Origin of the sequence: Pantoea sp. Cr_R13 (assembly GCF_029222565.1) — a bacterium.
Taxonomy (GTDB): Bacteria; Pseudomonadota; Gammaproteobacteria; order Enterobacterales; family Enterobacteriaceae; genus Pantoea; species Pantoea eucalypti.
On record NZ_JARHXL010000009.1, the window covers coordinates 458483 to 504884 of the forward strand.

The following is a 46402-nucleotide window of genomic DNA, read 5'->3' on the forward strand; positions in this document are numbered from 1 at the left end:
AAATAAACGCGATGATGTTTGACGGCGTCAATCGCCTGCCATTGCGGTGAACTGTTGATTTCATTGACGACTGAGGGATAACGATCCTGCACAAAAATCACCTGCGGATTCCAGGCGATCACCTGCTCCATAGACACGGTTTTAAAACCTTTTACGGTCGCCGCAGCGACGTTGACCGCACCAGCATGCAGCATCATCAGCCCGGTATACTTGCCGGAGCCATAGGTGGTGAAATCCGGATTAGCCATATAAGCGCGAATACGTTTATCCGCCGGAATATCCCGGAGGCGAGCGCTGACGATTTTGCGGCCCTGATCGGTAGCCTCAATCAGTGCTTTCGCTTCTTCAGGTTTATTGATGATCTCGCCGATAAGCGTAATACCTTCCCGCAGCCCTTTGTCATAGGCTATTTCCTCATCGCTGAGGGTCGGATTCATTTTGGCCTTTTCACCCGGCTGGTCATGACGCAGCGAGATAGCAACCACCGGAATGCCCAGTGCAGTAATGCTGTCGATCATCTCATGCGGCGCATAGTTGGTGACAAAAACCACCTGCGGATGCAGCGCCACCAGTTTTTCGGGATCGACATGCGTCAGATCGCCCAGCGTGGTTTTCTGGTTTAGCTCGGGTGCCAGACGGGCATAGCTATCGCCAAGCTGCTGCTTCCAGTTCGCCATTACACCAACGATTTTATCCGTGGCGTTCATCTGCACCAGCAGATTCAGCGTCTGATGCTGAAGCACCACGACGCGATCAACATGGTCTGGAATCGTGACCTGACGGCCAATCTGATCGGTTATCTGGCGAGACGCATGGGAAGAGAGTGGAAGGAGTATAAGTAAACTCAGTGTGCATGCCTGCCAGAAGCGCTTCATTAACTATCCTCGAAAATCGTTATGCAGATAATTATATAGCGATACGTAGCAGACGTCACCGTCTGGGTTACACCTCATCTGTTGAAGGGATAATCAAAAGGGCGTACGTCCAAATTTTATTGTGCTTCTCACCTCAGCACTGATTATGTGCAACGCCCGTTACTGGCTCACCATCCCGGTGCCTTATAGATTTTGTCTCGTCTATTTTTCTGATATTTCAGTATTTAATTTCTGGCACGCCATTTGCCTAACTCTTAGCAGTAAGCAGCGTCAGACACAATTGATTGAAATAGCTGGCTAGGGTTCCGGTTCACGCAGGTGAATGGCTGGTCCGAGAGCTGGCGACCTCTGCGAGGTTACACGGCGGGACAAAAGCCCGGGAGACAGCGGCACCATCTGGTGTCTTGCGCTGCTCCCGTTTTTTTGTGCCAACCAGAGGTCAACCATGAAGAAATCACCACTCCTGACGCTTGTTATGTCTCTGGCGCTGCTGGTCAGCGCGCCGTCTTCCGCCGCAGTCAAAAAAGAGTTCAACATCTGCTGGACCATTTACGCAGGCTGGATGCCGTGGGGCACCATCAGCAATGAGAAGATCATTGATAAATGGGCCAGCAAATATGGCATTAAAATTCATATCACCCAGCTCAACGATTATATCGAGTCAATTAACCAGTACACCGCAGGACAGTTTGACGGTTGCACCATGACGAACATGGATGCGCTGACCATTCCTGCGGCAGGTGGCGTTGACTCAACGGCGCTGATCACCGGCAGCTATTCCGATGGCAACGACGGTGTGGTGCTGAAAGGGGAAAATAAGAAACTCAGCGATCTGAAAGGAATGTCAGTCTATCTTCCTGCGCTGTCTGTTTCTCATTACCTGCTGGTTCGCGGGCTGGAAAAAGCCGGACTGCAGGAGAAAGATGTCAAAGTTGTGAACACCTCCGATGCGGATATCGTTTCAGCTTTCGGCACCAGCAACGTCAAAGCCGCCGTGGCCTGGAACCCGCAGCTCTCGGTGATTAAGAAAACGCCGCAAACCACTGAAGTGTTCAGCTCCTCGGCCGTGCCGGGCGAATTGATTGACATGATGGTGGTCAATACCGACACCCTGAAAGACAACCCCGCGCTAGGCAAGGCGCTGACCGGTGCCTGGTTTGAGATGATGGCGAAAATGCAGTCTGGAGATACGCAGGCGCTGAGTGCAATGGCCGCCGATTCCGGTACTGACCTCGCCGGATACAAGGCGCAGCTGAAAACCACCCATCTGTTCTGGACGCCTGCCGAAACCGAGACATTTGTCTCTTCTCCCGATCTGGCGAAAACCATGCAGCGCGTCGCCGCATTCTCCTTTGATAAGGGATTACTGGGCGAGGGCGCACAAAGTGCCGACTTCATCGGCATGAGCTTCCCTGGCAACATCACCGTCGGTGATACAGCAAACATCAAACTGCGCTTCGACGACAGCTATCTGAAGATGGCCGCCGCGGGCAAGCTGTAATCATCGATATCAGGAGTTTTTGCCATGCGCCACATCAACCGCTATCCCCGGCAGGGAATGCGCCTGACGCTGATGCTGTTACCTTTTGTATTGCTGATCGCCGTCTGGTTTATCAGTTCGGCGGTGCGTCTGGAAGCGAACCCTCAGGACAAACTGCTGCCCGGCCTGTCGCAGATGATTGCGGCCATAGACCGGATGGCGTTTACCCCGGACAAGCGCAGCGGGGAGTATCTGCTGTGGGTGGATACATGGATTAGTTTAAGTCGTTTACTGACAGGCCTGGCGATCTCGTCGCTCATTGGTCTCTGCATCGGGATTGCGGCGGGCGTTTTCCCGATGACTCGTGCGGCGCTGTCACCGTTTATGACCGTGGTGTCGATGATCCCGCCGCTGGCGCTGCTGCCGATGTTATTTATCGTCTTCGGGCTGGATGAGCTGTCAAAAGTGATGCTGATCGTTATCGGCATTACACCCATGCTGGCGCGCGATCTGGAACACCGGGCCAGGGAAATCCCCGCGGAGCTGTTTATTAAAGCACAAACCCTGGGGGCGAACAGCTGGACGGTGGTGCTGCGGGTCGTGCTGCCGCAACTCTTATCACGGCTGATCACCTCACTGCGTCTGCTGCTGGGATCCGCGTGGCTCTTTTTGATCTCCGCTGAGGCCATTTCCGCGACCGCCGGGCTGGGATACCGCATTTTCCTGGTCCGCCGCTATATGGCGATGGATGTCATTATACCTTATGTCATCTGGATCACGCTGCTGGCGTGGTTGATGGATCTCGCACTGCGTCAGTTGCACAAAGCCTGTTTCCCCTGGGCGGAAGGAGGCCGGGAATGAGTTTTATCGATATCAAAAATATCTGGCAGGAGTATGGCGATCACGTGGTGCTGGAACGCATCAATCTGCAGGTGAAAGAGGGTGAGTTCTGCTCGCTGGTGGGCGCGTCCGGCTGCGGGAAATCGACATTTTTACGCCTGCTGCTTGGTCAGGAAAAACCAACGCGAGGATCGATCACGCTGGATGGCGAGCAGCTCTCCGCGGAGCCCGATCGCAGTCGTGGCGTGGTGTTTCAACGCTATTCAGTTTTCCCCCATCTCAACGTGCTGGATAACGTCGCCATTGGCCTCGAACTTCCGGCTTCACCTTTTACCGGGCGGCTTTTTGGCGCACGGAAACGTCAGGCCCGTGAACAGGCAAAACAGATGCTGGAGAAAGTCGGTCTGGGCCATTCACTGGATAAATATCCGGCGCAGCTTTCCGGCGGGATGCAGCAGCGACTGGCGATTGCTCAGGCATTTGTGATGCAGCCCCGCGTGCTGCTGCTGGATGAGCCGTTTGGTGCACTGGATCCCGGCATTCGCAAAGATATGCATGCACTGCTGCTGCAGCTATGGAGCGAAACCCGGATGACGGTGTTTATGGTCACGCACGATCTGGCCGAAGGCTTCAATCTGGGTACCCGGCTGCTGGTGTTCGACAAAGTGCGCATCGACCCGCAGGCCCCCAATGCATGGGGCGCGCGTATCACTTATGACATCCCGCTCAATGAAACGCGCCTCTCTCAACTGGCCACCGGCAGCAAAAACAACATTTATCCCCTTAAGGAGATCGCTCAATGACAGAACTTTTTCATTCAGCCCCGAGCCTGCGCGAAGAGCTGCTGCCAGGCGGAGCGCATACCTCGCTGATTCTGCGTAAAGGGCAGATTTTGCGCCTGACCGACATCGAGGGCGGCGCGAACGTCAGCATGATGATGCTCAATCCGCACGAGAAAAGTGAACGGCTGAATCTGCCTGATACCCTGAAAGGTCAGCACACCGCGCACCTGACCACCGGTCACTGTTTCTATTCAGACATGGGACGTGTGATGACTGCAATCGTCGCGGATAGCTGTGGCTGGCACGACCCGTTTGGCGGCGTACTCAACGCGGCGGAAACACAGGATAAGTATGGAGCAGGCCGCTACCAGGAATTGCGCAACGGCTTCTATCGCAACGGTACAGATAATCTGCTGGTGGAAATGGGCAAATGGGATCTGGGCCTGGAGGACCTGCTGATGGTCGTCAACTTTTTCAGCAAGATCACAGTGGATGAAGAGGGCCGCTTTCGGTTCAGCGCGCGCAACAGCCGGGCAGGCGACTTCGTCGAACTCTATGCGCCGATGGACGTGCTGATGGTGCTGACTGCGCTGCCGCATCCGCAGGATCCCGCCACGGACTATCTTCCGCGCCCGGTCCAGCTGAGCTGGTATCAGGCTGACGATATACAGACTGTCAGCGAAGCAATGGTCACTCGCGGTGAAAACCAGCGCGCATTTCAAAATACCCAATTTTTTGCCCTGTAAGGAGGCTGCGATGACACTTATCCACTCTGATCGTCGTCCTGAAGATGCTGTCTATCGCCACGAGATCCCGGCAGGCGAGCCGTGGTTGTTTGAAGTGAAAAAAGGGCAAACGCTGCGCCTGCTCGATCTCGAAGGCAATCAGGCGATTGATACTCTTTTCTATAACACTGATAACCCGCGGGAACGCTACGATCCTCAGCGCACTCTGCGTCGTCTGGGAAAAGTCTATCTGACTACCGGCAGCGTACTCTATTCAAATCTGGGTAATCCGATGCTGACGATCGTTGCTGATACCTGTGGTCGCCACGATACCCTCGGCGGTGCCTGCTCGCAGGAGAGCAACACTGTGCGCTATGCCCAGGATAAGCGCTATATGCACAGCTGTCGGGATAATTTCCTTTGCGCCTGCCTGCACGATGGTCGTCTGCATAAGCGCGATATCGGCGCCAACATCAACTTTTTTATGAACGTTCCGGTGACACCCGAAGGCGGCCTGACGTTTGAGGATGGGTTATCTGCGCCCGGCAAATACGTTGAACTGGTGGCGGCGTGTAACGTGATGGTGCTGATCTCTAACTGTCCGCAGCTGAACAACCCCTGCAACGGCTGGAACCCGACACCCGCAGAAGTGCTGGTCTGGAACTAAGCCAGCCTGCTGAGCATGTTGCCGGCCGCACGTTTTGAGCCGGTCAGCCCCGGGGACGGCCCCAGGGAATATCGAATGTTGCGGGACGACCCGCATCCCTGAGAGTTCGCTTATGTTTGATACCTTACTGATTGCCAATCGCGGTGCTATCGCCTGTCGTATTCTGCGCACGCTGCGTGCCATGCAGGTGAAAGGCGTTGCTGTTTACTCCGAAGCTGACCTGAGCAGTTTACATATCCGCGAAGCCGATGTGGCGCTGAGCCTGGGCGAAGGGCCTGCCGCACAAACTTATCTGATGACGGATAAAATTATCGCCGCCGCGCAGCAGAGCGGGGCCAAAGCGATTCATCCTGGCTACGGTTTCCTGTCAGAAAACGCCGCCTTTGCCGAAGCGTGTGAAGCTGCGGGACTGATTTTTGTCGGTCCTACGCCTCAGCAGCTGCGGACGTTTGGCCTGAAGCACACCGCCCGCGCACTGGCGAGAGCAGAAGGCGTGCCGTTGCTGGAAGGCAGTGAATTACTGGCGGATCTCAGCGAAGCGCATCATGCCGCAGAGAGTGTTGGCTATCCGGTGATGCTCAAAAGCACGGCGGGCGGCGGCGGCATTGGTATGCGCGTCTGTCGTGATGCGCAGGCGCTGTCAGATGCGTTTGAAACCGTACAGCGGCTGGGCCAGAACAACTTCAGCGATGCCGGGGTTTTTCTCGAAAAATATATCGAACGTGCCCGGCATCTTGAAGTGCAGATATTTGGTGACGGCAAGGGCGAGGTTATCGCGCTGGGCGTCCGCGACTGCTCGATTCAGCGACGTAATCAGAAAGTGATTGAAGAGACGCCAGCCCCGAATCTGCCCGCAGGCATGGCTGAGGCCTTGTGTTCGGCGGCCATCGCCCTGGGAAAAGCGGTGAACTACCGCAGCGCCGGCACAGTGGAGTTTGTCTATGACAGCGCGGCGCAGCAGTTCTATTTCCTCGAAATGAACACGCGCCTGCAGGTTGAACATGGCGTGACAGAGCAGGTCTGGGGCGTTGATCTGGTGAAGTGGATGATTGAACTGGCCGCGGGCGATCTCCCCTCACTGACTGCTTTAGCCGCCACGCTGAATCCACAGGGCCATGCCGTTCAGGCACGAATCTATGCGGAAGACCCGGGCCGCCAGTTCCAGCCATCGCCTGGCCTGTTAACCGAGGTCGCCTTTCCGGCGGCAGACGGTAAAACCCTTCGCATTGACCGCTGGGTGGAGGCAGGGTGCGAAGTCCCGCCATTCTTTGACCCGATGCTGGCAAAAGCCATCGCCTGGCGACCGACACGCGATGAAGCCATCGCGACCCTGGCACAGGCACTCGCGGAAACCCGTCTCTATGGTGTTGAAACCAACCGCCTCTATCTGCTACAGATTTTAGCTTTTGCCCCCTTCACAGCGGGGGAACCCTGGACCCGCAGCCTGGAGCAACTCAGCTATCAGGCGGCAACGGTTGAAGTGCTGAGTGCCGGAACCCAGACGAGTGTTCAGGATTATCCCGGACGTCTGGGATACTGGGCGGTCGGTGTGCCGCCGTCGGGACCGATGGACGATCGCGCCCTGCGTCTCGGCAACCGACTACTGGGCAATGCAGAGGGGGACGCCGCGCTGGAGATCACTCTCAACGGACCCACACTGAAATTTAATACAGAGATTCAGGCGGTGATCTGTGGCGCAACGCTGAGTGTTACGCTGGATGGTGTTGAACAGGCGATGGACTCTGTATTTACCATCCCGGCTGGCTCAACCCTGAAGCTGGGCGCGATGAAAGCCGCGGGCGTCAGAAGCTATCTCTGCCTGCGTGGTGGCATTCAGGTGCCTGACTATCTGGGCAGCAAAAGCACCTTTACTCTGGGCCAGTTTGGCGGACACGCGGGACGTGCGCTGCGTAGCGGCGACGTGCTGCATCTTGCTCCGCAAGCCGCAATCCCAGACGGTGCAGAACTGCCCGCTGCACTGCGCACAGATCTCGCCAAAGTACGCACTCTGCGTGTCATTTATGGCCCACACGGTGCACCAGAGTTCTTTGCGCCGGATTATATCGCGACCTTCTTTGCCACAGAATGGGAAGTGCACTTTAACTCAAGCCGCACCGGCGTGCGTCTGATTGGGCCAAAGCCGATCTGGACCCGCGACAGCGGCGGCGAGGCAGGGCTGCATCCCTCGAATATTCATGATAACCCTTACGCCATCGGCGCAGTCGATTTTACCGGCGATATGCCGGTAATCCTGGGGCCGGATGGCCCGAGTCTCGGCGGGTTTGTCTGTCCGGTGACGGTCATCGAAGCGGATCTGTGGCAACTGGGACAGCTTAAAGCCGGTGACAAAGTGCAGTTTGTAGTGGTGGATATCCCGACAGCACGTCGACTGGCCCAGAGCCGTCGCAGCGAGCTCGCAACGCTTAAGCCACAGGAGACAGCGTGGCAGCCTGCGCCGCTGACGTCGCCCATCGTAATGACCTGCGGCGAAGCGGATAAACGTCTGGTGGCGCGTCTCTCTGGCGATACGCATCTGCTGCTGGAGGCAGGCGAGCCGGAGCTGGATCTGGTGCTGCGTTTTCGCATTCATGCATTAATGCAGGCGCTGGAAGCGCAGGGCCGTAAAGGCATAATTGATATCACGCCGGGAATTCGCTCGCTACAAATCCACTTCCAGCCGGAAACGCTCACGCTTGACGTACTGCTGACGTGGGTGCGGGGTGAGTGGGAGACGGTCTGCATGAGTGATGATCTGCAGGTGCCCACACGCGTGGTGCATCTGCCGCTCTCCTGGGACGATCCGGCCTGTCAGAAAGCCATCGAAAAATATATGACTACCGTGCGCCCGGACGCGCCATGGTGCCCGAGTAACCTTGAGTTTATCCGCCGGATAAACGACCTGCCTGATGAGCAGGCTGTCTGGAACACGGTGTTTGACGCCAGCTATCTGGTGATGGGACTGGGTGATGTCTATCTGGGTGCGCCAGTCGCCACGCCGCTGGATCCTCGCCATCGTCTGGTGACGACGAAATATAATCCGGCCCGCACCTGGACGGCGGAAAACTCGGTTGGCATCGGCGGCGCGTACCTGTGTGTGTATGGCATGGAGGGGCCGGGCGGTTATCAGTTTGTGGGGCGCACACTGCAGATGTGGAATCGCTATCATGAAGTCGCCGATTTCGGTGGCAAACCCTGGCTATTGCGCTTCTTTGATCAGATCCGTTTTTATCCGGTCTCTGCGGAGGAACTGTTGCAGATTCGCCGCGATTTTCCACTTGATCGCTATCCGCTGCGTATTGAGCACAGCACGCTGCGGCTGGCGGAGTATCAGGACTTCCTCATACGTGAAGCGGAGAGTATCGGCGAGTTTCGCGATCATCAGCAAAACGCATTCAATGCTGAACGGGATCGCTGGATAGCCAGCGGCCAGGCGCATTTCGACAGTCAGGAAACGGTGGCGGATGAAGGCGGCGATGCACCGCTACAGCCGGGTGAGCAGGGGGTTGAAAGCCCGGTATCCGGCAATTTATGGCAGGTACAGGCGACGGCGGGCAGCAGGATTCGGGAAGGGGATATCCTGGTCGTGCTGGAGTCGATGAAGATGGAGATCCCGCTTCTGGCCCCGTGCGACGGTATTGTTCAGCAGGTCAGCGTACAGCCAGGCAGCGCAGTCCGTGCAGGGCAGCGCGTGGCAGTCATCACTGAGGACAATGCGTAACGATGCTTATAGCGTAGTGACATAAAGGCGTGACAATCCTATCCTGCGCCCGACGGCGGTTACCCCTGGCGGGCGCAGGCATTTACGTTCACCGGCTATCAGCGACCTGCAGCCTGTTCGCTTAACCAGCCGATCAGTGCTTCACTGCCAGGCTGGCTCATCGTGCGTTGTGGCCAGGCGAGGAAATAGGGTTTGCTCAGTGGCAGGTAAAGATCATCCACTACCACCAAATCGCCATGCGCCAGTTCGGGCGCGATAAGGCGTCGTTGTCCCAGCAGCAATCCCATACCCGCAACAGCCGCATCAATCGCCAGTGAAGTCAGATTAAAACTAAAGGCGGGCTGCGGCAGCGGCTCGTCCATGCCTTTGGCCTGAAACCAACCCGGCCAGTCCGGCAGAAAACGGCCTTCATTTCCCCAGTCGAGGTGGATCAGCGGTGCCTGACTCAGAACCGTTTCCGGCAAAAAGCGTTGCAGCAGCGCCGGACTTGCCACCGGCAGCACCTCATCATGAAACAGCTTCAGCTTATCCAGCTGCGGGTAACGATCCTCACCGAAACAGATCACGAAATCAGCGGGCATGGCGGTGAAATCGACCTGAGAATGCGTGCCGTGTAACGAGAGATCAATATTCGGGCAATGATCGCGCCAGCTCGCCAGTTGAGGCAAAAGCCATTTGGATGCCAGCGCCGGTAATGCGTAAACCGTGAGTTTTGGTGCACTGGCTGCATGGCGGATATTTTGCTGGCCAAGATGCAGGATATCAAAGGCCTCGGTGACATAGCGCAGATACTCTTTTCCGGTTTCTGTCAGCATGACACCGCTCTGCGTGCGTAAAAACAGGGCGCTGCCGAGTTGTTCCTCCAGCTGGCGAATCTGCTGACTGACCGCCGCCGGCGTTAAGGCCAGTTGGGCGGCGGCTTTTGCCAGGCTTCCCAGCTCGGCAGCCACCTTGAATGACTGTATGACGCTGATTTTTGGCAACCTTGGCATTTGGGCAGGCATTAACGCTTCCTTATCAGGGCAGTAAATTTTTATCGTTACGCAGTGTGGCAGGCGACAGGTAGAGTAACATTACACCTGCCCATCGTGAGAAATGTTGCTATGTCTGGTTCCCTTGTTCGTCTCGATCTTCATCCGCTGGCCGACCACGGCTGGCGTCAACGCTGTCGTGAGCAATTAAACCAGTCTGGCGCGCTGGTACTGCGTCAGTTTTTAAAACCACAGGCTTTAGAGGCGATCATCGAAGAGGGCAATGCGCAACGTCATCTGGCCTATCATACCCGCAGCAAACACAATGTGTATCTGATGAAGCCTGATGAGGCTTTCTCAGCCGATCACCCGCGTAATCGGGATGTGCTCAGCACCAAAGGCTGTATTACTGATGATCTGATCGCTGCCGATTCGCCGCTGCGTCAGCTTTATAATGATGACCTGTTCCAGCGTTTTCTGTGCGATGTGCTGGGTGAGGGCGCGCTCTATCCCTACGCGGACCCGCTTTCCTCGATCAACCTGCACTATGCGCCTCACGGACAGGAGCTGGGCTGGCACTTCGACAACTCCTCCTTTGCTATCACCTTGCTGGTCCAAAAACCGCTGGCGGGCGGCATATTTCAATACGTGAAAGATTTGCGGGATGCCGATGCCGGTGAGATGAACTTTGCAGGAGTTGAAGCCGTTCTGGATGAACGCCAGCCGGTTGACGAGCTGGAGATTGATGCCGGGGATTTGGTGCTGTTTCGTGGCCGTAATTCACTGCACCGGGTGACCCCAACTGAAGGCGAGGTCACCCGGATGCTGGCGGTACTGGCCTACAATACCCAGCCCGACATTGCTTTATCCGAAACTGCGCGTATGACTTTCTACGGCAAATTATAACATCAGGGCGTGTCTGCAAGGGCACGCCAGCCACGCTGGAAAATCTGCTGCGTACGAAACGCCACTAACGCACGCCAGTCCGCATCGGCGGGCCAGAATCCCTCTACCAGTTGTTGCTTCACTGCCTGACCTGCCGCACTGGCGGGTTCGCCATTGAGATGCAACCAGTGATCTTCACGCACCCGCTGATGCATATCCTGGCCCTCGTAAGTTCCACACTCCACGACCAGCGGCAATATTTGCGTCTCCGCCAGCGACGTCAGCAGATATTGCGACAGATATCCGGTCGCCGTTGCGGTCACGCCCGTTACGCTGTCACGTTCGGGGCCGGTAAATAACAACGTCAGCCACTCCCCGTAAATGACTTTGCCCCAGTCGTGAGCAGCATAACGGTGCTCTGCAATTGAGAGCAGCATCGGATGGCCCCATGCGCCAGCGCCGGTATGAAGATCGAAGCTGACAATGGTTTTTGCAACCGAGAGATGCTGTTCGATGAGCGCCTTCATCGTAAGATGAGACCAGCTGGGCTGATGCCCGCCGAAGAAAAAGCCATCTGCAAACGTATATTGTCCCGCTTCCACCACGCGTTTAACTGACTGCCAGCCCACGTTGTCCAGCGCCTCAGCCAGTTGCCGGTCTGCGCTAACACGCTCGCCATGATAAATACCGTGCCACTGCGCATATTCCGGGTTAGCAGGAACCGGTTGACTGAAGTTGATAAAGTTACGGTTGAGGTCGATGTTGTCTTCGTTCACGCGCCGTAAATGCGCCGCACCCCAAGGATTGAGCAGATGAACAAGCAGCAATGCGTTGTCAGCAGGTAAGGCATTTTTATCCAGCGAATCGAGCCACGCTATCTGACAATCCGAACCATAATAGCCTTCAACGCCATGTGTGCCAGAGACGACCAGCATCAGACGCGATGCGCTGGCGGGTCCCAGTCGTGCCACATCCGTAAATAGCGCTTCGCCCTGCGGACCCGGGAGAGGATGCCGATATGAGGTTATCGCAGCACCTTTGCGCTCCACTGCGGCCAGAAAGCGTTCACGTTGAACGCGGTAGTCGGGCAGTGCCATAGTCTCCACCTTCCAGAATTTGTGACACAACAGTAATCAGGGATAAACTTTGAATTTAAAGTACTTTTTAGTGAGCTGGTCATAAGTTCCGTTTTTATGAAGCTCAGCCAGTGCCGTGTTGATCATCTTCAGGTTCGCTTCATCGCCTTTGCGTAACGCAATACCTACGCCATCACCAAAAATGACTTTATCCACCAGTGTTCCTTTAATGGCGTACGTCTTGCCTTCCGGTGAGGCAAGGAATCCCTGTTCAGCGGAGACCGCATTCGCCAGGCTGCCATCAAGACGTCCGGCGACCAAATCGGGATAGACTTCCATCTGATTAGGATACGAGACGATTTTGACGCCTTGTGGCTCCCATTTGGTTTTGGCGTACGTTTCCTGGATGGTGCCCTGAGCCACACCGATGGTCTTACCGCGCAGAGAAGCAACGTCGGTCGTCAGCTTGCTGTCAGCCGGCGCCAGCAGGGCACTTGGCGTGTTATACAACATGTCGCTAAACGCCACCTGCTGGCGGCGCTTATCGGTCATCGACATAGCCGACAGGATGGCATCAAATTTCTTCGCCTGGAGTGCAGGGATGCTGCTATCAAAACCCATTTGCACCCATTGGCACTTCACCTTTGCCTGAGCACAGATGGCATTACCAATATCGATGTCAAAACCCTGTAATGACCCGTCAGCCGCTTTAGATTCAAACGGCGGGAATGTAGGGTCCACACCAAAGCGCAGCGTTTGCTGTGCCCATGCACCCTGGGTGAACGCGGTAAGCGAAAACAGTAATGCGAGGGATAAGCTCTTTTTCATGTTTTATTTCCCGAAGACTGGTGAATTTAAGCACGACACCTTAATCAAATAACATGCAGGTTCATTTCCCGCCAGAGATAAGCAGCATTCATCCAGAGTAAAATCTTATAATATTAAGTGAGTTAGCGAATCTTTGTGCGGCGTTAAGTTTTTCTTAATGCTGATGGTAATTTCAGATATAAATCGGGATGAGGGTCTGGGCCTGCTCAGGTCAGGCAACAGCAAAGATTAAAGCTTTGATTCAGAATTCTGGTTTTAGAAGAGGTTTGTTTTGATCAGGCAGTAGCGGATTTACTAAAGCAGATAGATTACGCCGAAGGTAGGATTTAAAATGATGAATCGTGTTTAGAGGGCATTCAGAGCTCATGTCCGGGGGTTATCAGCAGGTAGCCCAGATGGCCAGGTCAGCTTTCTTATCACAACCATTGATGCGCACAATCTATCTTATGTTAAATTATAGATGCCAGCGTGACTCTTGTTACCCTTCTATAACTGATCAGCTCAATGACGTTCAAAACTGTCTAAGTCCGGTTTCTTCTGCGTCAGAACCTTACTTAACACCCGAGGCCAGACAAGACAACTTGTGGTCAATTATGTAATGATTCAGGAAATTTACAGCTCTGGTTCTGTACCTATGCTCTCAGTGCCTTTTCCTGTCATTACCCTGCTTGCTTTATTTTTGCTGATGGCAACAGTATTTTCTGGCAAACCATGCAACAACGGCGCACTGCGTTTCCTTTCGGCCTGCATCATCCTGGTTTCACTGAGTGCAATTCGCTGGGAATACGATTCACACTCTCTGAGGGATTTGCAGTCTGTTATGGCCATGCTATTACCTGCGATTGCATGGCACAGTTTTGTCCCACTTAACGACAACAAACGCAAACATGACTTATTCGTCATGATTGTGCCAGTCCTCGTATCGCTGGCGATCAGATTGATTTGGGTTCCTGCGACTGACTTCATACTCAGCCTGCTTTTTTTCAGCTACGGCGTTGGACTGCTCAAAAAAGCTTTTGTGAATGATGAAAAACTAAAATTCAATCGCCTGAAAGAGATCCCTCAGCAAGCTAGCCTGACGTTCTTCGCAGGAAGCTTTCTCTGCCTGTCGGCACTGACAGATCTTCTCATCGCAATTGATTTTGATATCAGTGGCGGAAAGCATGCCACTTTAATAATTCTCATCATTCAAATTTTGCTCTTACCTATTGTTGGTGTGATTATTTACAACTTCATAAATTCGCATCAACAATTTGAGCCAGATATCAGGCAAGAAAAAGATACCACCGATGAAAAAGCGCCAGCAGCTGATATGACTGAGTTATATATTGTGCTGGAAAAAAAGATCCATGAATCTGAGCTCTATCTTGATCCCAATCTGACCCTGGCTCTTCTGGCAAGAAAAACCGGCGTACCCGCCCGCAATTTTTCTGCAGCGGTTAACTCTGTCAAACAATGCAACGTTTCTCAGTGGATCAATGGGTTCAGGGTTGAACGGGCAAAAGAACTCCTGCTTAGCACATCTTTACCCGTTACCCATATCATGCTGGAATCGGGATTTATGACTAAATCGAATTTTAATCGTGAGTTTCAGCGGCTTTCAGGACTTTCCCCGCGTTTATTTCGCCAGCAGGCGCTTGATAATTCAGTACAGAATTCAGAAAAACTGTGATTTCAGTCGTTATTGTCTGATGCAGCGCGGTTCTGTCCGCGTCCTTATCGTCATGGCAAACAATGCCGTCGCCCGGAGATTCATCATCAATAAGTTTCTCTGCCCCGGGTTTACATATCTGCATAAAACTGAAGTGTGTTGCGCCTTTAATGAGGATGTATTTCCGCAATGATTCACGCATTTGATTAGCAAGATATTCAGATTCCTGAGGCGCTGGAAGTTCGCCCACCATACCGTTGCCTGCCGCCAGAATAAGCACGGGTATGTTAATTTTGCTAAGGCTTACGGGCGTAAAACCAGGTGCTAAACCAGCATCAAGTGACACGACGGCTTTAATTCTTTTATCTTGCCAGTCAGATAAAAAAACGTTGCGGGCTGAAGTGTCATCTATTCCAAGCCTGGTTGTCAGTTTACAGTCTCCGCGAAGTACGTGTCGCTGACAGTCCTGGAGGAGGCGTAAAGGATCAAAACGTGCACCAGCCAGCGACATGACTGTCCATCCGCCAAGTGAATGACCTGCTGCAGCTATGCGCGCCGGGTCTACTATGCCAGTTAATTCTGAAGATTGACTGACGAAATCAATTACCCGGGAAATTTCACCAGGGCGCCGCCATAGTTTTCTGGCATCTTCAGGATTGTGGTTAAAAGTCGTCGTGCCGGGATGATCAGGTGCAGCCACAATATATCCCTGCGCGGCCATTGCTGAAGCAAGCCAGGAGAGATTCCTCCAGCTGCCATTAAACCCATGTGAAATGAGTAAAAGTGGATGTTTTCCAGATGCGGGTACAGCATCTCGAATAATGTCCGTGCCGACAAAGGCGGCGTTCCCTCCAACCGTTTCACTGACTCCTTTTTGCACCGCTGCCGGGTACCAAACGGCTACGTTCAGGGTCGCTCCCTGATCCCCTTTTAATGTCACCTGGCGGAAGCCTGGCGTTGCATGAGCCTGCAAAGAGATGATTAAAACCGATAATGCGATAAACACTGCTCTGAACAACATGATGAATGCCCTGCTGTGATGATTGAGCCCTATTAATAACGGGCAGCAAGGCACCGATGCGTCCTTTTACACGATCCAGGTCTTTAAAAGTGCAAAAATGGCGGTTAATTATGCAGCCATCCAAACCTGATAGCGGCGACAATACGCCATGGCGGGTCAGAATCTTCCAACAGTAGTAATTATGAAGTTACAGAAATCATTGACCCTCTCCTGAAAAAAGCCCCTACACAATATGCCGGGGCTTTTTAACTGCTATTACTCTTTCGCTATCGGCGTCTCACTCACATCAATCTTAGTCTCACCCTGAATAGTTTTAATGCGTTTCTCAACGTCATTCACCTGCTGGCTGTTATGCAGCAAGGTATAGGTCAGATCAAACGCCGTGCTGGCACCGGGCTGCAATTGCTTAACGCGTTTCTGTTCGCGCTCAATCGTGACCGGATAAGCATAACTGGTACCCGGCTCAATACCGGTCACGTAGCCCTGTTTTAAGGTGTCGGTATTTTTCCACAGCGTAAGCATTGGAAGCTGGCGGGTATCAAACTGAATGGATGCGCCGCTGTTTCCGGCTTTATTTATCACCGCTGCCACGGTCTGATGATTACTGTCAGAGAGTGGTTTGATGTTAAACACCATCTCATCGAAGTCTTTGGTCGGCCCTTTGTAAGTCTGCCAGTCTTTTAATCCCGCTTTTGCGTAGTCATTAAACGGGCTGATGCCGGACATCGGTGCCAGGAAACGTGCACCCTCTTCAAGAATAGGCTTACCGAAGTTGCTGTGATAGATGATCTGATAATCGTGCGGATAGTCAGCGTGATTAGTTAACACATCATGCAGGCTGAAGCTGTTGCTGCCCGGCACATAACGCAGTTCGGTCATCGTCTGCAAATCGGTTTTCTTGAAGGTGCTCTCTTTAATCAGGCCACGAATACGGATTTCATGGGGTGCCGCATCTGCCACTTCAACTTCCAGTTGGGAAACCGGCGTGTTACCCGCTTTGCCGTGCAGGGTGTAGATGCGGCCCTGGTCAGTCACCGGATGACCGGTCCATTCGTAACCGCAGCGCACCATCATCTCATTGAAACCGTCCAGCCAGCCCAGACCGTTGCGGCTTTCCAGATTGATGTAAGCAGGATTAACCACCTCTTTGACCGGTGAATCCCAGCCCATACGCGTACCAAAGCCTTCGACGCGCAGCAGGTTCATGCCACGGGTGGGACTAAGCGTGATAGTCAGGCCATCCTGACTGCGAATCGTCAGTGTTTTACTGCCTTCCTGTTTGCCGCCGTGCAGAACTTTTTGCTCAATGCTGAACGGCTTGCCCTGAAACTTCAGCTTACTACTGGTAATCTGCCAGTTTCCCTGATCTGTGCCCTGTTCAGCACTCGTCAGCACCCATGTTTTCGCGGCTGCAGAACCAGAAACCAGAACCGCCACTACCGTTAACGCCAGTTTAATCTTCATTATCTGCCTCATTTGCTGAATCGTTTTTTCATTCCTTAAGCGGAATTTACTGGTTGAGGCTAACCAGAAACGTGACGACGCTCACCTGCCGGTAAATCGGCAGCGTCCAGAGGAATAAATGCGGGTTAAATCACATAAATAAGCAGGCAAGAAGGAATAATCGCGACCAATTTAATGTTAAATCGGGACTTAGCTGTATTCGATTCAGCTTTTTGAGCATTTCCCTGACCATTTCAGCCAGACCACTCAAATCGAATAAATCGTAAAAATATTTCAAAACCCCGCAACTTTTTCCATTTTTGAACGAACCTTTTATCAGAGACGTCAGGCAACCCCGTCTGTTCGTCAATGGAGAGAGAAATGCCAATGAAAAACACCCTGAAAACCCTGGCCGTCGCTACACTGCTGGCACTGAGTGTTCCGGCAACATCTGCCTTTGCGGCGTTACAGGTCGGTGAAAAAGCGCCAGACTTCAAACTTGACGCCGCACTGGCGGGTAAATCGACTACCTTCTCTTTGCAGCAGGCCCTGAAGAAAGGCCCGGTTGTACTCTACTTCTTCCCGGCGGCGTTCAGCGCTGGCTGCACGCTTGAAGCGCATGATTTTGCCGAAGCGTCCGATGAATTTAAAAAACAGGGTGCGACCGTGATTGGTGTCACCGCCGGCAATACCGATCAGATTGCTAAATTCTCTCAGCTGGAATGCCGTGATAAGTTCACCGTGGCAGCTGATCCTGGCGCTAAAGTGGCGGCTGAATACAAGAGCACCATGGAGATGAAAGGTCAGAAGCTTTCCGACCGCACCTCTTATGTGATCGCGCCGGATGGCAAGATTCTGCTGAGCTTCACCGACAAAAATCCTGATACGCATATTCAGAAAGCGATGGATGCTGTTAAAAAATATCGTCAGGCCAATCCGGCATAACTTCATCTTCTGAGCAGGTATATCATGCTGACTGCGATTGCAGCTGCCTTCCTGGGTGGCATTATTCTGAACCTCATGCCCTGCGTGTTTCCGGTAATCTCGCTGAAAGCACTGAGCCTGATCCGCCATCACGAATCGCCCTCTCACGCCCGCGCAGAGGGCCTGGCATTTCTGCTGGGCGTGGTCCTGACGATGGTCGCCCTGGCAGCACTATTACTGCTGGCCAGAGCGGGTGGTGCGTCCGTTGGGTGGGGATTTCAGCTGCAATCGCCGCTGGTCATCGCCGCGTTAATTCTGGTGATGCTCGGTTCAGCACTGAACCTGCTCGGTCTGTTTGAGGTCGGTTTGTCGGTTCAGCGCGTTGGCGAAGTGGGCGGCAATCGTTCAGGGTTAGTGGGTTCAGCCCTGACCGGTGCACTGGCCATCATCGTCGCGACGCCCTGCAGTGCGCCATTCATGGCCAGCGCGGTGGGTTATGCCCTCACCCAGCCTCCGCTGATTAGTCTCATTATCTTTATTTCGCTGGCGCTGGGCTTTGCTGCGCCTTTTACCCTGATATCGTTCTTCCCGGTGCTGGCGCGCATATTGCCAAAACCGGGGGCCTGGATGATCACGCTGAAACAGGGTCTGGCGTTTCCTATGCTGGGCGCGGTGGGCTGGCTGATTTGGGTTCTGGAACGTCAGGCAGGCTCGGCAGCGCTGGCAGCGATTCTGGTCTGTTGTTTACTGTTTAGTTTTGGCGCATGGCTGTATGGCATGGCACAGAAACGCCGTATGATAGGACAGCGCCATGTTGTACTGCATGTTGCAACTGTGTTCTTCCTGGCTCTCGTCGTCGTGCCATTGCTGAACCTGAACCGTTTTGCCAGCGCACCTGCTGAAACGGAAACCGCTTCACAGGCTGCAGCGACTGTCTCCTGGTCACCGCAGAACGTCGACGCGATTAAAGGTCAGGGCAAGCCTATCCTGGTGAATTTTACGGCGTCATGGTGTATTACCTGCCAGGTAAACGATCGCACTTCACTTTCGACGCAGGCGGTCAAGGCTGCAATGGCGCGGACGAATACCATTTACATGGTTGCAGACTCCACCAAATATAATCCTGATGTTGAACAGGCGCTGAGTGATTTCGGACGCGGCGGATTGCCGCTCTACGTGGTCTACCCGGCTGACGGCGGTAAACCGGTAGTACTACCGCAGGTCCTGACGCCGGGTATTGTCATTTCAGCGCTCGATCAGGCAACGGAAAAAGGAAAGAAAACCTGAGACGATTGACTACGCGATTTCCTGGGACGTTTCCAGGCCACTGTCACTGTGTGCTGAACTGCTGATGACGAATGTCAGAGACTGATCCACGCGCACAGCAGTGGCCTGCCCTGATGGCACGGGCGCAGGCGGGCGACAGAGCAGCCTATAACCAGTTACTGAAAGCGATGGTTCCGGCCATCCGTGCATTAGTGTGCAAAAAAATCCGTGACGAGGTGCTGGTCGAAGATGTGATTCAGGAGACGCTGCTGGCGATCCATCGGGTTCGCCACACCTACGATCCGCAGCGCCCGATACTACCCTGGGTTGCAGCAATTGCTTCTGCACGGACCATTGATACGCTGCGTCAGCATGGTCGACGTCAGGAAGTACAGGATGAGGAAGCGCTGCAAAAACGCCCGGCTGAGAGCAGTGAACTCCAGTCTGATAACGATATCCTCTCCGGTTATCTGGATATCCTTCCGCTACGCCAGCGGGAGATTGTCGAATCCGTGCATCTGCGTGAGCAGAGTCTGGCGCAGGCAGCTGCTGAAACCCATCAGTCTCTCTCTGCGGTGAAATCCCTGTTGCATCGCGCAATGGTCAACCTTAGAAAATATGGACGGGGTGTGCATGAGAAATCATGACCAGTTAATTGATCAGCTCAGCGCCTCTGCGCAGCCGGTGCAGCGCGTCTGGCCTGTGGCCTGGCGCGTCGCGGGCTGGATCGCGCTTGCCCTCCCTTGTGGCGCGTTGACCAGTTGGGCGTTTCACAGCCGGTTTACTGACTGGTCGCAACCCGGCGCGCTTTTCGCGCTGGTTGCCGTACTGCTGTCTCTCATCATCGCGGGAAGCACACTTGCGGCAGCCTTTACGTTGAGCATTGCAGGCAGGAAACCGATCAGTCCGCGCTGGCCGCTACTGCTGGCTGTTTTGTGGCTGGGGCTAAATCTGATGAATATTTCACCTGAAGCCCCGCCAGCAGGTGCTGGTCGGTTTGGTGAGGGGATACACTGCTATCTGTTTATGCTGTCGGCCAGCGTGCCGATGATGTTGATGTCGGTGATCGCCCTGAAACGCACCCGTTCACTTTATCCCGCGCGCAGTCTCGCGCTGAGCGGCTGCGGCTGCGCGTTTACCTCATCAATGCTGCTGTCGCTGTGTCATGACACTCATCTGCATTTTATTGATTTTTCAATGCATCTTGCCGCAGGCATTACTATTGTGGCGCTGACGGTGCTGGCCGGACGCCGCTGGATCCGGCTGGGAAAGTAATGACTTTGTTAATTACTCTGCGCCCAGCTCAATCAGGTTTCCGTCAGGATTATGCCGGGCGGGCAGATAGAGAAGATCAGGGACGGCACGGTCGGACAAACCGCGATCGGCCAGATCCAGGGGATTCTGTCTGATCAGAGATTTATTGTCGGCTGTATCATGAGTCCGGAGGCCGGGCTGACCGGTTTTAACGGCGAGATTTATCGTGGCGAAATGGCGTGAAATCTCAACGCGGGTCGTGGAAGAAAAGCGTGATAAAGGACGGCATGAGGCGTTTGAGACTGAAGAGATGGGTGTGAACCTGCGCAATGTTCAGCACGGAATCAACTCGCTCCTGCCGGCGCGCGACAGAGGTCAGCAAACACCACGCAGAAGCGAGCCTGCTTCAGGTTATAAATGCGCCGCGAACCACGACGTCTGCACCTTAATCACTGACGCGAAGTGCTGACCGCTGTAAATATCGTAATGACGGGCCTCTTCGGCCACAATGAGCTGCTTATTGGTTGCGGCTACCGCATCAAACAGCGCACGCCCTTGTTCCGGCGGATTCACGCTATCCTGACCGGCGACCACGACCAGTGTCGGACAGGTGGCCTTCGCGGCATTGATCGCGGGTTTGTAGTGCAGCGTTTCCCGTACGGTTAAAAACGGGATTTTGATGTCCATTTTCGGATGCTTATGCCGGTTCTCCTCAAAGAACGCTTTTGACTCTTCATCGTTCAGCACGCGAGTAATGGCCACAAACATCTCTTTGCCGCTGTTCTGCCGCTTTTGATCCATCTTCTCCAGCGTAGCAATAAAGCCCGCCTTCTCCGTCGCGTCCAGTTGCCCGGTGACAATATCTTCCTCATCCGCAAAGGCGAGCTGGCTGACAACACATTTCACATCCGGGTTATTCGCTGCCGCGCCAAAGATGTGACATCCGCCAAAAGACGTGCCCCATAAACCTATTCTGCTCGGGTCCAGAGTCGGTTGCTGTTTTGCCCATGCGATGACCGAGAGAATATCAGCGATCTGCATCGCAGGCACCAGACGACCCCGCTCGCCTTCGCTGTCACCAAATCCACGGTAGTCAAAAGTCAGTGTTGCGAAACCTGCCTGGGTTAACGCCTCTGCGAACGCAGGCAGTAAAATCTCACGGATTCCGCAAAAGCCGTGACACAGAATAATCACCGGGGATGTAGTGGCCGCTGTGGGCTGACGCAGCGTCAGCACAATGCCTTCCGGCAGTGTGTGGGTAGTTAATTCCATCGTGGGTCATGCTCCTTGCTGAGGTTAAAGGTCAGAAAATTCAGCAAGCACCCTTTCACATCCCCACCGTTTTTACTTAGATCCAGATCAGACGGTTGACGCCTTTTGTCTGAAATGCGGACAAATCCGCCTCCGATGCTGCTAAAACCCGGGCTTTGGCGTAGGCTGAAAGCTGGGTGTTTAACTACACAGGAGATCATGATGCAGAATGAAATGACAGCGCAATGCCACTGTGGTGCCGTTGCCTATAAGGTGACGCTAAAGGATGGCTTTAACACGGTGCGCCGATGCAACTGCTCGTTTTGCCGGATGCGCGGCGCGGTTGTGGTGTTTGCAACCAACGTTGAGCTGACGCAGGGTGAAGCGCACCTCACAGAATATCGCTTCAACAGCAAAGAGGTGGGCCATTACTTCTGCTCCGTCTGCGGCATTTATACTTTTCATCAGAGCCGCTCACAGCCCGATCAGTTTGGGGTTAATGTCGCCTGTCTTGAGGGCGTTTCACCGTTTGATTTCACGGATGTGCCGGTCTCTGATGGCATCAACCACCCTAAAGATGGCGGTGCGGGCGGTGTAGCCGGTCATCTGGTCTATACCCCCACGCAATCCTGAACGACTGCTGGCTTTATTACTCCCGGCTGGGCTTGCCGCTAAAGCGTGTGATTGGCTTTTCCTCTTCACGGTCAATCTGCTGAGAGAAAACCTCGAGTGCCGCGAAGAGTGGCCGCAGTCCACGCCACAGATCCTCATCATTGAGTAAGCGGATGATGCCACGGATGCCCGGCGCAGCTTTTTCCTGCCGCGCCTCATCCCGAGCCGGCTTAACGGCCATTGCAGCATCACGCACCGCCAGCAGTAAGTGATTAAAACGATCTGGCGGCACGCTGCCCAGCGTCATCATCAACAGTGACAGGTTTTGCAGCGCATTTTGGGTGCCGGGCTGATTGAGACCTGAGACCAGAATTTTCCCCACATCGTTATTTGATTTAACGAGATCGTTCGCCAGCCGCAGATAACCGTGCTGGTGGAGATTTTCAAGCAACTCGTCCATTGCCTCCCGGGCAGTTGGCTCGGTGCGTGTGGGCGGGACCTGATACTTCATCCGTTCTGCCATTAAAATTTCTCCGGTTTTTCAACGTGTTCAGGCGGTTCACGATAGCCTGCCTGCTGCCATTTTTGCTCAATCGGCAGGTGATCCAGGGGTGTTCGGTGACCATGACGGAAATTGTGTAGCGGCACCGGATTAGGCTGCGGGCGTCGATCCACGCGTGTCATGTTGACAGCGATCTCTTTGTAAGCGGGGGTATTGACGTCAGGATCGTGATGTTCACCAGTCAGTGCATTAACGCCATCAGTACCATGATGAATTGGCATAAACAGCACGTTACCCGCCACACGGTCTGTAATAACCACTGGCACATCCAGCGATCCCCGACGCGAGGTAATCCGTACCCACTCACCTTCAATGAGCGCGCGCGAGGCTGCAAGTTCCGGTGAGATCTCAACAAAGGCATTGGGCGACAATGACATCATGCGTCCACCCTGCCCGGTCTGATTCATTGACTGGAAATGCTCCAGCATTCGGCCATTGTTCAGCAGTAGATTGTATTCGGCATCCTCCTGCTCAGCGGGCGGCTGCCAGCTCAGCGGATAGAGGCGCGCTTTGCCATCCGGAAAATTGAACCGTTCTGTATAGAGACGTGGTGTGCTTTCACCTTCAGCGTTGACCGGCCAGAGTTGCGACTGCCATCCTGCCAGTTGCTCATAACTCACACCCGCGAAAATCTCTGCAATGCCCGCCACTTCCGCCATAATCGCGCCGGGATTTGGGTAATGCCATGGATGTCCAAGACGCGCCGCGAGATCGGTAAAGATCTGCCAGTCAGGACGACAATCACCCAGTGGCTTCATGGCAGGAGTAAAATGCTGAATGCGCCGCTCGGTATTCACAAAGGTGCCCTCTTTTTCCACGCTGGGCGCACCGGGCAGCACGACATCGGCAAATTCGGCGGTACGCGACATAAAGATGTCCTGAACCACCATAAATTCCAGCTTGCTGAAGGCGGCATGCACCGATGTGGCGTCGGCATCTGCAAACGCTGTCTCTTCCCCGGTGATGTACATTGCACGGATTTTACCTTCACCGGCCTGCTGCACCATTTTGAAGTTATCGGCGCCAGCCTTATCGGAAAGTGCATCAGGAGAAACGCCCCACGCGCGCGCCCATTTTTCCCGGATCGACGCGTCGGTGACTTTTTCATAGCCCGGATAGCGATTGCTGAGGCAGCCGAAATCACTGGCGCCCTGCACATTGTTGTGACCGCGCATCGGATAGCCGCCAGTGCCAGGCCGCCCATAGTTGCCGGTGACCAGCAGCAAATTCGATAGCGCGGTACTGGTGTCTGCTCCATGGCTATGCTGAGTGATCCCCATCGCCCACAATATGCAGGCGCTACCCGCGTGTCCGATCATCTCCGCCGACTCTTTGAGTTCGGCTTCACTCAGACCGCAAATCTCGCTGGCATAGTCGAGCGTAAAGGTATCAAGCGAGGTGCGATACTCTTCTACCTGATTAACCCGCTGTGCCAGAAACGCGTCATCGGCATAACCGTGATCGAACATATATTTCGCCATCGCCGAGGCCCAGACAAGGTCCGTGCCAGGTCGGATGCGCAGATAGCAGTCCGCCCGTTCCGCCATTTCATGACAACGCGGATCGACAACCAGCAGTTTCTGACCGCGATGTTTGTGGCTCTGTTTGATGTGCGACGCAATCACCGGATGGTTCTCGGCCAGATTACTGCCGACCAGCACAATCAGTTCGCTCTCCTGCAGATCCTTTATCGTTCCCGCATCACCGCCGTAGCCCACGGTGCGAAACAGCCCTTCTGTCGCCGGGTTTTGACAATAGCGCGAGGAGTTGTCGACATTGTTAGTGCCGAAGATTAAGCGGGCGATTTTCTGAGTAAGATAGGCTTCTTCGTTGCTGGCTTTGCTGGAGCCAATAAAGCCAATCGCATCGCCACCATAATTCTGCGCGATGCCCTGCAATCCTTCAGCTACCCGCTGCAACGCCTCATCCCAGCTGGCGGGCCGGAACTGGCCATTTTCGCGGATCAAGGGCGTCGTCAGACGCGCCGGGCTATTAACAAAATCCCAGCCGAACTTACCCTTAACGCAGGTAGAGATGCCATTAGCGGGCGCTTCCGCCACCGGCTGAATTTTCAGGATGTGACGATTGCGGGTCCAGATTTCAAAGCTGCAGCCCACGCCGCAATAGGTGCAGACCGTTTTAGTGCGTTTAATCTCCGACTGCCTCAGCGCCACATCGATGTTGGAGACGCCAGTAATCGGCCCCATGCCAATACTGTTTTCCATCGTTTTGACGAAATCGATCAGCGGGCGCTTCAACCCCTCATCCATTGCAGTGAACGGACCCGCATCAGGCTGCATGGTCTTTTCCAGTAATGCATTACACGGACACACTGTGACGCAGTGTCCACAGCTGACGCAGCTGGAACCGGCGATTTCAGTGCCGCCATCCCAGAGCACGCGGGGATGCGCTTGGGTGTAGTCAATCGACAGCGTCTCATTGACCTCGACATTCTGGCACGCCTCGACGCAGCGACCGCATAAAATGCACTGGTCAGGATCGTAGGTATAAAAGGGGTTAGAGTGATCTTTGGCGTAGGGTTTGGGCTGATGAGGATAGTACTGAATCGGAATGTGCATATCAGCCACGGTATTATGCAGCGTGCAGTCACCGGTGTTGTGTTCACAGACGGTGCAGTAAAGCTCATGGCGGTTGAGCAGTCTATCCATTCCCTCCTGTTGCGCGGCCCTCAGCGGAATACCGTCACTCTGCACCGAAAGCCCCTCTTCAGTGCGAAGCGTGCAGCCGCGAACCCGCTCGCCATTGGCATCTACCCAGCAGACATCACAGCTTTGCAGCGGCGGCAACGCCGGGTGGTAACAGACATGAGGTAGTTTTTTCCCGTGAGCGTCAAGAAAGTCGATCAGCGGTTGATTAGCTAACCCTTTTAACCGTTCACCATTAAAGAGAATGGTGCAGTAATTTTCACTCATATAAGCCTCATGGCGTCATTGCGAATAGCGTCCTGCTGGAAAAATATCCCTGAATTTAGAGGGTTGCTTCACAAGCTTAGTGAGGATTAGCAACCGCGCCATGAATACCGCTACGCTTATCAGGGTTACTTGCTGACAGTTAAGGGTTTTTTAAATGTAATGACTTCTTACCACGTGAAGCACGTCATGTTTTCCCTTACGCCAGGAATCACCGTTATCGGCATTTTTGCATTACTAAGCGATAAGCACCCGATGGCTGAGGATAAGGTTAACTATGAAATATTTAGTATGTTGTAACTATAAGATGTGCAGTTAGATATTCCTTCAAGAACCCGAATAAACATCAGCATTGACCTGGTTCTCTCTCATTAAACATGTCGGTTAATTCACTATTGAATCCCTCTGGAATTTGTACCAATTAATATCTGAATCCACTCAGTGCCGTCCCCCTTGAATTGGGTATTATAGCATGCTGAAACGGTTTAACCTGTTTGATTACCTTATGGATTAATTACGCACCTGACCTGCACAGTTCTCCTGGCCATTATCCGATCATGAATACATTGCAATGATATGGCGTTTTAATAAAAACGTATGCGTTCTCTACCCAGAAAGCGCTGAGCCACGCCACGGTAATTAGTGCATATTTTAGCCATGTCAATCAGTAAGTTATCCGAATTTTAACAAGCTGTTAATTATAAGATGATAATGATTTCCGTTATGGTAATATCCTGTTAACCCTGCCCGACGCCCTTTTATCCGGGTCTTTTTGCGCGTCATCCTTAATTACGTGACCATTAAAACGCTGGCTGAAATGAGGTCTTTATGAATTCCATCGTATATATCGTTGATGACGACGCCGCGGTGACTTCTGCACTCACTAATCTCCTCATCGCCGATGATTACACGGTTATCTCTTTCTCTTCAGCTGATGATTTCCTGTCTCACGCGTTAACTCCCCTTCCCTGTTGCCTGATTCTGGATATTAATCTGCCTGGCGCAGATGGGTTTGATGTCGCCCAGTCGTTGATCGATCGTGGCTATACTATTCCCACGATTTTCCTGACCGGCTTCGGGACCATTCCGGTCACCGTGCGGGCGATGAAAACTGGCGCTTATGAGTTCCTGACTAAGCCCGTCGAACCTGAGCGTATTTTGCAGGCGGTCGCGGAAGCCTTAGAGATTGCAGAGCAGAATCTGGCCTCTTCTCAGGAACGGCGGGAAATTGTGCAGCGACATCAGACCCTGACGCCGCGTGAAGCCGAGGTGATGCTGCTGGCGATTAGTGGTCTGTTGAATAAACAGATTGCTGCAGAGATGGGCGTCAGTGAAATTACGGCTAAAGTCCACAAACGACGGGTAATGGAAAAAATGAATGCGCGTTCGCTCACCGATCTGGTGCGGGCGGCAGAGCGGCTCAATATTGACCATAGCCGACGCCGCTGAAACCCGGCAGACGACCTGTTCCTCTCGCTTAACCCAATGGCAGAGTAAACCAGAAACGGCTGCCACCTTCCGGCCGGTTTTCTGCCCCTAACTCACCAGAATGCTTTTTGATGATCCCTTTGCTGATCGTTAATCCCATCCCCATGCCACTTTTTTGGTGGTATAGAATGACTCAAAAAGCCGTTCCCGCACGTCATCACTTAATCCGCAGCCGCTATCCAGCACCTCAAACCGCAGCGTATCAGGGGTGGGATTCTCTGACGTAAGGCGCAATAGCGCCGCGCGCGGCAGATCATCGGACATAGCATCGATCGCATTGATCACCAGATTCAGCAGCACCTGCTGGATCTGAACGCGGTCGCAGAAAATCTCCGCTTTAGCAGCCCTGAATTTAAGTTCCAGCGAAACTCCCCGCCGCTCCAGCTCTACACGGGAAAGCGCCAGAATGTCACGGGCGATCAGATGGAGGTTTTCCAAAGCAAAGCTCGATTCATGATTACGGGTCAGCGCCTGCAGGCCGTGAATAATCTCCCCGGCACGTTTGCCCTCTTTAATAATCTCATCTAAACCGCTGCTGGCGTTTTCCAGCATCAGCGGCTCACGCTTCAACCAACGCAGGCTGGCACCCGCATTGGCCACGATAGACATCAGCGGCTGGCTGATTTCGTGAGCGATGGAGGCTGTCAATTGCCCGACAGTCGTGGCGCGCGTAACACGCGCCAGGTCCGCCTGCGCCATGCGCGCACTGTCTTCCGCCATACGCTGCGAGGTGATGTCTGAAATGGTGCCAAAGTACTCTTTCACCTCAGGGAAATTGTTTACCGGCTCCCCAATACCTTTGATATAGCGACATTCACCATCTGACCTGATTACCCGAAACTCTGCCTGCATGCTGCGTCCCTGACTGACGCTGTGCGTCACCAGTTCGCTGATTGATTCATAATCATCAGGATGAACGCGGGTCAGGAAGTCTGCCATCGACAGTCCATGTTGTTCGGCTGGCAGCCCCAGTATCCGGGCATATTCTTCAGAGACTATCATCATGTCCTCGGCCACTTCCCAGCGCCAGGTGCCGGTATGACTGATTTTCTCGCCCAGCATCAGCGAAGTCTTGCTGGCACGCAGCTGTTTCTCAACCCGACGCCGATGGTTGTTCTCCTCCAGCAGTTCCGCGTAGAGTCGCGCCGTCTCCAGGGAAACAGCCGCCTGCGCACTCAGAGTTTTTACAATGTGGGAATGTTCAGCGGTGAACGCATCGGGCATCAGGCGATTTTCCAGGTAGAGCACCCCAACCATGTTGGCCTGCCTGAACATCGGCACACAAAGCACCGCCGAGCCTGAAGCCACCAGATAGGGGTCCTGACTGAACGGACTGAATACCTCCGGTTTACTGGTGCGAATCTCCTGACCGGTGCGGATCACTGCTGACAGCACCGATAGCGGCAGGTCATTCGCGTCAGGCCGCTCTTTGACAATCTGAACCCGCACGCCATCAGCCGTGCTTTCTGCCCAGGCCTGCGTCTCTGGCAGGTTGCCATCCAGAATCCGGATGAGGCGACAGCGCTGGGCACCAGCCCGCTCCAGCAGCATCCGCATCAGGGTGTGAATCAACCGATCAAGGTTGATCTCTTCCGTCAGGGCACGCACGGCGGTCAGCACGCTTTCCAGATCGTAGAAAGCGGCATCCTGCGTAAACGGAATCGTTGCCAGCGCACTGTTTTGCACCGGCGCGGCCAGGTGCGGATAGTGCTGCTCCAGCTGGCGCACCATCGCCTGCGCTCCCCAGTTGTCCCAGCCTGTCATTGCTGCTTTGATGTAGGCATCTGCCGCGGTATCCAGCTGTAGGGTTTTACAGCAACGGCCCGCAAGCTGATTTGCCAGCGCATGAATGTGCAGGTATCCGGCCTGCCGGGAGAGACGAATGGCGTTTTCATACTGCTTCAGCGCCTCACCCGTGTCGCCCTCAAGCCGGGCGCACTCTGCCCTCAGCAAGGCATATTTGTCCGCAAACAAACCGGGGTTAAGATCCGTCCAGCCGGCAAACTTGTCGAGATGAATGCGCAGCGCGCTGCTATCAGTGGCTTCAGACAGGTGACTCAGGGAGAGTGCCGTATAAAAATGCAAATCCATCAGATAGATATAAGCGGGGACCACGCTGATTAACGGCTGGATTCCTGCCAGACAGCGCAGCGCATCACGATATTCACCGGCATAGTAATGGGCCATTCCGCGATACAGCCCCGCCCAGAACTGCACCATCGCCTTATGGCCGGAAATCGGACCCGGCTCACTGCCGGCCACCAGCGGCAAAGCCTGATCGCGCTCGCCTGCTCTGAACCCACTGCTGTTACGCAGTTGCATCACCAACTGCTTTTGCATCAGCAGCACGTTCTCAACGTCGGGATAACCCGTTTTACGCGTAAAGGCGAGTCCGCGCTCAAGTGAGGTCATCACTGACTCCAGGTGATCGCCGCGTGTCAGCGTGTTCATGATTTGATGACGCAACGAGAGACAGGCAAAAGAGCGATCGCCATACTTCACCGCGACGCGAAAACTTTCACGGGCACATTCAATGGCGACGTCCAGCGGCTGTGTCCAGATCCCCACCTGATCCAGCGGCAACAGAGTACGGGCTTTATAACGGGTAAAGTCATACCGCTCCACCAGCTCGCGGGCCACCCGACCACAGGCATAACTAAAATGCCAGGCCTGATACCGTTCTCCTGTCAGCACGCTGAACCAGGCCAGACCAAACGCAGAGGCACCGGTTATGCCGTGGTCCAGCGTCATCTGCAGCATCTGACAGACCAGGATTAGATGGAGCTTTGGGCAGTCATATGCGGAGACAAATATGGTGCTGGCCATCAGGTTTAGCACCGACTCGACGTCAGGATCGCTGTTAAGCGGTAGCCGGTTCAACGTATCCTGCGGTGAATCGCCCATACGCGCCCGAATCGCCAGGCAGGCGGCATCGATCTCGACGTCATCCGGATCCCTTTTGAGATGCACACCAAACACTGCCAGCCAGGCAAGCGCGGTTTCCAGCGCCAGATGGTTGTCAGACTGGCGCATATGGATTTCAGCAGAAAGACAGGCTGCCTTTGATTTTTCACTGAGCGTACCTGGCTCACGTAGCAGTCGGGTACAGAGCGTTTGCGCTGACGTGAGATTACCGTTAAGAAACTCGCACTCCGCCTCATCAAAGCCCAGCATAAAGTCATTACCGGTCACCATTCGCAGGCTGAGTCGCTGGGCGGTGCGCAGATAGCGTAGCGCTGAGAGGTAATCTCCGGCGCGTTTCGACGCCTGCGCGGCTCGCAGACAAAGAGGATAATAACGTTCACGATCTGTCACAGTCAGTGGTAGCTCAGCAATCATCCCAATGTGATAAACCGCGCGGAACAGCGTCTCACTGTTATCCCCGCTTGCGACCGCTGCGGATAGCCAGACCGCCGCCTGCTGGTGAAGATGCTGTTGCTGCCGCAGGTCGGGCAATAATAACGCCGCGTTATGCACCCGATCATGCGTAAACGCGTAGTGCCCACCGGTCAGGGTGACAAAACGACCGCTGACAGCGGGTTCAAGTTGCTGCTGAATCAGCGTCACAGGCATCGCACTCAGCTGACCTAACAGCGAGAGCTCGCCACTGGCCCCCAAACAGGCCAGCGAACCCATGAGCTGCCGCGTGGTCTCCGGCATCCGTGCCAGCTGGCTTAACACCAGCGTGGCCACATTGTCGGTGTAACGACGCGCCATGAGCGCCTGACTGTCGTAATGCCATTTCGGCGGATTTTGACGAAAGTTAATCACCCCATCCTCTACCGCCTGCCGGAAGAACTCTTGCATCGAAAGGGGATTACCGCCGGTTTTCTCAAAAAGGATCTGCGCCAGCTCGCGATTACCGCCAGGACGGGTATGCAGCATTTGCGCCAGCCAGCGGCCGATGCGTTTCACACTCAACGGCTGCGGCGTCAGCGCCACTACCCGCGGTGCAGCGGCCCTGATGCGCAGCAGAAATCCGGCAATCATCGGACAGGGCATTGATTCACCCTCCCGAAAGGCAAGCACCAGCATAAAGGGCAAATGCTCATTTCGGGTTATCAGGTTTTCCAGCAGTTGCAGCGTGGCAGGGTCTGCCCAATGTACGTCATCAATCAGCATAACCAGCGGACGGCCCGGCGTGGCGAAAGCCTGAACAAGCGCAGAGGCCATCTGAGTGAACTGCTCGCGGGCGTCCAGTGCATGGCGCACCACTGGCTGTAGATTCCCGATATTGAGCAGCTGTTTTAATTCAGGCACCAGCTCAATGGCTAAATCGACATAGCCGCCCAACAGACGCAGCAACCGGCCTCGCCATTTTCTGACCTCAGGCGCTGACAACCCCAGCAGATAAAGCGTGACCGTGCGAAACGCGGAGGCCACAGCGGCAAAGGGTGCGGTCGGCGAATGTTGATCGGCCTTGCTGGCGGCCAGCAAAATCTGTCGGTGCTGCAGGGTTTTCAGGGCGGTCGCGATAATCGCGGACTTACCCGAGCCAGGCACACCGCTAAGCATCACCAGGCTCTGTGTTCCAGTGCGGATGACCGTATCCAGCGTCGTCAGCAATACACGAGCCTGCGGATGCTGACTGAACAGAGTCTCAGGCCGGAAACTGGTGTTAAAACGCTCCTGCAGTCCGGGCGTAAACGGCGCAATGGTGTTTTCCCCTGTCAATGTGGCCTGACAGCGGCGAAGGTCGGCCATCAATCCCTGCACGCTCTGGTAGCCGTCAGCGGGTGACTTTGCCAGCAGTCGCAGCAGAATTACCGAGAGCATCGGCGGCACATCGTCTCTGACCTGTTCAGCTGGCCGGGGCGCGCTGGCGATGTGATGATGAATCCACTCTGCTTCACCCGCATCCGGTGAGCCAAAGGGTAGCTTGCCGGTCAGATACTCATATAACACCACGCCAGACTGTAGAGATCGCTGAGGCTACTGACCGGATGTGGCGTGCGACCGGTGTGCTCAGGGGACATATAGGCCAGCGTGCCGCCTGAGGCGCGCAGGCTGTTTTTCTCAGCCGACTGCGCCGCCAGGGAGGCAAGTCCAAACCCGCCCAGCCGGAACCGGCCATCGTCAGTAATAAAAAAATGGCCTGGCTTGATATCCCCATGCACGATGCCCTGATGATGTGCCTGACCCAGCGTGTAGCAAAGCTGCAATGCCACCTGCAGGAAATCGGCGATTTTATCGGGAGGCGTAGCAAGATTGTTAGCCAGAGTGCGAAATGGGAAGGTAGGATAAATCAGCGCATAACGATCAAGATAACGGGTCGTGCCGGTGGCGGTGATGGCCCAGCGTGGTGACAGATACGCAGCCAGAGCACGCTCATTTTTGAGCCGCTGGGTGGCCTGAAAAGTGACGTCGTCACTTTTACCCGTGGCGATGATCAGTGTTTCGCCCGACTGGCGGCGCGCCAGCATCCAGAGAAGACACCCCTCCTGTGCCAGCGGCATCAGGGTGTCAAAATTTTCAATCGCGATCCCTGCGTCATCACTCTCCTGGGAAGTAACTGAAAGAAGGCTCATCAGCGCACATCTCCCTGAGATAACTCGCATCGGATCAGTGTCAGCAGCGTATCAACATCAATGGGCTTTCGCAAAAAAGTCATGGCCCCGAGCCCAATGGCATACCACAGCGTGGTTTCTTCCACATCTGCCGAGATAAAAATTACCGGCGGCAGATCAGCCCGCGCCTTGAGAAGGGTAAAAAGCTCAAACCCGGACATGCCCTTAAGGCCAACATCAATAATAAGCATACCCGCCTCAACCAGCGCATCGTCATCGGCCAGTAATGCCTCACCGGATTCAAATGATCGGGTTGCGTAGCCGTCCGAATGCAACAGATTGCTCAGTCCACTGCGGACCGCGCTTTCATCATCAACGATGACAATACGCTGGGTAAACGTCATGCAGGTATCCTCTGGAACGCCTCACCGTGTGGCATGCGAGGACTTAAGGCGTGTTATCACCATCGGGTGGCGGTGTCCCACTGATTTTTGGCATGCATTCATGGCGGAACCACTTCAGCGTCACCGGCTGTCGCCTGAACAGACGTTTACCCAGCGGTATTAATTGTTCACCCACCAGCATGCCAAACAGCCCTGCCAAAGCAATAACCGGCGGCGCCGGAGAGTTGACGTTGATCAGGGCATAGATTACCCCGGCGAGCAGGCCCACCGCGAGAGAAATAACGCAGGATTTCAACATGTTCAGCTTGTCCGCGATGAGGATGAAACGGGAGGAACATCAGGCTGATGCAAGGCGATTGCAGGCTTTTGTGCGGGAGATACCGCATGCACCAGCGCCCCACCCAACAGCATCCCCAGCAGTCCCAGCAGCGCAATCGCGGGCGGTGCCGGTGACCGCACCTTTAGTAGGCCATATAGCAGGCCAATCAGCACCCCGGCAGCCAGGGAAACAAGTAGAGGATTCATGACCAGCTCCTGTTATGCCACTCAGCTGATCGGCGGTTTTCCGCCGATCAGCTGGATGCCTTAGCGTATCGGTGCGTGAACCGGCGCCAGGGTACGGTGTTCACTTTTCTGACGTGATGGTGCTTTATGCACCATGGTGTAGGCGTAATCGACACCAATGCCGTAAGCACCTGAATGTTCTTTGGCAATATTCATTACGGCATCATAAGTGTCACGATTGGCCCAGTCTCGCTGCCATTCCAGCATCACCTGCTGCCAGGTTACCGGCACCACACCCGCCTGAATCATGCGCTGCATCGCGTAGTCGTGTGCTTCTTTAGTCGTGCCGCCAGACGCGTCTGCCACCATGTAGATTTCGTAGCCGCCTTCCAGCATCGCGCAGAGCGCAAAACTGTTGTTGCACACTTCGGTCCAGAGGCCCGACACCACGACTTTTTTCTTGCCGTTTGCGGCCAGCGCATCACGCACTTTCTGATCATCCCAGGAGTTCATTGAGCTGCGTTCCAGAATATCCAGCCCCGGAAACACATCCAGTAACTCCGGATAGGTGTGACCCGAGAAGCTTTCAGTTTCTACCGTGGTGATGATGGTGGGGATACTGAAGACTTTCGCCGCCTTCGCCAGCGCAACGGTGTTGTTTTTCAGCACCTGGCGATCGATGGATTGCACCCCAAAGGCCATCTGCGGCTGCTGGTCAATAAAGATGATCTGGCTGTTATGTGGCGTGAGGACTTCAAGCTTAGCGTTGGACATGCGTTCACCCATAGAGGTTATGTAACGAAATTTCCGCCAACCGGCGCGTGCAAAATGACGGCCAGTGCAGGTTTATCGCCCTGCTGCTGGCTGTCTGGTCGCAGTGTAGAGCGACCTGCAACGGCAAACTATTATCTCTGCGTATAACTATACGAAGGTATAGGTATCCCTCTGTATAACTAGACGACCCGTTAGCCTGCTCACCATAATCCGGCTTATTCGTGCCCTGTTATCTGCGGCACTTCCTGTCCCGCGCTAAGCCGGACACCCCCGATGAGGAGCATCTATGGTTACGCTCGGTAAAGCAGAACTGATACTGACCCATGGCAAATTTCACACCGTTGACCGCAGTAATCCAGTTGCGGAAGCGGTAGCGATTCGCGATGGCAAGTTCGTGGCGGTCGGCACGCTGGCAGAGGCGATGGAATTTCACTGCGACGGCACCAAAGTGGTCGATCTTAAGGGCCACACGGCTGTGCCCGGCCTGAACGATTCACACCTGCATCTGATTCGCGGGGGGCTAAACTACAACCTTGAACTGCGCTGGGAAGGCGTGCCATCGGTTGCCGATGCGCTGCGGATGCTGAAAGAGCAGGCGCTGCGTACCCCTTCACCGCAGTGGGTTCGCGTAGTGGGAGGCTGGACAGAATTCCAGTTTGCCGAGCGCCGGATGCCGACGCTGGATGAGATCAACGAAGCAGCACCCGACACGCCGGTTTTCGTGCTGCACCTCTATGACCGCGCCCTGCTCAATCGCGCCGCTCTGAAAGTGGTTGGCTACACCAAAGAGACGCCAAACCCGCCGGGTGGCGAAATCCAGCGCGACAGCAACGGCAATCCCACCGGCCTGTTGATCGCCCGCCCTAATGCAATGATCCTCTACGCCACGCTGGCGAAAGGACCGAAACTGCCGCTGGAACAGCAGGTCAACTCCACCCGCCAGTTTATGCGCGAGCTGAACCGTCTGGGTCTGACCAGCGCCATTGATGCGGGCGGCGGCTTCCAGAACTATCCCGAAGATTACGAAGTGATTGCTGAGCTGCATCAGAAAAAGCAGATGACGTTGCGTATCGCCTACAACCTCTTCACGCAGCGTCCGGGCCATGAGCTGGAAGATTTTGAAAAATGGACGGACATGCTGACGCCAGGCCAGGGCAGCGACTATTTCCGTCACAATGGCGCAGGGGAAATGCTGGTCTTCTCGGCGGCTGACTTCGAAGATTTCCTGGAGCCTCGTCCGGATTTAGCCCCTGGCATGGAAGACGAGCTGGAGCGCGTGGTGCGTCATCTGGTTGAGCATCGATGGCCTTTCCGTCTGCATGCGACCTATGACGAGTCAATCAGCCGGATGCTGGATGTGTTCGAAAAAGTGAATCGTGATATTCCGTTCAATGGTCTGCACTGGTTCTTTGACCATGCGGAAACCATCACTCAGCGCAATATCGATCGTATTAAAGAGCTGGGCGGTGGCATTGCCGTGCAGCATCGCATGGCGTTCCAGGGTGAATACTTTGCTGAGCGCTACGGCATTGAAGCCACCCGCCATACCCCACCGGTTCAGAAAATGCTGGAGACCGGCGTGCCGGTCGGGCTGGGCACCGATGCGACCCGCGTTGCCAGCTACAACCCCTGGACCGCGCTCTACTGGCTGGTTTCTGGCCGCACCGTGGGCGGCATGCAGATGTATGATGTCAGTGCCCGCCTGGACCGTGAAACGGCGCTGATGCTCTGGACGCAGGGCAGCGCCTGGTTCTCCAGTGAACAAGGTAAAAAAGGTCAGGTCAAAGTGGGACAACTGGCGGACCTGGCGGTGCTGAGCAAAGACTTTTTCAGCGTCCCGGAAGAGGAAATCAAAGGCATTGAGTCAGTGCTGACCGTGGTGGATGGCAATATCGTCTATGCCGCCGGATCGTTCAGCGCAGATGCGCCGCCTGCGATTCCGATCCTGCCGGAGTGGTCACCGGTGGTAAATGTGCCGGGTCATTATCGCAGTGCTCCGCCGGTTGCGCAGAGCCGTGCAGGCATGATGCCCGCCGTCCACCACTGCAGCGGCCCGTGCGGTGTTCATCGCCACTCGCATGAGATCGCACGAGGTTCCAGCGTACCCGTTGCCGAAGATAACGCCTTCTGGGGCGCGCTCGGCTGCAGCTGCTTCGCGTTTTAATCATGAATTATGCTACCGCTCTTTCGCCCCGCATCAACGCGGGGCTGTTCTTCCTGCGCATGACTGGCAGCCTGCTGTTGTTACAGGTGCATGGGCTGCCGAAAATTCTGCATTTCAGCGAAGAACTGACGCGCATCGAAGATCCTTTCGGGCTGGGACCGATGATGAGCCTGCTGCCCGCTATCGTGGCGGAAGTCATCTGCCCGATTTTCATTATTATCGGCTGGGGAAGCCGGATTGCCTGCCTGCCGATTATCGCGGTACTGCTGGTTGCAATGCTGGTCGTCCACCCTGGCTGGTCACTGGCGGAAGGCCAGTTCGGCTGGCTGCTGCTGATTATCTTTACCACGCTGGCGCTGACCGGGCCAGGCGGCTGGCGCATCGGCGCTGCGAAACCTAAGGGGAGGCGTTATGGCACAGGTTAATGATATTCATCAGGTTGAGCAGGAACAGCCTGATGTGCGGCCCACTAATGAGGTTTCGCCGTTACAGCCACTGCGCCAGCCGGTGTTCCGCATGCTGTGGATCGCCACTGTGGTTTCAAATATCGGATCATGGATGAATGATGTCGGCGTGAACTGGACCATGCTGACGCTAAGTGCCGATCCTCTGGCCGTGGCGCTGGTGCAGGCAGCCAGCAGCCTGCCGATGTTTCTCTTTGCACTGCCCTCCGGGGTGATGGCGGACATCGTTGACCGCCGTAAATATTTACTGTTTTCCCAACTGTGGACGTTTACCGCCGCCGCCGGGCTGACCGTACTGGCCTGGACCGGTCATGTGACACCCGGCGTGCTGCTAGGCGCTGCCTTTTTACTGAGCGCAGGTGCCGCCATGAGTTCGCCGCCCTTCCAGGCGATCGTGCCAGATCTGGTGACCAAACCGGAACTCGGTCCTGCCATTGCCCTTAACTCACTCGGCATTAATATCAGTCGCGCCATCGGACCGGCACTGGGTGGCCTGATCCTGTCGTTCGCCGGCCCCTGGATGGTATTCCTGCTCAATGCGCTGTCAGTGCTGGGCGTCGCCTGGGTGCTCTGGCGCTGGAAAGCGGAGCCGAGCGTCCAGCGTCTTCCGCCTGAACACTTCTTCCCGGCGGTACGGGCGGGTCTTCGCTACGTTCATGCGGCACCGGTCTTACGTAACGTACTGGTGCGAACCTTCTCGTTTTTCCTGTTTGGCAGCGCGGGCTGGGCATTGCTGCCGCTGGTGGCTCGTCGTGAACTGGGCCTCGGCCCTGGCGGCTACGGCATCATGCTGGCCTGCATCGGGGTCGGCGCGATTACCGGCGCGGTGCTGCTGCCGCGTTTGCGTCGTCACTTAAGCTCCGATCGCCTGATGGTGCTCGCCAGTCTTCTCTTCGCCCTGACCATGCTGGCGCTGGCCTTTGTGCGGCACTTCTGGCTGCTGAATGCGTTTGAGTTCTTTACCGGCTTTGCCTGGATCGCGGTGCTGTCGACGCTGAATCTTGGCGCACAGCGGAGCGCCGCGAAATGGGTGAAAGCGCGTGCGCTGGCGGTCTATCTGACAGTGTTTTTTGGATCGATGACCGCAGGTAGCGCCCTCTGGGGACAGCTCGCCTCGCACTTCGGCATTCCGCTGTCGCTCTGCGTCGCCGCGCTGGGGATGGTGCTCGCCAGCAGCACCGTCTGGCGCTGGCGTCTCGATCAGGATCCCGATCTCAATCTCGATATGGTTGGCGATGGCGTTAATGCACCTGCACTGGATATCCGTCATGAACGAGGGCCAGTGATGGTGAATTACGAATACCGGATTAATATTGATGATGCACATGCTTTTATCGTCTGCATGCAGGATATGCGGCGGGTCAGACGTCGTGGTGGCGCCATCAACTGGTCACTTTATGAAGATATCTTACAGCCCGGTATTTTCGTCGAGACGTTTGTGGTCGGCTCCTGGGTCGAGCATCTGCGTCAGAAAGAGCGCTACACCATCAACGACAAAAAGATAGAGCGGCGGGTTTTCGCTTTTCATCAGGGTGAAAATCACCCCTAGGTTCGCTATCTGGTGGCGCCAGTGTGACTGGCTACACTTTCTCATCATTCATCACGTCATACAGAGGGCAATACCATGAGCACCTTTAAAACGACCGACGGTACACAGATCTACTTTAAAGACTGGGGAACCGGCAAGCCTGTTTTGTTCAGCCACGGCTGGCCGCTGGATGCCGACATGTGGGACAGCCAGATGAACTTCCTGGCCGACCATGGCTATCGGGTGATTGCATTTGACCGCCGTGGCTTTGGCCGCTCAGATCAGCCCTGGAACGGCAATAACTACGATACCTTTGCGTCGGACATCAACGACCTGATCACCCATCTTGATCTGCAGAACGTGACGCTGGTGGGCTTCTCTATGGGTGGCGGCGACGTCACGCGTTATATCGGCAGCTATGGCAGCGATCGCGTCGGGGCGCTGGTGCTGCTCGGTGCCGTCACACCTATCTTTGGCAAAACGGCAGACTATCCGCAGGGTGTCGATATGTCGGTGTTCGAAGGCATTCGTGATGGCCTGCTCAAGGATCGCGCACAGTTTATCAAAGAGTTCGCGACGCCGTTCTATGGCACTAATGCCGGACAGACCGTCTCCGATGGCGTCATGACGCAGATGCTGAACATCGCGCTGCTGGCCTCACTCAAAAGTACCATGGATTGCGTGACCGCCTTCGCGGAGACCGATTTCCGTGCCGACGTGGCAAAAGTAAATGTGCCGACACTGGTCATTCATGGCAGCAACGACCAGGTCGTGCCGTTTGAAACCACCGGCAAGGTTGCGGCGGAGATGATTGAGGGTGCTGAACTCAGGCTCTATGACAACGCGCCACATGGTTTCGCCGTGACGCATCAGGATCAGTTGAATCAGGATCTGCTGGCGTTCCTTAACGCGCAGTGATGCAAAAAACTGCGCGGCTTTCGCCGCGCAGTTTTCATTTTATCGGGTTGGATGATTCACTTCATTCGGACGCAGATCGAATAACAGCACCTCTGCGCCTTCACCATGACTGAACGACAGCGTTTTCTCGTCGCGAACCCGCGCACCATCTCCGGCATTAAACTGCAGGCCATTGACTCTGACACTGCCGCGCGCCACATGGATATAGGCGTAGCGATCATCCGGGAGTGTAATTGTCTGCTGCTCATCGCCCTGGAACAGTCCTGCATAGATGCGAATATCCTGGCGTACCCGTAATGCCCCATTTTCACCGTCTGGCGAAATAATCAGCCGCAGATTGCCGCGCTTATCTGCTTCGCTGACGGAGATCTGCTGATAACCTGGCGGAGTGTTTTTCTCTGCGGGTACCACCCAGATTTGCAGGAAATGCACACCCTCGGTGCCGGAGTGGTTGAACTCGCTGTGGGTCACACCGCTACCGGCACTCATCAGTTGCACATCGCCAGGGACAATCACCGAACCGGTTCCCATTGAGTCTTTGTGCTCAAGCGCCCCTTCCAGCACATAAGAGATAATCTCCATGTTACTGTGCGGATGAGCGCCAAAACCCCGTCCTTTGGCAACCCGATCATCATTAATCACCAGCAGATCGGAGAAGCCCGCCTGTTTCGGATCCCAGTAGTTTGCAAAAGAGAAGGTGTGACGTGAATTCAGCCAGCCGTGATCGCCCACACCGCGTTGCTCTGACAATCTTTGCTCAATCATATTCTGCCCCTTCGTTGATTCGGGAAGTGCGAATGCCCTTCGATGGAAACAGCATATAAGTAAACCTGAGTGCCACACAATGACCTGAACTGGCAATCACTGTCTCATTTTGGTGGACAATTTGAGCGAGAATATCCCGATGAAGGGTATGCGGGTGAGGCTTTCAGCTGCTGGCTCGCACCACCAGCTCGCCCTGCATAATCACAGATTGCGGCGGCGCGTCGGGCCAGGCAATTTTCTGCAGCACCAGCTCACAGGCGCGACGACCAATCTCCTTTGAGGGCTGAGCCAGCGTGGTCAGCGGCGGTGAGACCATGTTGGCCAGTTCGCTGCCGTCAAACCCCACCACGGCAATGTCCTGAGGGATCCGCAGTCCCGCCTGCTGAATCGCCGCCATCGCACCGGCGGCCAGCGTATCGCAAACCGCAAACACCGCGTCAGGCCGGCTTTCAGCAGCCAGCAGTTGATTCATTGCCGCTTTACCGGCACTGAAACTCAGTGCACTGGCATACGCGATGGCCTGCCAGCTCAGTTGCTGTTCATTAAGCTCTGTGGTGTAGCCCTGCTGGCGCAGGCGGGCATAACGGTAGCTCAGGTCGTGATTGATCAGCGCGATGCGCTTTCGTCCCTGTCTGGCCAGATAAAGCACCACGGACTGCGCAGCGGCTTCATCATCAATGCCGACGCAGGAAATCTGGCCGTTATCATCATGTTCGGCGCACTGAACCCAGGGTGCCGAACCTATCAGCTGACTCAGTTCCGGGAGTTTGCTGAAGGCATCCATGGTGATGATGCCATCCACCATCTTGCCGGAGAGCAGTTGAAGACTGGATCGCGAACGGGCGATGTCCGCGCCCGAGTTACATAACAGGATGCGATAGCCGTTTTTCTCCGCCTGCTCCTCAATGCCTTTGACAACCTCAGCGCAAAACGGGTTGGAGATGTCTGAAACCAGCACAAGGATCATTGAACTGCGCGCTGTACGCAGCTGACGTGCCAGCAGATTGGGCTGATAGTTGCTCTCTTCAATTGCCGCGAGGACTTTCTGGCGATTAGCCGGTTTCACGCTGTCGCTGTTATTCAGCACTCTGGAAACGGTAGCAACCGAGACGCCCGCCATCCGGGCGATTCTCTGTATAGACATAGCGCTCCTTCTGTTTAAATCCTTGCAGATCAACCGCATAACGCAGCCGCTGAGGCTGCAAAATGGCTTCAGGTGTCACGATCCAGGCCCAACTGATGGCGTACTGATGGGCCGTTCTCTGCCAGAGCAAAATCATCAAAAGCGCGATCAGACACCGGAATGATATGCCGGCGGATAAACTCCGCGCCTTCACGCGCGCCCGTCTCGCTATCCTTCAGGCAACACTCCCACTCCAGTACCGCCCATCCGTCATAGCCATACTGCGCCAGCTTGCTGAAGATACGGCTGAAGTCGATCTGACCATCGCCAGGCGATCGAAACCGTCCGGCGCGGGCCAGCCAGGGCTGATAGCCGCCATAAACGCCGCTGCGCCCGTTAAGCTGATACTCAGCATCCTTAACGTGAAAGGCTTTGATGCACGAATGATAGAGGTCGATGAACTGTAGATAATCGATGTGTTGCAGCAGGAGATGGCTGGGATCGAACAGGATATTGCAGCGCGGATGGTAATTAACCTCCATCAGAAAACGCTCAAACGTGACACCGTCATGCAGGTCTTCGCCGGGATGAATTTCATAACAGAGGTCAATGCCGTGATGGTCAAACAGATCCAGCACCGGCAGCCAGCGGCGCGCCAGCTCAGCAAACGCCTCATCAAACAGCGCGTCATGCTGCGGTGGCCACGGGTAAAACCAGGGCCAGGCGAGCGAACCAGAAAATGTGGCATGCGCACGCAGGCCGAGCTTCTCTGAGGCAGCCGCTGCCCTCTTCAGTGTGGCTATTGCCCACTCAGTGCGCCGGGCCGGATCGCCACGTAATGCCGCCGGGGCAAAATTATCAAATGCCAGGTCGTAGGCCGGATTGACCGCTACCAGTTGACCTTCAAGATGGGTAGAAAGCTCGCTGATCTCCAGTCCGAAACCGGCCAGCACCCCTCGCACCTCGTCACAATACGTCTGACTCTCCGCCGCCTTTTTAAGATCGAAAATAGCAGGCTGATGACAGGGGATCTGCAGTGCCTGATACCCCAGCCCCGCGGCCCACTTCCCCAGCCCTTCCAGCGAGTTAAACGGCGGCTGCGGGGTGATGAACTGTGCCAGGAAGATGCCCGGCCCCTTAATTGTTCTCATCATTAACTCCTGTGTCCTGCTACCGCCTAATCACGGTATTTGAACGAGAAGAAGAAGATAATCGCAATCAGCGCTGCAGCAATCGCGGGGATCCACCAGAATAACGCCCAGTTCTGGGCTGTGGCATTGCCCGCCACCAGATGGTTGTACAGAGAACCGGAGATTTGTGATCCCAGCAGCATGCCAATGCCGTAGGTGAACATCACCACCATGCTCTGCGCCTGACCTTTCACCTTTTCACCGGCAATCCGATCGGTGTAGATGAATCCCACCACGAAGAAAAAGTCGTAACAGACACCATGCAACAGGATGCCGAGGTAGATCAGCGTGCGCGTCTCATCGCTCATGCCCAGCGCGAACAGGGCGTAGCGAACGAACCACGCCATCATCCCAATCAGCAGCATGGTTTTGACGCCGAGGCGACGAAACAGCAGCGGGATGATTAGCATGAAGAGAATTTCAGACATCTGTCCCAGTGACATCAGCGTGCTGACGTCCCGGATACCGGCATCCGCCAGCCACGAGGCGGTGAAGGCATAATAGGTGCCCAGCGGAATGGAAATCAGCGTGGCGCACAGAGCAAAGACCATGAAATGACGCTGTCGCAGCAGTGCGAAGGCGTCCGCGCAGAAGAGATCGCGGACTTTCAACGGCAAACCTTTGGCTGGTGCCGGCGTATGCGGCAGCGTCAGGCTGTAAATCGCCAGCAGTATCGAGCAAAGCGCCGCCAGCTGAAACACCGCCACGCTGTCAGCAATGCCGGTCACGCCGATAAAGATCCCCGCCACGATCCAGCCGATGGTACCGAAGACTCTGACGATGGGGAAACTCCGCTCACTGCTGGCGAGGCTGTGAAAGGCGATGTTATTTGAGAGTGCCAGCGTCGGCATAAAGCAGAGCGTATAGCCAAATAACAGTGCGATTAGCAGCGCGCCGTTCTCCGCAATCAGCGCCTGTGGCACAAACCAGAGGATGGCTGCGCCCGCCAGGTTCATCACGGCCATGACTTTTTGCGAAGGGAAAAAGCGATCCACCAGCATGCCGAGCACAAACGGCGAGAGAATTGAGGCGATAGGTCCGGCTGAAAACGCATCACCAATCAGCAACGGCATATTGTGTCGGGTCATCACCAGCCCCAGCGTGACCGACCAGCTACCCCAGATAAAAAACTGCATGAACATCATGAGAGAGAGTCGCGGCACCAGCAGCTTATGCTGCACCCGCTGGCCTGCGCGCGCCTGCACCGTTGCAATCATGGGAACCTCGTGAATAAGTAATCGATTACTTTCTGATGGTGTGAAAGTAATCGATTACCGTAACAGGTTCTCCTGCCCCGATCACAAATTATTCACCCAGCGTTACCATTCGGATATCAACGATGCCAGACGACGGTGTCGTGAGGTCAACCGGTGGCATCAACTACCCGTGCTTTCCGGAAGCGATATCGCTCATACAACACCGAATAGAGACCGCCGATCACCACCAGAATTGCACCGATAACGGTGGTGGAAGTCGGCAGATTCCCCAAAAGCAAATAGCCCACCGCCACCGACCAGATCAACGTCGTGTAATCAAACGGCGCCAGCAGTGAGGCTTCTGCGTACCGCAGACTCAGGGTCATCAGGATCTGCGTGATACCGCCCAGCAGTCCACATCCCACCAGTAATGCCAGCTGGTTACCCTGAGGGAATTTCCAGCCGCCCGGAAGCGTAACCAGCGACGTTAGCGCCGTGGTGACAGCAAACCAGAATGCGATAGCACCGGGCTTCTCTTTCCCGTTAAGAAACCGAATCTGAACCAGTGCACAGGCAGTACATAAGGCTGCCATTAACGCCAACAGAATGCCCACTGAGGATGAGAGCGAGAATGTGGCCTGACTCGTCAGGGTGAGATGCCCGGAGAACATGACCAGGATACCGCTAAAACCGGTAAAAACCGCCACCCAGCGATGGTGCCGGACTTTTTCACGCAGAAACAATGCCGCCAGTAGCACGGTAAAAAGCGGCGCAGCATAGTTAATCGCGGTGGCATCGGTCAGGGAAATGTAGAGCAGCGACAGATAACTGAAATAGAGGCCGCCGGTTCCGGCCAGTCCTCGCACAAAATGTCCGCGAATATTCCGGGTGCGAATGCCATCCAGTATGCTGCCCTGAAAACCTAGCCAGATTAACAGTGGGACCAATGCCAGCACTGAACGGAAAAATATCACTTCACCGACCGGGATTGCGCCATCCAGTCCTTTTACACAAGCCAGCATCAGCGTTGAACTTAACGCAGCTGTGATCTTCATCGCTATGCCAGCGGAAGCGTTCATAGGGTTTTTGATCTCTCAGTGGGGAAAAATAAGCAGGGGAATCAGCACACTCAACCTTCATACTGGCACAAAGCGATAAAGCAATCTGCCGGGATTAGGTCGCAAACGGCATTTTATCTTTTTTTGACGCAGCGTCACGGCATGAACAGGCATGTGGATCAGCTTCCCTGCTGGTACACTCAGCCTTCTGCCCTGCTCTATGGGCCGCTTCTCTAAGGAACAGGAGTCTCCGATGTCCACGCTGCGTTTACTGCTATCTGAATCTAACGACCCCTGGTTTAATCTGGCGGTAGAAGAGTGCATTTTCCGGCAGATGCCCGCCAGCCAGCGAGTGCTATTTTTGTGGCGTAATGCGGAAACGGTAGTAATTGGACGGGCGCAAAATCCGTGGAAAGAGTGCAACACACGACGTATGGAAGAAGATGGTATCCGGCTGGCGCGTCGCAGCAGCGGCGGTGGCGCGGTATTTCACGACCTCGGCAACTGCTGTTTTACCTTTATGGCTGGCAAGCCGGAGTATGATAAAAGCGTCTCAACCGCCATTATCCTGCGTGCACTTAACGCGCTGGATGTTCCGGCGGAAGCATCCGGACGTAACGATTTAGTGGTCAACACTGCTGAGGGACTGCGTAAAATCTCCGGTTCCGCCTACCGCGAAACACCGGACCGGGGTTTTCATCACGGCACTATTCTGATGGATGCCGACCTAAGCAGGCTGGCGGACTACCTTAATCCCGATGTGAAAAAATTGCAGGCCAAAGGGATTACGTCGGTCCGCGCCAGGGTAACCAATCTGGCAGAATTAGCACCGGATATCAGCTATCAGGCGATCTGCTCAGCAGTGACTGACGCCTTTTTCGATCATTACGGAGAGCGTTGTGAACCGGAGATGATTTCGCCTGAAGCCTTGCCCGACCTGCCGGGTTTCACAGAACAGTTCGCGCGGCAGAGTAGCTGGGCGTGGAATTTCGGTCAGGCACCTGACTTCTCGCATCTGCTTGACCAGCGTTTTGCCTGGGGCGGTGTGGAGATCCACTTCGATGTTGAACGTGGCGTGATCACTCGTTGTCAGATTTTCAGCGACAGTCTCAATCCTGCGCCGCTCGAAGCGCTGGCGCAGCGGATGCAAAACGTCACTTACCGCCCAGACGCCCTTGAACCGGTACTGAGTCAGCTGGTTGCGGATTTCCCATTGCGACAGGCAGAGCTGACAGAATTGCAGCATTGGCTGGTCGCCAGCGTACGCTGAACAGTCGTTTTCATTTGCCCGTTCTGGAATCTGTCGCGGGCCATCTTCTCCTTAACAGCATTCAGTAAAAGACAAACGCAAAAAACCCGCACAAGGCGGGTTTTTATTAATTATCAATTTCAGGCTTATCTGCTCAGGCTGTTGCCGTCATCGCTATTGTAAGCGTTATTGATAACTAAGGCTTACATAGGGACTACGTTTGCCGCTGAAGGACCTTTAGCGCCGTTTTCAATCGTGAATTCGACCTGCTGACCTTCGTCCAGAGTTTTATAATCGTTGCTCTGGATT

39 protein-coding genes, 1 pseudogene and 1 riboswitch (1 of these 41 only partly in view) are annotated in these 46402 nt (G+C 54.9%); of the genes and pseudogenes, 20 read left to right on the forward strand and 20 right to left on the reverse strand.

Annotated features, from left to right (window positions below):
• A protein-coding gene (locus P2R09_RS06095; protein ID WP_275768021.1) for an ABC transporter substrate-binding protein crosses the window boundary here: on the reverse strand, nt 1-875 show its 5' portion. 175 nt of this gene lie to the left of the window's left edge; only the first 875 of its 1050 coding nucleotides appear in the window; it begins with the start codon at nt 873-875; its stop codon lies beyond the left edge, outside the window.
• 286 nt (nt 876-1161) lie between these two features.
• Nucleotides 1162-1260: riboswitch (guanidine-I (ykkC/yxkD leader) on the forward strand.
• Between the two features lie 60 nt (nt 1261-1320).
• On the opposite strand from P2R09_RS06095, the gene P2R09_RS06100 reads away from it, so the two are divergent.
• The 6 genes from P2R09_RS06100 (at nt 1321) to uca (ending at nt 9087) form a co-directional block, all read left to right on the forward strand.
• Nucleotides 1321-2376, forward strand: a complete 1056-nt coding sequence (locus tag P2R09_RS06100; protein ID WP_008924671.1) for a putative urea ABC transporter substrate-binding protein — start codon at nt 1321-1323, stop codon at nt 2374-2376.
• Nucleotides 2377-2400: 24 nt separating this feature from the next.
• Nucleotides 2401-3216 carry an ABC transporter permease gene (locus tag P2R09_RS06105; RefSeq protein WP_003855145.1) on the forward strand — a complete coding sequence of 272 codons (816 nt, stop codon included), beginning with the start codon at nt 2401-2403 and terminating at the stop codon, nt 3214-3216.
• Entirely contained in the window at nt 3213-3998 is a 786-nt protein-coding gene (locus tag P2R09_RS06110; RefSeq protein WP_105099732.1) for an ABC transporter ATP-binding protein, read from the forward strand. The genes P2R09_RS06105 and P2R09_RS06110 overlap by 4 nt, the downstream gene beginning before the upstream one ends.
• The gene (locus P2R09_RS06115; RefSeq protein WP_275768025.1) at nt 3995-4723 is read left to right on the forward strand and encodes an urea amidolyase associated protein UAAP1; all 729 of its coding nucleotides are present in this window, start codon (nt 3995-3997) and stop codon (nt 4721-4723) included. Before P2R09_RS06110 ends, P2R09_RS06115 begins: the two co-directional genes overlap by 4 nt.
• 10 nt (nt 4724-4733) lie before the next feature.
• Complete coding sequence (locus P2R09_RS06120; RefSeq protein WP_275768026.1) at nt 4734-5369, forward strand: urea amidolyase associated protein UAAP2; 636 nt, start codon at nt 4734-4736, stop codon at nt 5367-5369.
• 112 nt (nt 5370-5481) lie between these two features.
• Complete coding sequence (uca, locus tag P2R09_RS06125; RefSeq protein WP_275768028.1) at nt 5482-9087, forward strand: urea carboxylase; 3606 nt, start codon at nt 5482-5484, stop codon at nt 9085-9087.
• A gap of 98 nt (nt 9088-9185) precedes the next feature.
• On the opposite strand, the gene P2R09_RS06130 is transcribed toward uca, so the two are convergent.
• Nucleotides 9186-10091: a LysR substrate-binding domain-containing protein gene (locus P2R09_RS06130; protein WP_275768030.1), complete on the reverse strand. Its 906-nt coding sequence runs from the start codon at nt 10089-10091 to the stop codon at nt 9186-9188.
• Between the two features lie 99 nt (nt 10092-10190).
• Between P2R09_RS06130 and P2R09_RS06135 the strand changes: the two genes are divergently transcribed.
• Entirely contained in the window at nt 10191-10964 is a 774-nt protein-coding gene (locus tag P2R09_RS06135; protein WP_275768032.1) for a 2OG-Fe(II) oxygenase, read from the forward strand.
• A 2-nt stretch (nt 10965-10966) separates the two neighbouring features.
• On the opposite strand, the gene P2R09_RS06140 is transcribed toward P2R09_RS06135, so the two are convergent.
• Nucleotides 10967-12040, reverse strand: a complete 1074-nt coding sequence (locus P2R09_RS06140) for a DUF2817 domain-containing protein (protein ID WP_275768033.1) — start codon at nt 12038-12040, stop codon at nt 10967-10969.
• 36 nt (nt 12041-12076) lie between these two features.
• Nucleotides 12077-12847, reverse strand: a complete 771-nt coding sequence (locus P2R09_RS06145) for an ABC transporter substrate-binding protein (RefSeq protein ID WP_275768035.1) — start codon at nt 12845-12847, stop codon at nt 12077-12079.
• 598 nt (nt 12848-13445) lie between these two features.
• Here P2R09_RS06145 and P2R09_RS06150 point away from each other — a divergent pair.
• Complete coding sequence (locus P2R09_RS06150; RefSeq protein WP_275768037.1) at nt 13446-14519, forward strand: AraC family transcriptional regulator; 1074 nt, start codon at nt 13446-13448, stop codon at nt 14517-14519.
• Here the strand turns inward: P2R09_RS06150 and P2R09_RS06155 are convergent.
• Together P2R09_RS06155 and P2R09_RS06160 are read right to left on the reverse strand one after the other, a co-directional pair.
• On the reverse strand, nt 14425-15519 hold the full coding sequence (locus P2R09_RS06155) for an alpha/beta fold hydrolase (protein WP_275768039.1): 1095 nt from the start codon (nt 15517-15519) through the stop codon (nt 14425-14427). The genes P2R09_RS06150 and P2R09_RS06155 overlap by 95 nt on opposite strands.
• 255 nt (nt 15520-15774) lie before the next feature.
• The gene (locus P2R09_RS06160) at nt 15775-16983 is read right to left on the reverse strand and encodes an aldose 1-epimerase family protein (protein ID WP_275768040.1); all 1209 of its coding nucleotides are present in this window, start codon (nt 16981-16983) and stop codon (nt 15775-15777) included.
• A gap of 360 nt (nt 16984-17343) precedes the next feature.
• Between P2R09_RS06160 and P2R09_RS06165 the strand changes: the two genes are divergently transcribed.
• The 5 genes from P2R09_RS06165 (at nt 17344) to P2R09_RS06185 (ending at nt 20649) form a co-directional block, all read left to right on the forward strand.
• Nucleotides 17344-17907, forward strand: coding sequence for a peroxiredoxin (locus P2R09_RS06165; protein ID WP_003855159.1), 564 nt, complete (start codon nt 17344-17346; stop codon nt 17905-17907).
• A 24-nt stretch (nt 17908-17931) separates the two neighbouring features.
• A complete protein-coding gene (locus P2R09_RS06170) occupies nt 17932-19173 on the forward strand; it encodes a thioredoxin family protein (protein ID WP_275768043.1) in 1242 nt (413 codons plus the stop codon).
• 71 nt (nt 19174-19244) lie between these two features.
• The gene (locus P2R09_RS06175; protein ID WP_008924684.1) at nt 19245-19799 is read left to right on the forward strand and encodes a sigma-70 family RNA polymerase sigma factor; all 555 of its coding nucleotides are present in this window, start codon (nt 19245-19247) and stop codon (nt 19797-19799) included.
• On the forward strand, nt 19786-20427 hold the full coding sequence (locus P2R09_RS06180; protein WP_275768045.1) for a DUF1109 domain-containing protein: 642 nt from the start codon (nt 19786-19788) through the stop codon (nt 20425-20427). The genes P2R09_RS06175 and P2R09_RS06180 overlap by 14 nt, the downstream gene beginning before the upstream one ends.
• A 51-nt stretch (nt 20428-20478) precedes the next feature.
• Nucleotides 20479-20649, forward strand: coding sequence for a DeoR family transcriptional regulator (locus P2R09_RS06185; protein WP_275768047.1), 171 nt, complete (start codon nt 20479-20481; stop codon nt 20647-20649).
• Nucleotides 20650-20817: 168 nt separating this feature from the next.
• Here P2R09_RS06185 and P2R09_RS06190 read toward each other — a convergent pair whose 3' ends face one another.
• On the reverse strand, nt 20818-21678 hold the full coding sequence (locus P2R09_RS06190) for an alpha/beta fold hydrolase (protein ID WP_275768049.1): 861 nt from the start codon (nt 21676-21678) through the stop codon (nt 20818-20820).
• A 201-nt stretch (nt 21679-21879) separates the two neighbouring features.
• Between P2R09_RS06190 and P2R09_RS06195 the strand changes: the two genes are divergently transcribed.
• The gene (locus P2R09_RS06195) at nt 21880-22290 is read left to right on the forward strand and encodes a GFA family protein (RefSeq protein WP_003855170.1); all 411 of its coding nucleotides are present in this window, start codon (nt 21880-21882) and stop codon (nt 22288-22290) included.
• 16 nt (nt 22291-22306) lie between these two features.
• Here the strand turns inward: P2R09_RS06195 and P2R09_RS06200 are convergent, their stop codons facing one another.
• Both P2R09_RS06200 and fdhF read right to left on the reverse strand, forming a co-directional pair.
• A complete protein-coding gene (locus tag P2R09_RS06200) occupies nt 22307-22792 on the reverse strand; it encodes a DUF1641 domain-containing protein (RefSeq protein WP_275768051.1) in 486 nt (161 codons plus the stop codon).
• Nucleotides 22792-25764 carry a formate dehydrogenase subunit alpha gene (fdhF, locus tag P2R09_RS06205; protein WP_275768053.1) on the reverse strand — a complete coding sequence of 991 codons (2973 nt, stop codon included), beginning with the start codon at nt 25762-25764 and terminating at the stop codon, nt 22792-22794. Before fdhF ends, P2R09_RS06200 begins: the two co-directional genes overlap by 1 nt.
• An 825-nt stretch (nt 25765-26589) precedes the next feature.
• On the opposite strand from fdhF, the gene P2R09_RS06210 reads away from it, so the two are divergent.
• Nucleotides 26590-27210, forward strand: a complete 621-nt coding sequence (locus P2R09_RS06210; protein ID WP_275768055.1) for a response regulator — start codon at nt 26590-26592, stop codon at nt 27208-27210.
• 28 nt (nt 27211-27238) lie between these two features.
• Here P2R09_RS06210 and P2R09_RS06215 read toward each other — a convergent pair.
• The 5 genes and pseudogenes from P2R09_RS06215 to P2R09_RS06235 all read right to left on the reverse strand — a co-directional run bounded on the left by P2R09_RS06215 (nt 27239) and on the right by P2R09_RS06235 (nt 34438).
• Nucleotides 27239-32777 (reverse strand): annotated as a pseudogene (locus P2R09_RS06215) (AAA family ATPase).
• Entirely contained in the window at nt 32777-33160 is a 384-nt protein-coding gene (locus tag P2R09_RS06220; RefSeq protein WP_275768057.1) for a response regulator, read from the reverse strand. Before P2R09_RS06220 ends, P2R09_RS06215 begins: the two are co-directional and overlap by 1 nt.
• A gap of 43 nt (nt 33161-33203) precedes the next feature.
• Nucleotides 33204-33458, reverse strand: a complete 255-nt coding sequence (locus P2R09_RS06225; protein WP_275768059.1) for a XapX domain-containing protein — start codon at nt 33456-33458, stop codon at nt 33204-33206.
• A gap of 2 nt (nt 33459-33460) precedes the next feature.
• Entirely contained in the window at nt 33461-33685 is a 225-nt protein-coding gene (locus P2R09_RS06230) for a DUF1427 family protein (protein WP_275768061.1), read from the reverse strand.
• Nucleotides 33686-33745: 60 nt separating this feature from the next.
• On the reverse strand, nt 33746-34438 hold the full coding sequence (locus tag P2R09_RS06235; protein WP_033742913.1) for a hydrolase: 693 nt from the start codon (nt 34436-34438) through the stop codon (nt 33746-33748).
• A 286-nt stretch (nt 34439-34724) separates the two neighbouring features.
• On the opposite strand from P2R09_RS06235, the gene P2R09_RS06240 reads away from it, so the two are divergent.
• The 4 genes from P2R09_RS06240 to P2R09_RS06255 all read left to right on the forward strand — a co-directional run bounded on the left by P2R09_RS06240 (nt 34725) and on the right by P2R09_RS06255 (nt 39512).
• Nucleotides 34725-36602 carry an amidohydrolase gene (locus P2R09_RS06240; RefSeq protein ID WP_275768064.1) on the forward strand — a complete coding sequence of 626 codons (1878 nt, stop codon included), beginning with the start codon at nt 34725-34727 and terminating at the stop codon, nt 36600-36602.
• A gap of 2 nt (nt 36603-36604) precedes the next feature.
• Nucleotides 36605-37027, forward strand: coding sequence for a DoxX family protein (locus P2R09_RS06245; RefSeq protein WP_275768065.1), 423 nt, complete (start codon nt 36605-36607; stop codon nt 37025-37027).
• On the forward strand, nt 37014-38615 hold the full coding sequence (locus P2R09_RS06250; protein ID WP_275768067.1) for an MFS transporter: 1602 nt from the start codon (nt 37014-37016) through the stop codon (nt 38613-38615). The genes P2R09_RS06245 and P2R09_RS06250 overlap by 14 nt, the downstream gene beginning before the upstream one ends.
• Before the next feature lie 75 nt (nt 38616-38690).
• On the forward strand, nt 38691-39512 hold the full coding sequence (locus P2R09_RS06255) for an alpha/beta hydrolase (protein WP_275768069.1): 822 nt from the start codon (nt 38691-38693) through the stop codon (nt 39510-39512).
• Between the two features lie 39 nt (nt 39513-39551).
• Here the strand turns inward: P2R09_RS06255 and P2R09_RS06260 are convergent, their stop codons facing one another.
• From P2R09_RS06260 to P2R09_RS06280, 5 genes are all read right to left on the reverse strand, one after another.
• Entirely contained in the window at nt 39552-40277 is a 726-nt protein-coding gene (locus P2R09_RS06260) for a pirin family protein (protein ID WP_003855194.1), read from the reverse strand.
• Between the two features lie 163 nt (nt 40278-40440).
• Entirely contained in the window at nt 40441-41421 is a 981-nt protein-coding gene (locus P2R09_RS06265) for a LacI family DNA-binding transcriptional regulator (RefSeq protein WP_275768071.1), read from the reverse strand.
• Nucleotides 41422-41489: 68 nt separating this feature from the next.
• Nucleotides 41490-42551: a sugar phosphate isomerase/epimerase gene (locus tag P2R09_RS06270; RefSeq protein ID WP_275768133.1), complete on the reverse strand. Its 1062-nt coding sequence runs from the start codon at nt 42549-42551 to the stop codon at nt 41490-41492.
• A gap of 26 nt (nt 42552-42577) precedes the next feature.
• Nucleotides 42578-43807 (reverse strand): MFS transporter, encoded by a 1230-nt coding sequence (locus P2R09_RS06275; protein ID WP_275768073.1) that lies wholly within the window; start codon nt 43805-43807, stop codon nt 42578-42580.
• Between the two features lie 146 nt (nt 43808-43953).
• Entirely contained in the window at nt 43954-44865 is a 912-nt protein-coding gene (locus P2R09_RS06280) for a DMT family transporter (RefSeq protein WP_275768075.1), read from the reverse strand.
• A gap of 232 nt (nt 44866-45097) precedes the next feature.
• Here P2R09_RS06280 and P2R09_RS06285 point away from each other — a divergent pair, with 232 nt between their 5' ends.
• A complete protein-coding gene (locus P2R09_RS06285) occupies nt 45098-46114 on the forward strand; it encodes a lipoate--protein ligase A (RefSeq protein WP_275768076.1) in 1017 nt (338 codons plus the stop codon).
• Between the two features lie 182 nt (nt 46115-46296).
• Here P2R09_RS06285 and P2R09_RS06290 read toward each other — a convergent pair.
• A partial coding sequence (locus P2R09_RS06290) for a cold shock domain-containing protein (RefSeq protein WP_175501524.1) occupies nt 46297-46402 on the reverse strand: 106 nt, incomplete at its 5' end.

Excerpts from the sequence above, each read along its gene's own strand:
- P2R09_RS06100 (WP_008924671.1), top strand. The coding sequence starts at position 1,321 with ATGAAGAAATCACCACTCCTGACGCTTGTTATGTCTCTGGCGCTGCTG.
- P2R09_RS06105 (WP_003855145.1), top strand. The coding sequence starts at position 2,401 with ATGCGCCACATCAACCGCTATCCCCGGCAGGGAATGCGCCTGACGCTG.
- P2R09_RS06110 (WP_105099732.1), top strand. The coding sequence starts at position 3,213 with ATGAGTTTTATCGATATCAAAAATATCTGGCAGGAGTATGGCGATCAC.
- P2R09_RS06115 (WP_275768025.1), top strand. The coding sequence starts at position 3,995 with ATGACAGAACTTTTTCATTCAGCCCCGAGCCTGCGCGAAGAGCTGCTG.
- P2R09_RS06120 (WP_275768026.1), top strand. The coding sequence starts at position 4,734 with ATGACACTTATCCACTCTGATCGTCGTCCTGAAGATGCTGTCTATCGC.
- uca (WP_275768028.1), top strand. The coding sequence starts at position 5,482 with ATGTTTGATACCTTACTGATTGCCAATCGCGGTGCTATCGCCTGTCGT.
- P2R09_RS06130 (WP_275768030.1), bottom strand. The coding sequence starts at position 10,091 with ATGCCTGCCCAAATGCCAAGGTTGCCAAAAATCAGCGTCATACAGTCA.
- P2R09_RS06135 (WP_275768032.1), top strand. The coding sequence starts at position 10,191 with ATGTCTGGTTCCCTTGTTCGTCTCGATCTTCATCCGCTGGCCGACCAC.
- P2R09_RS06140 (WP_275768033.1), bottom strand. The coding sequence starts at position 12,040 with ATGGCACTGCCCGACTACCGCGTTCAACGTGAACGCTTTCTGGCCGCA.
- P2R09_RS06145 (WP_275768035.1), bottom strand. The coding sequence starts at position 12,847 with ATGAAAAAGAGCTTATCCCTCGCATTACTGTTTTCGCTTACCGCGTTC.
- P2R09_RS06150 (WP_275768037.1), top strand. The coding sequence starts at position 13,446 with ATGATTCAGGAAATTTACAGCTCTGGTTCTGTACCTATGCTCTCAGTG.
- P2R09_RS06155 (WP_275768039.1), bottom strand. The coding sequence starts at position 15,519 with ATGTTGTTCAGAGCAGTGTTTATCGCATTATCGGTTTTAATCATCTCT.
- P2R09_RS06160 (WP_275768040.1), bottom strand. The coding sequence starts at position 16,983 with ATGAAGATTAAACTGGCGTTAACGGTAGTGGCGGTTCTGGTTTCTGGT.
- P2R09_RS06165 (WP_003855159.1), top strand. The coding sequence starts at position 17,344 with ATGCCAATGAAAAACACCCTGAAAACCCTGGCCGTCGCTACACTGCTG.
- P2R09_RS06170 (WP_275768043.1), top strand. The coding sequence starts at position 17,932 with ATGCTGACTGCGATTGCAGCTGCCTTCCTGGGTGGCATTATTCTGAAC.
- P2R09_RS06175 (WP_008924684.1), top strand. The coding sequence starts at position 19,245 with ATGTCAGAGACTGATCCACGCGCACAGCAGTGGCCTGCCCTGATGGCA.
- P2R09_RS06180 (WP_275768045.1), top strand. The coding sequence starts at position 19,786 with ATGAGAAATCATGACCAGTTAATTGATCAGCTCAGCGCCTCTGCGCAG.
- P2R09_RS06185 (WP_275768047.1), top strand. The coding sequence starts at position 20,479 with ATGCCGGGCGGGCAGATAGAGAAGATCAGGGACGGCACGGTCGGACAA.
- P2R09_RS06190 (WP_275768049.1), bottom strand. The coding sequence starts at position 21,678 with ATGGAATTAACTACCCACACACTGCCGGAAGGCATTGTGCTGACGCTG.
- P2R09_RS06195 (WP_003855170.1), top strand. The coding sequence starts at position 21,880 with ATGCAGAATGAAATGACAGCGCAATGCCACTGTGGTGCCGTTGCCTAT.
- P2R09_RS06200 (WP_275768051.1), bottom strand. The coding sequence starts at position 22,792 with ATGGCAGAACGGATGAAGTATCAGGTCCCGCCCACACGCACCGAGCCA.
- fdhF (WP_275768053.1), bottom strand. The coding sequence starts at position 25,764 with ATGAGTGAAAATTACTGCACCATTCTCTTTAATGGTGAACGGTTAAAA.
- P2R09_RS06210 (WP_275768055.1), top strand. The coding sequence starts at position 26,590 with ATGAATTCCATCGTATATATCGTTGATGACGACGCCGCGGTGACTTCT.
- P2R09_RS06220 (WP_275768057.1), bottom strand. The coding sequence starts at position 33,160 with ATGACGTTTACCCAGCGTATTGTCATCGTTGATGATGAAAGCGCGGTC.
- P2R09_RS06225 (WP_275768059.1), bottom strand. The coding sequence starts at position 33,458 with ATGTTGAAATCCTGCGTTATTTCTCTCGCGGTGGGCCTGCTCGCCGGG.
- P2R09_RS06230 (WP_275768061.1), bottom strand. The coding sequence starts at position 33,685 with ATGAATCCTCTACTTGTTTCCCTGGCTGCCGGGGTGCTGATTGGCCTG.
- P2R09_RS06235 (WP_033742913.1), bottom strand. The coding sequence starts at position 34,438 with ATGTCCAACGCTAAGCTTGAAGTCCTCACGCCACATAACAGCCAGATC.
- P2R09_RS06240 (WP_275768064.1), top strand. The coding sequence starts at position 34,725 with ATGGTTACGCTCGGTAAAGCAGAACTGATACTGACCCATGGCAAATTT.
- P2R09_RS06245 (WP_275768065.1), top strand. The coding sequence starts at position 36,605 with ATGAATTATGCTACCGCTCTTTCGCCCCGCATCAACGCGGGGCTGTTC.
- P2R09_RS06250 (WP_275768067.1), top strand. The coding sequence starts at position 37,014 with ATGGCACAGGTTAATGATATTCATCAGGTTGAGCAGGAACAGCCTGAT.
- P2R09_RS06255 (WP_275768069.1), top strand. The coding sequence starts at position 38,691 with ATGAGCACCTTTAAAACGACCGACGGTACACAGATCTACTTTAAAGAC.
- P2R09_RS06260 (WP_003855194.1), bottom strand. The coding sequence starts at position 40,277 with ATGATTGAGCAAAGATTGTCAGAGCAACGCGGTGTGGGCGATCACGGC.
- P2R09_RS06265 (WP_275768071.1), bottom strand. The coding sequence starts at position 41,421 with ATGTCTATACAGAGAATCGCCCGGATGGCGGGCGTCTCGGTTGCTACC.
- P2R09_RS06270 (WP_275768133.1), bottom strand. The coding sequence starts at position 42,551 with ATGAGAACAATTAAGGGGCCGGGCATCTTCCTGGCACAGTTCATCACC.
- P2R09_RS06275 (WP_275768073.1), bottom strand. The coding sequence starts at position 43,807 with ATGATTGCAACGGTGCAGGCGCGCGCAGGCCAGCGGGTGCAGCATAAG.
- P2R09_RS06280 (WP_275768075.1), bottom strand. The coding sequence starts at position 44,865 with ATGAACGCTTCCGCTGGCATAGCGATGAAGATCACAGCTGCGTTAAGT.
- P2R09_RS06285 (WP_275768076.1), top strand. The coding sequence starts at position 45,098 with ATGTCCACGCTGCGTTTACTGCTATCTGAATCTAACGACCCCTGGTTT.